Source organism: Agrobacterium sp. MCAB5, assembly GCF_052114365.1.
Classification (GTDB): domain Bacteria; phylum Pseudomonadota; class Alphaproteobacteria; order Rhizobiales; family Rhizobiaceae; genus Agrobacterium; species Agrobacterium tumefaciens.
Window position 1 is genome coordinate 172846 of the sequence record NZ_JBFREP010000010.1, and the last position, 56578, is coordinate 229423.

The 56578-nt window shown below is 56.9% G+C and carries 58 protein-coding genes (1 of these 58 cut by a window edge); 17 read left to right on the top strand and 41 right to left on the bottom strand.

The features are described 5' to 3' along the window. Positions 1-109 precede the first annotated feature (109 nt). The 6 genes from AB4Z23_RS20900 to AB4Z23_RS20925 form a co-directional block, all read right to left on the bottom strand. A complete protein-coding gene (locus AB4Z23_RS20900; RefSeq protein WP_441360747.1) occupies positions 110-976 on the bottom strand; it encodes an aldose 1-epimerase in 867 nt (288 codons plus the stop codon). Further along, complete coding sequence (locus AB4Z23_RS20905; protein WP_013637437.1) at positions 963-2150, bottom strand: galactarate dehydratase; 1188 nt, start codon at positions 2148-2150, stop codon at positions 963-965. The genes AB4Z23_RS20900 and AB4Z23_RS20905 overlap by 14 nt, the downstream gene beginning before the upstream one ends. A 44-nt stretch (positions 2151-2194) precedes the next feature. Further along, positions 2195-3919, bottom strand: a complete 1725-nt coding sequence (locus AB4Z23_RS20910; protein WP_441360723.1) for an ABC transporter ATP-binding protein — start codon at positions 3917-3919, stop codon at positions 2195-2197. Positions 3920-3927: 8 nt separating this feature from the next. Next, a complete protein-coding gene (locus AB4Z23_RS20915; protein ID WP_025591532.1) occupies positions 3928-5052 on the bottom strand; it encodes an ABC transporter permease in 1125 nt (374 codons plus the stop codon). A 9-nt stretch (positions 5053-5061) separates the two neighbouring features. Continuing rightward, positions 5062-6048 carry an ABC transporter permease gene (locus tag AB4Z23_RS20920; protein ID WP_003517191.1) on the bottom strand — a complete coding sequence of 329 codons (987 nt, stop codon included), beginning with the start codon at positions 6046-6048 and terminating at the stop codon, positions 5062-5064. Positions 6049-6168: 120 nt separating this feature from the next. Continuing rightward, positions 6169-8118, bottom strand: a complete 1950-nt coding sequence (locus tag AB4Z23_RS20925) for an ABC transporter substrate-binding protein (RefSeq protein WP_013637433.1) — start codon at positions 8116-8118, stop codon at positions 6169-6171. A 299-nt stretch (positions 8119-8417) separates the two neighbouring features. Between AB4Z23_RS20925 and AB4Z23_RS20930 the strand changes: the two genes are divergently transcribed. The 3 genes from AB4Z23_RS20930 to AB4Z23_RS20940 are packed head-to-tail and all read left to right on the top strand — an operon-like array spanning position 8418 to position 11003. After that, complete coding sequence (locus AB4Z23_RS20930; protein WP_003517195.1) at positions 8418-9137, top strand: FadR/GntR family transcriptional regulator; 720 nt, start codon at positions 8418-8420, stop codon at positions 9135-9137. 55 nt (positions 9138-9192) lie between these two features. Further along, positions 9193-10074 (top strand): SMP-30/gluconolactonase/LRE family protein, encoded by an 882-nt coding sequence (locus AB4Z23_RS20935; protein WP_065687593.1) that lies wholly within the window; start codon positions 9193-9195, stop codon positions 10072-10074. Positions 10075-10106: 32 nt separating this feature from the next. Further along, positions 10107-11003 carry a dihydrodipicolinate synthase family protein gene (locus AB4Z23_RS20940; protein ID WP_065687592.1) on the top strand — a complete coding sequence of 299 codons (897 nt, stop codon included), beginning with the start codon at positions 10107-10109 and terminating at the stop codon, positions 11001-11003. A 139-nt stretch (positions 11004-11142) separates the two neighbouring features. Here the strand turns inward: AB4Z23_RS20940 and AB4Z23_RS20945 are convergent, their stop codons facing one another. Then, complete coding sequence (locus tag AB4Z23_RS20945) at positions 11143-11562, bottom strand: type II toxin-antitoxin system VapC family toxin (protein WP_065687591.1); 420 nt, start codon at positions 11560-11562, stop codon at positions 11143-11145. Further along, entirely contained in the window at positions 11559-11813 is a 255-nt protein-coding gene (locus tag AB4Z23_RS20950) for a FitA-like ribbon-helix-helix domain-containing protein (protein ID WP_065687590.1), read from the bottom strand. The genes AB4Z23_RS20945 and AB4Z23_RS20950 overlap by 4 nt, the downstream gene beginning before the upstream one ends. Positions 11814-12196: 383 nt before the next feature. Here AB4Z23_RS20950 and AB4Z23_RS20955 point away from each other — a divergent pair, with 383 nt between their 5' ends. Next, entirely contained in the window at positions 12197-12802 is a 606-nt protein-coding gene (locus tag AB4Z23_RS20955) for a J domain-containing protein (RefSeq protein WP_065662894.1), read from the top strand. A 708-nt stretch (positions 12803-13510) separates the two neighbouring features. On the opposite strand, the gene AB4Z23_RS20960 is transcribed toward AB4Z23_RS20955, so the two are convergent. Further along, positions 13511-14518 carry a sensor histidine kinase gene (locus AB4Z23_RS20960; protein WP_019565741.1) on the bottom strand — a complete coding sequence of 336 codons (1008 nt, stop codon included), beginning with the start codon at positions 14516-14518 and terminating at the stop codon, positions 13511-13513. 156 nt (positions 14519-14674) lie between these two features. On the opposite strand from AB4Z23_RS20960, the gene AB4Z23_RS20965 reads away from it, so the two are divergent. After that, positions 14675-17809, top strand: coding sequence for a response regulator (locus tag AB4Z23_RS20965; protein WP_441360748.1), 3135 nt, complete (start codon positions 14675-14677; stop codon positions 17807-17809). A 340-nt stretch (positions 17810-18149) separates the two neighbouring features. On the opposite strand, the gene AB4Z23_RS20970 is transcribed toward AB4Z23_RS20965, so the two are convergent. The 6 genes from AB4Z23_RS20970 to AB4Z23_RS20995 all read right to left on the bottom strand — a co-directional run bounded on the left by AB4Z23_RS20970 (position 18150) and on the right by AB4Z23_RS20995 (position 23483). After that, positions 18150-18356 (bottom strand): hypothetical protein, encoded by a 207-nt coding sequence (locus AB4Z23_RS20970; protein WP_019565739.1) that lies wholly within the window; start codon positions 18354-18356, stop codon positions 18150-18152. A 207-nt stretch (positions 18357-18563) separates the two neighbouring features. Beyond that, entirely contained in the window at positions 18564-19100 is a 537-nt protein-coding gene (locus AB4Z23_RS20975; RefSeq protein WP_065687588.1) for an NUDIX hydrolase, read from the bottom strand. Positions 19101-19597: 497 nt separating this feature from the next. Beyond that, a complete protein-coding gene (locus AB4Z23_RS20980) occupies positions 19598-20122 on the bottom strand; it encodes a hypothetical protein (protein WP_421386729.1) in 525 nt (174 codons plus the stop codon). Between the two features lie 412 nt (positions 20123-20534). Beyond that, a complete protein-coding gene (gene gdhA, locus AB4Z23_RS20985; protein WP_060643039.1) occupies positions 20535-21884 on the bottom strand; it encodes an NADP-specific glutamate dehydrogenase in 1350 nt (449 codons plus the stop codon). An 89-nt stretch (positions 21885-21973) separates the two neighbouring features. Further along, complete coding sequence (locus tag AB4Z23_RS20990; RefSeq protein WP_236736197.1) at positions 21974-22876, bottom strand: DMT family transporter; 903 nt, start codon at positions 22874-22876, stop codon at positions 21974-21976. 181 nt (positions 22877-23057) lie between these two features. After that, positions 23058-23483, bottom strand: coding sequence for a GreA/GreB family elongation factor (locus AB4Z23_RS20995; RefSeq protein WP_065687585.1), 426 nt, complete (start codon positions 23481-23483; stop codon positions 23058-23060). Between the two features lie 519 nt (positions 23484-24002). Here AB4Z23_RS20995 and rnk point away from each other — a divergent pair. Then, positions 24003-24416 carry a nucleoside diphosphate kinase regulator gene (gene rnk / locus AB4Z23_RS21000; RefSeq protein WP_003517236.1) on the top strand — a complete coding sequence of 138 codons (414 nt, stop codon included), beginning with the start codon at positions 24003-24005 and terminating at the stop codon, positions 24414-24416. Positions 24417-24830: 414 nt separating this feature from the next. Here rnk and AB4Z23_RS21005 read toward each other — a convergent pair whose 3' ends face one another. Next, a complete protein-coding gene (locus AB4Z23_RS21005; RefSeq protein WP_013637417.1) occupies positions 24831-25790 on the bottom strand; it encodes an AraC family transcriptional regulator in 960 nt (319 codons plus the stop codon). A 485-nt stretch (positions 25791-26275) separates the two neighbouring features. Between AB4Z23_RS21005 and AB4Z23_RS21010 the strand changes: the two genes are divergently transcribed. Continuing rightward, positions 26276-26596, top strand: coding sequence for an ArsR/SmtB family transcription factor (locus AB4Z23_RS21010; RefSeq protein ID WP_025591476.1), 321 nt, complete (start codon positions 26276-26278; stop codon positions 26594-26596). Between the two features lie 342 nt (positions 26597-26938). Here the strand turns inward: AB4Z23_RS21010 and virB11 are convergent, their stop codons facing one another. The 13 genes from virB11 to AB4Z23_RS21075 are packed head-to-tail and all read right to left on the bottom strand — an operon-like array spanning position 26939 to position 37085. After that, positions 26939-27949, bottom strand: coding sequence for a P-type DNA transfer ATPase VirB11 (gene virB11 / locus AB4Z23_RS21015; RefSeq protein WP_441360724.1), 1011 nt, complete (start codon positions 27947-27949; stop codon positions 26939-26941). A gap of 8 nt (positions 27950-27957) precedes the next feature. After that, positions 27958-29130 (bottom strand): type IV secretion system protein VirB10, encoded by a 1173-nt coding sequence (gene virB10, locus AB4Z23_RS21020; protein WP_035200921.1) that lies wholly within the window; start codon positions 29128-29130, stop codon positions 27958-27960. A gap of 14 nt (positions 29131-29144) precedes the next feature. Beyond that, positions 29145-29999, bottom strand: coding sequence for a P-type conjugative transfer protein VirB9 (virB9, locus tag AB4Z23_RS21025; RefSeq protein WP_162632387.1), 855 nt, complete (start codon positions 29997-29999; stop codon positions 29145-29147). Further along, on the bottom strand, positions 29996-30667 hold the full coding sequence (locus tag AB4Z23_RS21030; RefSeq protein ID WP_003517248.1) for a virB8 family protein: 672 nt from the start codon (positions 30665-30667) through the stop codon (positions 29996-29998). Before AB4Z23_RS21030 ends, virB9 begins: the two co-directional genes overlap by 4 nt. 3 nt (positions 30668-30670) lie before the next feature. Continuing rightward, positions 30671-30937, bottom strand: a complete 267-nt coding sequence (locus AB4Z23_RS21035; RefSeq protein WP_065687583.1) for a hypothetical protein — start codon at positions 30935-30937, stop codon at positions 30671-30673. A 35-nt stretch (positions 30938-30972) separates the two neighbouring features. Beyond that, positions 30973-31908 (bottom strand): type IV secretion system protein, encoded by a 936-nt coding sequence (locus AB4Z23_RS21040; RefSeq protein WP_013637412.1) that lies wholly within the window; start codon positions 31906-31908, stop codon positions 30973-30975. 4 nt (positions 31909-31912) lie between these two features. Next, on the bottom strand, positions 31913-32146 hold the full coding sequence (locus AB4Z23_RS21045; RefSeq protein ID WP_065687582.1) for an EexN family lipoprotein: 234 nt from the start codon (positions 32144-32146) through the stop codon (positions 31913-31915). Further along, positions 32143-32841 carry a P-type DNA transfer protein VirB5 gene (virB5, locus tag AB4Z23_RS21050; protein ID WP_065687581.1) on the bottom strand — a complete coding sequence of 233 codons (699 nt, stop codon included), beginning with the start codon at positions 32839-32841 and terminating at the stop codon, positions 32143-32145. Before virB5 ends, AB4Z23_RS21045 begins: the two co-directional genes overlap by 4 nt. Further along, on the bottom strand, positions 32841-35222 hold the full coding sequence (locus AB4Z23_RS21055) for a VirB4 family type IV secretion/conjugal transfer ATPase (RefSeq protein ID WP_421386732.1): 2382 nt from the start codon (positions 35220-35222) through the stop codon (positions 32841-32843). Before AB4Z23_RS21055 ends, virB5 begins: the two co-directional genes overlap by 1 nt. Next, positions 35215-35556: a type IV secretion system protein VirB3 gene (locus tag AB4Z23_RS21060; protein WP_013637408.1), complete on the bottom strand. Its 342-nt coding sequence runs from the start codon at positions 35554-35556 to the stop codon at positions 35215-35217. Before AB4Z23_RS21060 ends, AB4Z23_RS21055 begins: the two co-directional genes overlap by 8 nt. A gap of 2 nt (positions 35557-35558) precedes the next feature. Further along, positions 35559-35858 (bottom strand): TrbC/VirB2 family protein, encoded by a 300-nt coding sequence (locus tag AB4Z23_RS21065; RefSeq protein ID WP_013637407.1) that lies wholly within the window; start codon positions 35856-35858, stop codon positions 35559-35561. After that, a complete protein-coding gene (locus AB4Z23_RS21070) occupies positions 35855-36544 on the bottom strand; it encodes a type IV secretion system protein VirB1 (RefSeq protein ID WP_065687580.1) in 690 nt (229 codons plus the stop codon). Before AB4Z23_RS21070 ends, AB4Z23_RS21065 begins: the two co-directional genes overlap by 4 nt. Position 36545: 1 nt before the next feature. Next, positions 36546-37085 carry a hypothetical protein gene (locus AB4Z23_RS21075; protein ID WP_065687579.1) on the bottom strand — a complete coding sequence of 180 codons (540 nt, stop codon included), beginning with the start codon at positions 37083-37085 and terminating at the stop codon, positions 36546-36548. A 93-nt stretch (positions 37086-37178) separates the two neighbouring features. Between AB4Z23_RS21075 and AB4Z23_RS21080 the strand changes: the two genes are divergently transcribed. From AB4Z23_RS21080 to AB4Z23_RS21095, 4 genes are all read left to right on the top strand, one after another. Beyond that, positions 37179-37541 carry a transcriptional regulator gene (locus AB4Z23_RS21080; RefSeq protein WP_013637404.1) on the top strand — a complete coding sequence of 121 codons (363 nt, stop codon included), beginning with the start codon at positions 37179-37181 and terminating at the stop codon, positions 37539-37541. Between the two features lie 357 nt (positions 37542-37898). Next, on the top strand, positions 37899-38303 hold the full coding sequence (locus AB4Z23_RS21085; protein WP_065687578.1) for a host attachment family protein: 405 nt from the start codon (positions 37899-37901) through the stop codon (positions 38301-38303). A 368-nt stretch (positions 38304-38671) separates the two neighbouring features. Continuing rightward, positions 38672-38983, top strand: a complete 312-nt coding sequence (locus AB4Z23_RS21090) for a hypothetical protein (protein WP_025591458.1) — start codon at positions 38672-38674, stop codon at positions 38981-38983. 179 nt (positions 38984-39162) lie between these two features. Next, positions 39163-39552 carry a hypothetical protein gene (locus tag AB4Z23_RS21095; protein WP_236736196.1) on the top strand — a complete coding sequence of 130 codons (390 nt, stop codon included), beginning with the start codon at positions 39163-39165 and terminating at the stop codon, positions 39550-39552. A gap of 104 nt (positions 39553-39656) precedes the next feature. Here the strand turns inward: AB4Z23_RS21095 and AB4Z23_RS21100 are convergent, their stop codons facing one another. The 3 genes from AB4Z23_RS21100 to AB4Z23_RS21110 all read right to left on the bottom strand — a co-directional run bounded on the left by AB4Z23_RS21100 (position 39657) and on the right by AB4Z23_RS21110 (position 41411). Beyond that, positions 39657-39947, bottom strand: coding sequence for a hypothetical protein (locus tag AB4Z23_RS21100; RefSeq protein WP_013637399.1), 291 nt, complete (start codon positions 39945-39947; stop codon positions 39657-39659). 228 nt (positions 39948-40175) lie between these two features. Next, positions 40176-40922, bottom strand: a complete 747-nt coding sequence (locus tag AB4Z23_RS21105; protein ID WP_025591453.1) for an SDR family oxidoreductase — start codon at positions 40920-40922, stop codon at positions 40176-40178. 54 nt (positions 40923-40976) lie between these two features. Continuing rightward, positions 40977-41411 carry a MarR family winged helix-turn-helix transcriptional regulator gene (locus tag AB4Z23_RS21110; protein WP_013637396.1) on the bottom strand — a complete coding sequence of 145 codons (435 nt, stop codon included), beginning with the start codon at positions 41409-41411 and terminating at the stop codon, positions 40977-40979. 218 nt (positions 41412-41629) lie between these two features. Between AB4Z23_RS21110 and AB4Z23_RS21115 the strand changes: the two genes are divergently transcribed. Continuing rightward, positions 41630-42034 (top strand): OsmC family protein, encoded by a 405-nt coding sequence (locus AB4Z23_RS21115; protein ID WP_025591451.1) that lies wholly within the window; start codon positions 41630-41632, stop codon positions 42032-42034. A 143-nt stretch (positions 42035-42177) separates the two neighbouring features. On the opposite strand, the gene AB4Z23_RS21120 is transcribed toward AB4Z23_RS21115, so the two are convergent. From AB4Z23_RS21120 to AB4Z23_RS21145, 6 genes are read right to left on the bottom strand one after another with little or no spacing between them, the layout of a single operon-like run. Then, complete coding sequence (locus AB4Z23_RS21120; protein WP_025591449.1) at positions 42178-42840, bottom strand: flavin reductase family protein; 663 nt, start codon at positions 42838-42840, stop codon at positions 42178-42180. A 1-nt stretch (position 42841) separates the two neighbouring features. Next, positions 42842-44266: a M24 family metallopeptidase gene (locus AB4Z23_RS21125; protein WP_013637393.1), complete on the bottom strand. Its 1425-nt coding sequence runs from the start codon at positions 44264-44266 to the stop codon at positions 42842-42844. Between the two features lie 23 nt (positions 44267-44289). Next, positions 44290-45117: an ABC transporter permease gene (locus AB4Z23_RS21130; RefSeq protein ID WP_013637392.1), complete on the bottom strand. Its 828-nt coding sequence runs from the start codon at positions 45115-45117 to the stop codon at positions 44290-44292. Continuing rightward, positions 45110-45937, bottom strand: a complete 828-nt coding sequence (locus AB4Z23_RS21135; RefSeq protein WP_065687574.1) for an ABC transporter permease — start codon at positions 45935-45937, stop codon at positions 45110-45112. Before AB4Z23_RS21135 ends, AB4Z23_RS21130 begins: the two co-directional genes overlap by 8 nt. A 10-nt stretch (positions 45938-45947) precedes the next feature. Then, positions 45948-46988, bottom strand: coding sequence for an extracellular solute-binding protein (locus AB4Z23_RS21140; RefSeq protein WP_013637390.1), 1041 nt, complete (start codon positions 46986-46988; stop codon positions 45948-45950). Between the two features lie 23 nt (positions 46989-47011). Beyond that, the gene (locus AB4Z23_RS21145; protein ID WP_081308461.1) at positions 47012-48127 is read right to left on the bottom strand and encodes an ABC transporter ATP-binding protein; all 1116 of its coding nucleotides are present in this window, start codon (positions 48125-48127) and stop codon (positions 47012-47014) included. A gap of 625 nt (positions 48128-48752) precedes the next feature. On the opposite strand from AB4Z23_RS21145, the gene AB4Z23_RS21150 reads away from it, so the two are divergent. The 5 genes from AB4Z23_RS21150 to AB4Z23_RS21170 all read left to right on the top strand — a co-directional run bounded on the left by AB4Z23_RS21150 (position 48753) and on the right by AB4Z23_RS21170 (position 53636). Beyond that, positions 48753-49685 (top strand): ABC transporter substrate-binding protein, encoded by a 933-nt coding sequence (locus AB4Z23_RS21150; protein WP_025591445.1) that lies wholly within the window; start codon positions 48753-48755, stop codon positions 49683-49685. Positions 49686-49688: 3 nt separating this feature from the next. Further along, complete coding sequence (locus AB4Z23_RS21155) at positions 49689-50561, top strand: amino acid ABC transporter permease (RefSeq protein ID WP_441360725.1); 873 nt, start codon at positions 49689-49691, stop codon at positions 50559-50561. A gap of 78 nt (positions 50562-50639) precedes the next feature. Next, the gene (locus AB4Z23_RS21160) at positions 50640-51770 is read left to right on the top strand and encodes a sugar phosphate isomerase/epimerase family protein (protein WP_065687624.1); all 1131 of its coding nucleotides are present in this window, start codon (positions 50640-50642) and stop codon (positions 51768-51770) included. Between the two features lie 145 nt (positions 51771-51915). Beyond that, positions 51916-52668 carry a GntR family transcriptional regulator gene (locus AB4Z23_RS21165; RefSeq protein ID WP_013637385.1) on the top strand — a complete coding sequence of 251 codons (753 nt, stop codon included), beginning with the start codon at positions 51916-51918 and terminating at the stop codon, positions 52666-52668. 215 nt (positions 52669-52883) lie between these two features. Next, the gene (locus tag AB4Z23_RS21170; protein WP_013637384.1) at positions 52884-53636 is read left to right on the top strand and encodes an SDR family oxidoreductase; all 753 of its coding nucleotides are present in this window, start codon (positions 52884-52886) and stop codon (positions 53634-53636) included. 870 nt (positions 53637-54506) lie between these two features. Here AB4Z23_RS21170 and attM read toward each other — a convergent pair. The 3 genes in view from attM to AB4Z23_RS21185 are tightly spaced (at most 45 nt apart) and all read right to left on the bottom strand, a layout consistent with a single transcriptional unit that may run on beyond the window. Further along, positions 54507-55298: an AttM family quorum-quenching N-acyl homoserine lactonase gene (gene attM, locus AB4Z23_RS21175; protein ID WP_019565706.1), complete on the bottom strand. Its 792-nt coding sequence runs from the start codon at positions 55296-55298 to the stop codon at positions 54507-54509. A 45-nt stretch (positions 55299-55343) separates the two neighbouring features. Continuing rightward, positions 55344-56504, bottom strand: coding sequence for an iron-containing alcohol dehydrogenase (locus AB4Z23_RS21180; protein ID WP_173998596.1), 1161 nt, complete (start codon positions 56502-56504; stop codon positions 55344-55346). A gap of 20 nt (positions 56505-56524) precedes the next feature. Then, positions 56525-56578 carry the 3' portion of an NAD-dependent succinate-semialdehyde dehydrogenase gene (locus tag AB4Z23_RS21185; RefSeq protein ID WP_111795140.1) on the bottom strand. It continues 1401 nt past the right edge of the window, so only the last 54 of its 1455 coding nucleotides appear in the window; its start codon lies off the right edge, out of view — the gene reads right to left on this strand; the stop codon is at positions 56525-56527.

The following is a 56578-nucleotide window of genomic DNA, read 5'->3' on the forward strand; positions in this document are numbered from 1 at the left end:
CAGGGGATATCCTTGAGATAGGAACGCATAACCTTACTGATTGCGCAGGATTCAAGACAGGCGGAGCGCCCGGAATAGCCGTTATGTGCGTGAGGCACCTACGCCCCTGTCAACTTTCAATAGAAAGCCTAATACACCCAGACAGTCGTTGACCGGGCGAGATCGTTTCGACGCCGCGGCCATTTCGCTCTGGTTCCGGTAAGCCAAGCGCTCCGGCGACCATGGAAACGGGTTCAAGACAAAGATAGCGGTCCATACGGTGGGCAGCGAGATTGCTAAAAACAGGATCGGCCTCGAGCAACAGTGAAAAACTGTCAAAACTGATGCGCGCATATGACCAGTCGGTGAAGTGCAAGGTGTATCCCGTCGTAGCAGGAATGGCAGGTTTCGAGCGGGGCACCGCTTGCTGGCCGGTTGGCACGTTCTGCACATCGAGGGGATATTGCAGTTTGGCATCGGTGCTGGCGTCGCAGCCTAATTCTGCCGAAAAATAGGGATGCCAGCCAAGCGAAACCGGCACAGGCCGGTTTTCCAGATTGGTTATCGACAATTCCACCGTCAAACGGTTGCTTTCAAGCATAAAAGATTGTTCAGCGCGGAAGGAAAATGGCCACTCAGCATCCGCCTTATAGTCAAGCACCAGCGTGCACTGATCGGCCGCCAAGCTGGAAATATCCCACGATCGTCGGTGAGCAGGTCCATGCATGGCATCAGGCGAAAGGGCGGGATGTGGAAGAAGGTCGTGCCGGATATCCGCGTGAACGAATGAGCTGCCATATAACCTGTTGTGGTAAGGAATGAGCGGATAGGCACCTGCCCTCGGCCAGTTCAACGGGTCAAAAGACTCCCCCGCTGTCGGCACCAGAATATCGCCGTGATCCTCGTGGTGCAGATGCGTCATCCTTCCACCCCAGGAAGGGCGGAGGCGGGCCGAAAGCTGCCTGAAGGCAATCGTAACCGTTTCAGGCAAAAGCATATGAGCCATCAGGCCGTTTCGGCACGCGTCGCTGCCAGTGAACATAGCCATCTTCCTGCATGGCCTTTTCATCCATCTCGACTCCCCAACCCGGTCGGTCCGGCCTCAGTTCCAGGTATCCATCCTTTGGCAGATAAGGGTCGACAACATAGCGCGTTTCATCCTCGCGTTTTTCGAGGTCAGTGCCACCATAAACATAGCACTGCCCCTTCGGCAGCCTGTATTCAAGAATACGGAAATTCTGCTGGGCGGCGGAGAAATGCACGTTGACGGCGGTGGCGAGCGGCCCCATCGGGTTGTGCGGCGCGATGCTGACGAAATGCGCCTCTGCCAGCGTGGCGATGCGGCGCATTTCGGAAATACCACCGACAACGCAGATGTCGGGTTGAATGATATCGGCGCCCCGGACTTGCAGAAGACGCAGGAAGTCATTGCGGTTGTAAAGACTTTCACCCGTTGCCAGCGTGCAGTTCAGCCCCTGCTTCAGGTCTCCCCACATCTCGATATTTTCCGGACGCAACGGCTCTTCGAAAAATAGCGGATCATAAGGGGCAAGCGCATTGCCCAGTTGACGAGCGGCGGCAGGCTCGAAAATCTTGGCATGCGCGTCGAAGGCAATATCGTAGTCGGGCCGCACGGTTTCGCGAAGCGAGCGGAAATATTCGGCCGAACTGCGCACCACCTCACCCCAGCGATGGGCGTGAATATCGACGCGCCATGGGCTTAGCTTGAAGGCTGTGAACCCCCAGTCTTCGTTGAGACGATCGAATTCCTCCCTTGCCGCCGGTGCATCCGGTGCCGTGTAGACGCCGGCGTAAACCTTGATACGGTCACGCACTTCGCCGCCCAGAAGCTTGTACACAGGCACGCCTGCCGCCTTGGCGGCAAGGTCCCAGAGGCAATGGTCAAGCGCTGAGATTGCCGAAAGACCAAGTGCTCCGGGCGGAAAGCGGTTTTGTTGGAGGAGGAGATTGTAGAGATACTCGACCCGAGTCGGATCCTGCCCGGCAAGGAAGCCGTAGAGGTAATCCAGAACCGGGGGCAATGCGAGATCGGGGCCGTGATTGTAGCATTCGCCCCAGCCGGTCAAACCGTCATCGGTATCGAGAGCGACGATAACGCGGGGGCGGTCCTTGTCGCGGGTAACGAATACCCGCATGCGATCGATTTTCATGCTTTGGTCTTCCTCTTGAATTGCGAGAAGCAACAGCCGCGCTGTTATCTGGCAGCAGCTCCGTTCTTGATCTCGGGCGGCTCGACGTAGCGGAACCTTCTCGTGCGGTCGCGGTCGCGCGGATCCGGGCGCGGAATGGCCGACAGAAGTGCCTGCGTATAAGGGTGATCCGGTGCGTTGCAGACTTTTTCGGCGTCTCCCACCTCAACAAGCTTGCCGCGATACATCACTCCGACGCGGTCGCACATGTATCTGATGACGCCGATGTCATGGCTGATGAAGATGTAAGCCAGGCCAAGTTCGTCCTGCAGCCGCATGAGCAGGTCCAGCACCTGGAAACGCACCGAAACATCGAGCGCCGACGTCGCCTCATCCGCAACGATGATGCGCGGCCGGAGCGTGATGGCGCGGGCGATACCGATGCGCTGGCGCTGGCCGCCGGAAAAGGCGTGTGGGTAACGCTCACGTCCGGCCGGGTCCAGACCCACCTGCTCCATCAGGGCGCAGACGCGCTCATCCAGTTCCTTGCCTTTCGCAATGCCGTTGACCAGCAGCGGCTCGCCGATGACCTGTGCCACCGTCATGCGCGGATTGAGCGAACCGAACGGATCCTGAAAAACCATGCGCAACTCACGCCGGGCCGCTTTCAGCTCCGCACCTTCGATTTTGGCAAGATCGACCACCGTGCCATCCGCCCGGCGATAGCGCATCTCGCCCCCGGTCGGATCGTAGAGGCGCATGATCGAGCGGCCCATGGTGGTCTTGCCGGAGCCGCTTTCGCCGACGATGCCGAGCGTTTCGCCCGGAAGCAGCTTGATCGACACGCCATCCAGCGCCTTCATCTCACCGAAGTGCATCGAGAGGTCGTCCACTTCCAGGATAGGCGCCGCGGCAAGATCGAGCGGCGGGCGGGCCAGCCGGATTTCCGCCTTCTGCTCCAGCTTCAGAACCGAGCCGATCAGCATACGCGTATAGGGGTCTTGCGGATTGTGGAATATTTCATCGACAGTGCCATATTCCTTGGCGACGCCGTGATGCATGACCAGCACGTCATCGGCAATCTGCGCCACCACGCCCATGTCGTGGGTGATGAACAGCACCGCCATGCCATGCGCCTTTTGCAGCCGCGATATCAGGTCGAGGATTTCGGCCTGCGTCGTGACGTCCAGCGCGGTTGTCGGTTCGTCGGCGATCAACAGTTGCGGTTTGCAGGCCAGCGCCATGGCGATCATGGCGCGCTGGCGCATGCCGCCGGAATATTGGAAGGCATAACGATCCAGCGCCTTTTCGGGGCTGGGAATTTCCACCTGTCGCAGCAGCTCGATGGCTTCCGCCCGTGCCTGCGCCTTGCTCATCTTCAAGTGCAGCCGCAGAACTTCGGTGATCTGATCACCGACGGTATGCACCGGCGACAGCGACGACATCGGCTCTTGAAAAATCATTGCGATGTCTGCGCCGCGCACCGAGCGGATGGCCCGGCTGCGCGGATCGAGCTTTGCGAGATCCAGCGACGTGCCGTCGGCACGGTTGAGGATGATCGACCCGGAAGCGATGTAACCGGGGCTGTCGATGATCTGCAGGATCGAGCGGGCGGTGACGGATTTGCCGGAACCGCTTTCGCCCACAACGCAGAGCGTCTTGCCGGGATCGATGGAAAAAGACAGATCGTTTACGGCGCGGAAAATGCCGTTTCGCACGGGAAATTCGGTGACCAGATTGCGGACGTCAAGCAGCGGTCGGTCTGGCTTCATGGAGAGAATATCGCTCATCCGGGGCCTCACTTGTTATAGGGGTCGGCTGCGTCACGCAGACCGTCACCGAGCAGATTGAGCGCCATGACGGCAACGACAACAGCCACGCCGGGCAGGAACAGCCACGGCGCGGTTGCGATCGAGCGAATATTCTGCGCCTCGCGAAGCAGAACGCCCCAGGAAATGGTCGGCGGCTGGAGGCCAAGACCGAGGAAGGACAGCGAGGTTTCCGCAAGGATCATGGCCGGAACCGCAAGCGTGACCGAGGCGATGATGTGGCTCGAAAAACTCGGCAGCATATGGCGGAAAATGATGCGCCCTTCCGGCACGCCATCCAGCCGGGCTGCCGCCACGAACTCTTCCGTCCTCAGTGACAGGAACCTGCCGCGCACCACGCGGGCAAGCTGCGCCCAGCCGGTCAAGGACAGGATGATGGTGATCATCATATATTGCAGCGTTGCCGGCCAACCCTGCGGCAGGGCAGCGGCAAGCGCCAGCCAGATGGGAATGGTCGGCAGCGACAAAACGAAGTCGATGACGCGCTGCATGACAAAATCGATGCGGCCGCCGTAATAACCGGAGATACCGCCCAGAACGACACCGAGAAGCAGCGAGAAAAACACGCCGACGAGACCGATGGACAGCGAAATTTGCGAGCCCTGTATTACCCGGCTGAAAACATCACGGCCAAGGCGATCCGCGCCGAAAAGGAAGAGCGGTCGGGTCTTGTCGGTCGAGGCCAGCAGATGGATATCCGTGGTGAACAGGCCGAGCACCGAATATTCGTAGCCGCGACCGAATAGCTGGATCGGGATTTTCTTGGCCGTATCTTCGACGAACACCGCCGCCAGCGTTTCAGGATCACGCGTCAGCTTCAGCGGATAATAGTGCAGACCAAGCGAGAGGCCGTCCGTCGTATCGATGAAATGCACACGTTGCGGCGGATGGAAGGTGGCGCGCGCATTCTGCAGAACCGGATCGTTGATGGCGAAGAAACCTGGCAAAAGCGCGACGATATACATGGCGATGGTGACGAACAGGGCGGCCATGGCCAGCCTGTGGCGCTTGAACGCCCACCAGATCAGTTGCCATTGCGAGGCGACGGCAGCGCGGTCCGGCCGGGTATTGGTGGTGATGGCGATATCGCTCATGGCGCCCTCCTATTCGAGACGGATGCGCGGATCGACCAGCGCAAGAAGGATGTCGCTGATGAGTGATCCGATCAACGTCAATCCGCAGATCAAAAGCACAAAGGCGCCGGCGAGATACATGTCCTGCGCCATCAGCGACTGCAAAAGCAGCGGCGCGGCCGTCGGCAGATTGAGCACGATAGCAACCACAACCGAGCCTGAAATGAGATTGGGCAACAGCCATGCAATCGTGGAAATGAATGGGTTGAGCGCAATTCTCAAAGGATATTTCGTCAGCAGCCGGAACTCGGACAATCCCTTTGCGCGCGCGGTGGTCACGTAGGGTTTGGGTAATTCGTCCAGCATGTTTGCGCGCATGACGCGGATGAGGCTTGCCGTGGAGGACACCGCGAGGATCGCAACTGGTAGCCAGATGTGGGCCATCAGATCCATCATCTTGGCGATGCTCCACGAAGCAGTCTCGTACTCCGCCGAAAACAGCCCTCCGACATCGGCCCCAAATTCCACCGCCGCGACATACATCAGCACCAGCGCCAGAAGGAATGACGGTATGGAAAGGCCGAAAAAGGAGAAGGCGGTAAAAAGATAATCGCCGATTGAATATTTGCGCACGGCGGAGAAGACGCCGATCGGAAGTGCGATGGCCCAGGTTGCGAGAAGGCTTGCTATGGCCAGAACCAGCGTCAGCGCCATGCGCTCCCAGATGAGGCCGGAAACGGGCTGCTGCCATTCGAACGAGATGCCAAAATCGCCGCGACTGATGATGCCCCATATCCATTTGAGATATTGCACGATCATCGGGTCATCGAGGCCGAAGCGCTCTCGCAGTTGCGCCGCCGTATTGTGGTCTATGACTTCGTTGGACGCAGCAAGCGTGGCGATGTAAGTCGTCACGTAGTCACCGGGTGGCAGCTGGATCAGTACAAAGGCAAGAAAACTGACGGCGAACAGGGACGGTATCATCCACAGCAGGCGTTTTACGATAAATAGCAGCATGACGTTCTCGCAATCACGTTTTACCACACGCGCCGCCATCCACTACGAGATGGCTTGCGGGTGGTCGAAGCAACCTGAGAGGCGCCGCCGCATTGATGAAGCGGCGCCCATGTGGCGGTGTCAGCTTGTGAAGGTGAACTGTTGCGGCAACGCCGGGCCGGGGTTGGGCCATGACCAGCTGTCGGGTTCTTTCTCCGGCACGTTGCGAAGGTTGTTGCGGATGATACCGAAACCACCAACGGCAAGGCAAAGACCGATCGTCTCGAACTCTTCCGCCGCAATATCGAAGATTTCCTTCATCTTCTCGCCGCGCTTGACAAGGTCGGCCGTCGAACGCGCTTCATCGAACAGTTTGAAGCGCTTCTTCTGGCTTTCCGGCGGCTCTTCCCCTTTCTGCCCGTTGGATGTGTACCAAAGCGCCCACGGAATGGCGTAGCGCGACCCCTGCGGGTGGAACGCGAAGAAGTCACGCGGGTCGAGCATCGGATCGAGACCGCCCGGACCCGGCCAGACCGCCGCATCATGGGCGTTATCATCGCCGCGTGTGTAGTACAGCGCGCGTTCGATGGTGTTGACCTTGATATCGACGCCGATTTGCGCCCACTGCGCCTTCACCAGTTCGAGCGCATCGACCAGATCGGGATAGAGTGTCGGGATCACATCGATCGAGAAGAAAATCGGCTGGCCGTCGGGCCGGAGCCGCATGCCGTTGCCGTTCTTCTTGTCGTAGCCGGCCTTGTCGAGAAGATCGTTCGCCTTGGCGACATCGTATTCGGTGTTCTGACGCGCCAGCTTTTCGTGATACCAGGGATGTGTCGGGCGCGGCCCGGCCTGATAGCCCTCGCTCTGGCCGAAATAGACGATGTCGATGATTTCCTGGCGGTTGAGCGCGATGGACAGCGCCTGACGGAACGACTTGTCGCCGAACATCTTGCGCATCTCAGGGTCTTTGTGGGTGATGTTGAGGTAGATCTGGCACTGCTGCGCAGCCGATGGCACCAGCGTCAACAGACGGTAATCGCCCTTTTTCATGTTCTGCGACAGCGTCGGCTTGTTGGCGAGAACGCTGATATGGCGTTCCTGAATGTCGATCTTGCCGGAGATGACGTTCAGCATCAGCGATTCGACATCCTGCGAAATGCCGAAATTGACTTCGTTGATATAGGGAAGCTGGTTGCCTTCCGTATCGACCTGCCAGAAGTAAGGATTGCGTGTCATGACCACACGGGTCGCGCCGCCGGAATAGGGTTCCTTGACCACCCACGGGTCGAGCGTCGGCTTGTCGACATTCGACCAGCGCGACGGAATTTCGATGTCGCCGCACTTGGCGCGGAACAGTTCCGTCCAGCTGGACACGCCAGCCGCCTTGACGTCGGCATCGAGCGCCGTGTTGTATTTCGGCAGAAACTTGCTGCAATAATGCTTGGCAAACAGCGTCGGATGCTGGCCGAGCGGCGTGGCGAGGTTTTCCAGATAGAGCGCGTTTGGCGCTGCGAATTTGAACCTGACCGTGAAATCATCGACTTTCTCGACATCGACCGCCTTACCGGCGACGGAGAGCTGCGCCGGGGTAGCGCTGTAAAGCTCCTTGTTCTTGATGCAGTCCTCGATGGCGAACACCACGTCATCTGCGGTAAAGGGATGTCCATCAGACCATTTCGCGCCCTGCAACAGATGGAAGGTGAACTGCGAGGCGTCGTCATTGACCTCCCATTTCTCGGCAAGGTTGGGCAGAACTTCGGTGAAATCCATGTTCCAGCGCACTAGCCCCTGGTTGCCGACCATGCGCAGGATGCCGTTATGGTCCGACGAACCGCGCAGGCCGCGGCGCAATGTGCCGCCATAGGTGCCGATCTTTTCATGCGGCGTTACCACCATCGGATTTTTTGGCAGACGTTCCGCCAACGGCGGCAGTTTGCCGTCTTTTACCAGGGCTGCCAGTTCCGGCGCTTCCTTGCCGGCAGCAGCCAGGGCCGAGCTCCCGATGACGGACACGGCGGCGACGCCGCCAAGCCCAGCCATAAAGGTTCGGCGCGTCACGCCCAGTGAAAATTTATCGCCATCGCGCATCGACTATCCTCCCAAAAAATCACCGGCAGCGAGACAGCTTTCACCGAACCGCAACAGCCTCCCGGCCAGCCAGCACACCGATCCTCCACCGGCAGGGCAGACCATATGGGCGTTTTCAGATGATTACAAGTATTGACAGATTTTTACATATTTTTTATTCGTAGACCTGTCTTCAGGATCAGGTTTGAGGAAAGAACCGGCACGACAGTAACCACGTTCATGAAAACCCCGGTATTTCTGTTGCGATTGAAATGCAGGAAACCCATTAACTTCAGCGATTTGCAACGGAAGGGCTGCTGATGGACAATCAAACCGCATCCGCCGCCGCTCGAGGCGAGACTCGCTTGAGCGACATCATCTACGAAAAGATCATCGGAATGATTTCTGATGGGCGGTTTCCCGTGAACGAGCGGTTGCCGTCGGAGCAAAATCTGGCTTCGCTGTTCGGGGCCTCCCGGCCTGTGGTGCGCGAAGCGCTGGAGCGGCTGCGCAACGACGGGCTTATCGTTTCGCAGAAAGGTTCCGGCTCCTATGTGCGCCAGCAGCCGGATTCATCCGTGTTGCAGCAGGTTCCCGTCGGCTCGCTTGCCGATGTGCAGCGTTTCTTCGAGTTCCGGTCCGGCCTTGAGTCTGCAGCCGCCGAACTTGCAGCACGCAGTTGGCAGGCTGCCGACAAAGCCCGCATCGAACAGGCCATTACCGCGCTGGAACAGTGTCTTGCGCGCAACGATCTTGGTGCGGAGGAGGACTTTGCCCTGCACGAAGCCATTGCTAAAGCGAGCCATAACCAGTTCCACATCACCGTGCGGATATGGTTCAAGCCGCATTTCGCGATCGGCCAGTCGGTGACACGCAGCCTCAGCCTCAAGCGTACGCCGCAACATGTGCGCGAGGTACAGAACGAACATACGGCAATCGTGGAAGCGATTTTTGCGCGCCAGGAACAGGCCGCGCATGACGCAATGAAAGATCACATCCTAAAGGCCCGTGCCCGCATGTTTCAGGGCGTCGGCAGCTAGAACCGTTTTTCCACATTTCAAAAGGCGAGCCATACAGGGCAAGGGAAAATAATCAGTGATCCAGCCACGCATCATAGAGCCGAAACTCCGCTCTCTCATCGACACGCCGTTGAAGGTCGGCGAATCACCGGCATGGGATGAGCGTACCGGGAATCTGTGGTTCGTCGACATTCTCGCCCCCGCCATTTTCTGCCTGCATCCGGGCGGCAAACTCGACAGATACGAAATGCCCGCCCAGGTGGGATGCCTCGGTCTTTGCGACAATGGCCTTGTTGTGGCGGGCCTCAAGACGGGCGTGCACCTTCTAGACCCCGCAAACGGCGCGCTCGAACTGCTGTGCGATCCGGACGAAGGACGAGAAGACAGCCGTCTCAACGACGGCAAGGTCGGCCCCGATGGCCATTTCTGGGTGGGAACCCGCGACGAGGCTGCCGTGCCGACAGGAAATGCCCGCCTCTATCGTATCGCGCCGGATGGCGGCGTCGAGCTTGTCATCAATGGCGATATGTTCACATCGAACGGGCTTGCCTGGAGTCTGGACGGAACGCGCATGTATCATTCCGATAGCAGCGGTCTGATGTATCAGGCGTTCGATTTCGATGTCGCGACGGGCACGCTCGGTCCAGCCGAACGCCTGCACGATTTCGCACCCGACGAAGGCAGGCCTGATGGCGCGGCGACCGATTGCGAAGGCTGTTACTGGAGCGCCGGCGTTCAGGCCGGGCGTCTCAACCGCTTTTCGCCGGAGGGCGAACTGTTCGAGATATACAAGTTGCCGTTCAAAGGGCCGACCATGCCATGTTTCGGCGGCCCGGACCTCAAAACGATCTATCTCACGAGTCTTGTGACCGAGACGAACGGAACAACCACCCCAGGTACGCTTGTTGCGTTTGATGTGCCTGTCGCGGGCGTAGCCGTTCACAAATTTTCTATCTGAAGATGCCCTTTGATTTTTAAGGAAACCAGTTGATGACGACATTCGATTTCCGCCAGGCTCTGCACGGTATTTCCGGCGTCCCCGTAACGGCTTACGAGACAGACGGGGAAGTCGATATAGCTGTCACCATCGAAGCCTATGCCCGTGTAGCAAAGGCGGGCATCCACAATATCGTTGCTGCGGGCAATACCGGCGAGTTTTACGCGTTGACGCCCGCTGAAATTTTCAAGGTCTACGAAGCTGCGATTGAAGGGGTGAACGGGCAAGCCCCGGTTACTGCAGCGATTGGACGCTCACAGCGGGAGGCCCTGTCCATGGCGCGTCGGGCCAAGGAGATGGGCGCGTCTGCGGTCATGTCCCACCAGCCGGTTGACCCGTTCGCAGCGCCGCAATCACAGATCGACTATTTTATCGGCCTGGCTGAAGGCAGCGAATTGCCTCTCGTAGCCTATGTCCGCGCCGACGGGTTCTCGGTCAATGACATGGTCAGACTATCGAGCCATCCGAATGTCGCAGGCATAAAGTTCGCGACGACCGATATTATGCTTCTGTCGCGCGCGATCGCCGCTTCCGATCCTGACGGCTCACTTTACGTGTGTGGACTGGCAGAAAGCTGGGCTCCCGCCTTCTGCGCCGTCGGAGCCCGCGGTTTCACATCCGGTCTCGTCAATGTCGCACCGCAATTTTCCCTACAAGTTCATGATGCACTGACGGCCGGCGATTTCTCGGCCGCACGTAAGATCGTTGAAAAGATCGAGTTGTTCGAACGGCTGCGGACACGATACCGGAACGGCGCCAATGTGACTGTGGTAAAGGAAGCGATGCAGATACAGGGGCTTGCGGTTGGCCCAGTTCGAGCACCAGGACTCGCCCGTCTGGACGACGAGGATCGTGCTACACTTGAAGTCCTGCTTGCCAGCTGGCAATGACAGAAGCCTCATTCCCAACTGTGGAGACACACTACGATGCCGATGATGGCACCCAACCCATCTGTTGAATTATGCGCCTAACCGGCTCGGTTGCGTTGAACAAACAATGCCTTGCGTCACGCCCAGATGACCATTGTGGTTATCTGGACCAGGGGTTGATCACTTTCACCCCGGCAGCCTCGAAAGGGCTTGTATCGCGAGTTGAGATCGTGAGGCCATTTGCTGCCGCTGTGGCTGCAATGTAGCCATCGGCCGTGCCGATCACTTTCCCAGACGCTCGAGTGCGTGCCATCAGTTCAGAGTAGAACTGAGAAGTAGTCAGATCGAAGGACAGGATGCGGCCGGAAAAGTGTGGCAGCACCTCGCCCTCGAGACGGTCGCGGAGGATAGTTTGCCGTCTGCCTGAAGGCATAGCAGCAATTCCGAAGCGAAGTTCCGCAATCGTTATTGCGGAGATGAACAGCGTTTCGACAGCTTGGGCGTCCAACCAGGCAATCACCGCCTCGTCCGGAACCGGTTTCCAAGGTTCGGATATGACGTTGGTGTCAAGCAAGATCATTCGAAGGTCATCGGCTTAGAAGGTGTCTTGTCGCGACTTTTCTGAAGAGCTTCAACGTCGCTGTTGGAAAGCTCGGCGTCGCGACCAATGGCCGCTAGCAAGGAACCGAGCTGAATACGTTCCGGAGGACGAACAGCCGCTTCAATAATGGCACGAATCTCGGCCTCCGTGCTCCGGCCATGATGAGCCGCTCGCACCCTCAGAGCGCGATGTGATTCTTCAGAAAGGTTACGAATGGTGACTGCCGGCATTGATATCATCCTTAAAAAAATGATCTCTTTGATATCAAAATACCAAGAACGATGCTAAATTTCAAGAGTGTTGAGTTTCAGCAGGATTTGACCCGTTTTTCCATTTCGCGGCCGACAATCCGTCGAGGATACCGCAACCACGAGCTATCGTCTTCTCGGGAAGATCTATGCACACCTTGCGAGAATGACTGTCGAGCGGGCAAGGTTTTCAGCGAGACATGAGCATGACTAGAAATTGCCCATGCTGGCCATTTCCAAACGACCAATTTGCCAAGGAAACAGCGCTTCCCCCAGTGAGGTTGGCTGTCGCGCCCTGTACGTATTGATCGAGATTGGAGATGTCTGATGTTGCCCTAGGGGTCCTCCGCGTCCATATAGTTCCAATGACGCATGATTCGAAAATATTTGTAGGTCTTCGATCCGCTCGCAAACGCTCGCCATCGGCCAGCCAAGCCACAGGCCCAAAATGCCAATGGGACGGGTGTGAAAAGAGCGGTACTCACCGCGCGCCGGTGGGATCTGGTGCAGAAGGTCTTTACCTCTTATTCTGCCTTGAGCATGTGACTGACTACAACAAGGGTTATAGTTTTACGACGCCACCCTCCAATGCCGACGTCGCCCGTTACCAGAAAGAAGCGACGACGGGTGCGCGCCCGACCTGGGGTAAGAGGGTGAGCGCGGCGACTGAAACTCCGTTACCGTCTTCAGTTCGTTCAGGCTCGGCAAAAACGCTAAATGCTCGCAAAGCCGATCGGCAGGGGCAATCGCGGATCGGCGCCCAACAGAGAAAGCTCAAGGTACTGGAAGCCAAAGCTTTCGAAACACTCGGCCTTTCTTCCCAGGCGACATCCCAAGAAATCAAGAGCCGCTATAAGGAGAGGCTCAAAATGCACCATCCCGACGCCAATGACGGAGACCGCAATTCTGAGGATGCACTTCGAAGCTCGATCGAAGCGTATCGAATCCTTAAATTGAACGGTTTTTGCTAAAGCCTGTTTAAAGGGGGCTTACGATCCCTGCCTTGAAGGGATCAGAACCACTGAGCCGTTCCAACGCATAGATGAGATGATCACTCGGACCTCAATTTAAGCCAACATTTCTCAAATGCATTCAAGGAGCATCTCTGTCATTCGCCCAGGAGCTACGAGCAGACAAGTGCTCCGTTGCACGACATCGCTCTGGGTAGTGGGTCGTCGGCATGGTTTGTGTTTGTCGCTATTCGACCGCAAAAGCGAAGACACCGGATGGCCTATTGGACAAACTCTGCCTTGAGGAGAATCGCCGTCATCGCCACTTAAATGGCCGAAAGACACAGGGATACCGATTTCTATGTTGTCACCACGCAACCGTGCGACACTCTGATTGCCCATATTCAGTCCCGCAGAACGGTGAGGCTCCATCAGTTTTGGTGGAGCGCGCGTCGATGCTTTCCCGCAAGGGCGCCCAGCCTGTCGGTGGTTGGGACTTCGGCTTTTGTCTCGGCACGCCGGGTGCTTGAGGGCCAACTCTCGGTCCCCGATCACGAGCATTAAACCAAACCATCACGTCACGGAATCAGCTAAGTCTATTATAGCTCTTGAGGAGACTTGGATCGTCAACACCTTAGCGCAAACTTCTGCTCGACCTCATCCGCTGGCGCTCGCGCCTAGGCTGCAGCGCGCGAGCTGGTGACGGCAGCGAGCAAGGTCGCTGATCATTCATCCAGAAAGATGGCTTTCTTTCATCCTTAGCGTTACAACGACGCCGCCCTCTACCCAGTTATAGTCGATTGATCCACCGAGTTGTCCAGAGACTGTCCTGTGCAACATCTTACTGCCGTAACCGTCTGACGATCTGGGCGACTGGGCAGGGTCGCCTCCGTGTTCGCTCCAGACGATCTCGACCTCGTCTTCGATTACAGAACCGGATATGTCGAGCAATCCCGCATTATTCGACAAGGCACCATATTTGAGCGAATTCGTTGCCAACTCGTGTATCACGAGTGCCAGGCTGGTTGCGGCCTTCTCTCCTAATCCCATCCGCGGCACAGCAACGCGAATGCGACCTGCAAAAGCTCCGACGTCGTCGTAAGGGGCAAGCAGCACAGCAAAGAGGTCACCGAGCAATGCCGATCTCCCCTGGCCATCGGGGAGCGGGCGCACCAGTTCGTGGGCCCTGCCAAGGGCCGTCAGTCGCTCAGTCAACTGCTTTGCCATTTCCTCTTTTGTCTCGGTCGTCCGCGAGGTGATATTTGTTAATCCAGAGGCCAGAGCCAGAATATTCTTGACGCGATGGCTCATCTCGCCGGCAAGGAGTTCATGCCCTTCCTCCGCCTGCTTGCGGCCCGTGACGTCAAGAAAGATGCCTGTCATTTTTTCGGTTGCAGCGTCTCCCTCGTTGCCCTGGCCCCGAGCGGAAATCCAACGAACGTCGGAGGCGTTCGTGAGAATGCGGAAATCAATTTCAAACGGGCCGTCGATGGCGCGAGTTGCGACGAACGCCGCCCTGACGCGGTCTCGGTCGGCGGGATGCACCTTGGCGGAAAGATGCTCGAAAGTGAGGTCTACCTCGCCGCAAATGTCCCAGAGTTCGTAAGCCTTGGCATCCATCACAAACGTGTCGTCATCAACGATCCAGGCCCAGAGCGCGACCCCGGCCGACTGGATAGCACGCCTGAGCTCGGCTGTACTCCATTCAGGTTGTGATGTGCCTTTGCTCAATTTCAAATTTCTCCCACCCCATACAAAAGCTGGTATCGATCTAGAACTAGCTGGCCAGCGAAGCGTTATCAATGTTCTACGTAGGATGTGCTTTATTGGGATGGAAGTGGAATGGCATTAATTTCGGACCGGTATCGGGACATATTTGTTGGCGATGGAGAGATGGCGCAGATGATGCGGCGCCATGATTGGGCGGATAGTACACTTGGTTGTCCGGACGAGTGGCCCGAAGCGCTGAAGGTCGCAATTCGGCTGTTGCTCACCTCAAAATTTGAAATGTGGCTTGGCTGGGGTCCAGACATCGCCTTTTTCTATAACGACGCCTATAGGCCGACCTTGGGAAATAAGCACCCCAACGCGCTTGCTGTGCCGACAAAGATATTATGGTCTGAAATCTGGAATGATATCAAAGGGCGCTTGGAAATCGTTTATTCAAGCGGAGAGGCAACCTGGGACCGTGCGCTGCTCTTGCTTCTCGAACGCGACGGGTATCCGGAAGAAACGTATCATACCTTCTCCTACAGTCCGCTGATCGGAGACAGTGGCAAGGTCGAGGGCGTCTTCTGCGCGGTCACGGAAGAAACCGAGCGGGTCATCAGTGAACGCCGCCTGGCAACTATGCGGACCCTGGCGTCTGGCCTTGCCGTGGCCGACACCGAGGTCGAAGTCTTCAACGCTTCACGCAAAGCGCTTAACGACAACCCTCAGGATCTTCCCTTCTGCGCACTTTACGTTTTTGACGAGAACGGCAATGCGATGCGCCGGTGGGTTTGCGGCACAGCTGAAGACGACACTTTATTGCCGGTAACAATAAACCGTGGTGTGGGTATCTGGAACCTTGAACGCGCCTGGCAAGAACAGGCCATGGATCTGATAAAGTTGTCGGCCACAGACGTCATCCCGTCGGGGCCTTGGCAAAGAGCGCCATCTCAGGCTGCGGTCATTCCTTTGGTCGGACAAGCCAGCGACCAACCCAAGGGGGTAATGATCACCGGGCTCAATCCGCATCGGGCGGTCAGCGACGATTATCTGGATTTCCTTAAATTGATTGCCGGCCAGATCACCTCGCGCTTGGCGAGCGCCGAAGCGTTCGAAACAGAACGTCGACGGGCAGCGGCACTTGCAGAGGCTGCTGAGATCCGGGAAAAAGCAGCGTTGGCACTCGAGCAGCTCAATCGTCAACTCTCCTCAGAAGTGGAACTTCGGACCGCGGAGCGAGATCGGATGCGCGCCCTGTTCCAGCAAGCCCCAAGTTTCATGTGCATCCTCAGCGGGCCTGAACACACGTTCGAGCTGGTCAACGATGCCTATAATCAACTTGTCGGGCATCGCGAGCTCCTTGGCCTCAGCGTCAGAGAGGCGCTGCCTGAGATTGCCGGGCAAGGCTTCTTCGAATTGCTCGACGGTGTTTTTCGATCGGGCACGCCGTACATAGGTCGTTATGTGCCTGTTTTCCTGGAACGGGATGGCAAGGAGCAGCCGGATCATCGCTTCGTACATTTGATCTACCAGCCAATTTTTGATCTTAACGGATCAGTGACGGGGATCTTCGTTGACGGCTTCGATGTCACGGACCAGAAGCGTGCTGAGGATCAGCTTCAGAGCCTTAACCACACCCTTGAGGAAAAAGTAGAGCAGCGCACTATTGAACTGAGAACTGCGCTTCTGAAGCTAGAGAAAGAAACTGTCGAGCGCGAAACCGCACAGATCGCGTTGAGGCAGGCGCAAAAGATGGAAGCGCTGGGTAACCTTACAGGCGGCGTGGCGCATGACTTCAACAATCTTCTCCAGGTCGTGAGCGGCAACCTGCAGCTTCTCTCCAAAGATATCGACGGCAACAGGCGGGCAGAACAACGCCTGCATAATGCCTTGGCCGGCGTTGCCCGCGGCGCAAAGCTGGCATCGCAACTTTTGGCCTTCGGTCGCCGTCAGCCGCTCGAGCCCAAAGTCGTCAATGTTCGAAAACTCATCCAGAATATGGACGATATGCTGCGCCGGGCACTGGGCGAAGAGATAGAACTCGAAACCGTTGTCTCCGGCGGGTTATGGAATACGCTGATCGATCCGAGTCAGCTGGAGAACGCCATCCTTAACCTGGCAATCAATTCGAGGGACGCGATGGAAGGCCGCGGACGATTGACAATCGAGACCGGAAATGCGGTTCTCGACGACAATTACGCCCGTTCACACGACGATGTCCGTCCCGGACAATATGTACTCGTTGCAGTGACCGATACGGGGTCAGGAATATCGCCGGATATCATCGAGCATGTCCTGGAACCGTTCTTCAGCACGAAAACGGACGGGAAGGGAAGCGGCCTCGGTTTGTCGATGGTTTACGGCTTTCTTAAGCAGTCCGGCGGCCACCTCAAAATCTACAGCGAGGTCGGGCATGGGACGACCATGAAACTCTATATGCCGCGCACGGTGCAGGTCGAAGACAGCCTGAGTGATCCAGAGGCCATTGCGGTGACGGGTGGCACTGAAACTGTTCTCGTGGTGGAAGACGATGACGGCGTTAGGGAAACATCGGTGGCGCTGCTAACGGACCTTGGTTACCGCGTCCTCCAAGCGAGAGACGCACAGTCCGCATTCGCCGTCGTCAGCAGTGGCGTTCAGATCGACCTGCTGTTCACGGACGTCGTGATGCCGGGCCCGATGCGCAGCACAGATCTTGCGAGGAAGGCCAAGGCTCAGTTCCCTGGCATGGCCGTGTTATTTACCTCAGGCTACACCGAAAATTCGATCGTCCACGGCGGCCGGTTGGACGCTGGTGTCGAGTTGCTATCCAAACCCTACACGCGTGAGGCACTGGCCCGCAAAGTCCGCCACGTCCTGAACAACGCGCAGCAACACAGGATTGCCTTGCAACGGATGGAGCGCCAGGAGCCCGCGCCTGCACCCGAGCAGGAGCCGCTTGATAGCCGCCCAACGGTGTCTGCAAAACCGCATGTCCTTATCGTTGAGGATGAGCCGCTTATCCTGATGTCGACGGTCGACATGGTAGAGGAGCTTGGTCACACGGTGCACGAGGCTAACTCAGCGGAAGATGCCCTCAGCGTCCTTGAGACCAACAGGATCGACATGTTGCTGACAGATGTCGGTCTGCCCGGCATGTCCGGGATCGAACTTGCAAGGCACGTAAGGGAACGCTGGCCAAACGTGCGGATCGTTTTCGCAAGCGGTGACGACAACGCCAAGACAGCCTCGGGCATTTCCGATGCGCAGCAATTATCCAAGCCTTTCAGTATCGATGGGCTGCGACAGGTGTTGGGTAAGGCCGATCGGACCTTGTGACCGCAATTTGGCTGGCATGGCTCGCGCACGGGTATAACCACGTTTGCCATCGCGGAGTTTGGCGATGGCGGCCGGCCACTTGCGCAAGTTTGAGTATCCAGTCCCACCTGCGCTGTTGACCGCCGGGTCATCACGATTGTGGGACTGGATCTGTGGAGATACCTCGATGCCCCTGGGCGATCGAGGCCACGGCACTCTTCGCCGGATAATGCGCCTTTCGGTTTTAATCCGAAGTCGACGCCCCCGCGGCGTAAGGCATAGCTCGACCGACAAGAACCGCGCGGCATAGAACACCACCAGCTCGATCCGGATCAGCCGTACGCCGCGGGGCACGAGATCACTAGAGGCTGACGCCCTCCAGTTTCGCGATCAGCGTGTTGCGATCCTCAACCGATTTCAATCGCACCGTTAGAGCTTCGCTCTTAACCGGCACCTGGGGCGGCAGAGAGACGGCAATGCCGGGAATATTTTCGGCAGCCCACCGCCTGAAACGAGGCAACTTGTTGGGGCCGCTGATAGGAAGGGTGTGAATATATCTGAAAGTCATGACTGCTTCTTTCCGAATGCGGGCAATGCCATGGCACAGGCGGCCAGATTTGCTCCGCAGTTTTCGTGTCGGGTTGCGAGAGACCTGACGCCAATGTCGCGGTCGCAACTATTGGCGCCAGGCAATCAGCGTCCGGCACTAACCCTTCGGATAGGAAAGACGTAACGAATGGTGAGCGCGAAACCCGTTAGCTCCATCGTCGGCATGTCAGACACCAGAACCTTGCCGCTCGCTCAACCCCAGGATCAGGTGGCCAGAGTGACGGCGGGCATGCCAGCACCCCGGCTCGGCATCGAGTTTCCGTACAAAATCGGCAAGCGCGATATCACCCATCCTGTCCGCCGCCGCTTGTGGAGAAAACCATCGTCTTTTTCGGTGCGCTTTTTCGCGCCAGTGGGTCAAAGTGCCACGCACGTTCATACCGAATATCGTGACACAGCAGACAAGCTGAGGCTTATCGTTGAGGGTCTTGATATATCTGTATGTCATTACCGGAGCCGGGGACATGTCGCCAATAATTCCTGCCACCTTGAACGCATGTCGTGAGGCCATGACGAGGGGCGGACATGCTTTCACGAGCGGGCCAGTGGGCACGATCCAGCGCTCGCGCTCACGGTCCGTGACAAGCAGCACCTTGCGCTCGCCGTCGCGCCCGATCCGCCAGGGAAGTACTCCGACCTGCTGCAACTGACCTCTGTCATCAGGTGACGAGACGATCCGGCTTGCTGTCGTAGCGCGCTTCATTGTCCTGCGGTCTCCGCAAGCCAGCGAAAGGCCAGCCGGAACTCGTTGCGCTTGCAACTATGAGGCTTGCGTGCGGCTCTCAGTGGAACAGAGGTTTCACACCAAGGGCACCGGGCGGCGGCACCCGGCAGTTGACGATTGCAGGCAGGGCAGACTGGAAGGGGGCGAGGGTGGGACATTAAAACGCTCCATGGCTACGTCGCGCGAGCGACGCATACGAACCGCACTTTCAATTGCGTGGTTCCCGGAGCGGCTGGGTCTATGGCGGCGTTAAAGGTTCAGTGCTGCCAGCTCCGGGTTAGGGAACGTGCCTGATCAATAAGCCTGAAAAATAGGGATTTCATGGTCGTTTTCATGATGCTTATCTGGGCAAGGATCGCGTTGACTGCAAGGTGACCTTTTGCCGCACGATAGGAATGATGTCGGACCATTCGCGCCAAATCGTACATGAACGAACCTCGTGACATCCACTCAGCGGCAACAAGCTCTGCGTCACTTTATAGCCTCACTGTCAGACCCAGAGCTTTTCGCTTGAACGCGCGGACGACGATCGAGACATTGATGGAGGTTTTGCAGACGTAGCTGTTATCGAACAACAGACCTGACCGGTCGTTGCACAGCACTGACGATTCGAGCGCCTGCTCAGCTAGGTTGCGCCCCCACTCATTGTGGAAGAACGTGCTTCCATCGGTAAAGCCAAGCCCGGTGCTCTGGTATGTCGGTCGAGCTTGCAGCGATCTTAAGGCGGCAAGATAAGCGGCATCATTGTCCGACCTGCGTCCAGCGATCAATGCTTTTCCCAGAGATTTCCGATCGATGCTGGGACGCCTCCAAATAATGAAGCGGTTCTCAACCAGATCAATGTACTCATCGAGACCAGCAACGGGGATCGAGTGGGCGGCGACAGGTTGATAGAACATGAATGGATCGCTCTCTTCGGCGGCCGCATTCGCCCGGAAACACATAACCGCTTCGAGCGATGCCACTATCTCCGGCCAGGCTTTAAGGACGGAGGACATCACCTGAGGGGCGACTCCAGCCTTCCGCCAGAGTGCATGTATTAAAGCCAGAGCAATCCACCGTGGCTCGCCTGTCGTCTCGTTAGCCGCGTTAGCAATCGGTGCAAGGCAGGCCTCGTCCTCACATAGGATAGCGGCGACATCAGCCAGAGTAGCATGATCAAGTCCAAAATTGGGCTTGGCAACCAGGGCAGGAAACAAGGTGGTAACCTCTGAAAAACGCCTTGTTCTCAACAAAGAGAACAAAGACCAGTGGAGCGACTGAATTGGCGAACGACCCGATCGCACGCGTGCGATCGGGTGACGCTCCTGCTTTGAGGGGCAGCGGCTCCGGTCTGGCTTGAGGTCCAATAATCATCACCGATGCGTTCCTCTGGGACAGCATGAGTCGAGCTGGGCCGCCGCTCGTGATCGCCTAGATGACCCCTAACGCGTCCATAGCTTCCGCGACCCGAACAAATCCGGCGATGTTTGCACCAAGGACGTAATCGCCCGGCGCGCCATATTCCTCGGCTGTTTCCGCGCAGACATCATGGATCGCACTCATGATGTCTGCGAGGCGCGCCTCCGTTTGCTCAAACGTCCAGCTGTCACGGGAAGCGTTCTGTTGCATTTCCAAAGCAGACGTGGCGACCCCTCCTGCATTAGCGGCCTTGCCAGGCGCGAACATGACGCCTGCCGCCTGAAACAACCTTACAGCCTCGGGAGTCGACGGCATATTTGCGCCTTCTCCCACCGCGATGACGTTGTTTCTGACGAGCGTCTTTGCGTCTTTACCAGTCAGTTCGTTCTGCGTTGCACAGGGCATAGCCACGTCACAGGGAACATCCCAGATTGATCCTCCCTCGACAAAGCAAGCATCCGACCCCTTGAGCTTTACGTATTCCGAGATGCGTCCTCGGCGGACCTCCTTGATCTCCTTGACCAGGGCGAAATCAATCCCGCTTTCATCAACGACATAACCGTTTGAATCGGAGCAAGCGACAATCTTCCCGCCGAACTCGCTTACTTTTTCCATTGTATAAATTGCAACGTTGCCCGAACCAGAAACCGACACACGCTTTTCAGAAAAGTCCATTCCCTTGGAGGCCAGCATCCTGCGCACAAAGTAGCTCGCCCCATAACCTGTCGCTTCTTTGCGAGCGCGCGAACCGCCATAGAACAGGGCTTTCCCGGTCAGGACTCCCGCCTCAAATCGATTGGTCAGCCTCTTGTACTGGCCAAACATATAGCCAATCTCACGACCGCCGACACCGATGTCGCCAGCGGGAACATCGGTGTATTCGCCAATATGTCTATGAAGCTCAGTCATGAACGACTGACAAAAGCGCATAATTTCGCCATCAGATCGTCCGCGCGGATTGAAGTCGGATCCGCCCTTCCCTCCCCCGATGGGCATACCGGTCAAGGCGTTCTTGAACGTCTGTTCGAATCCGAGGAACTTGATAATACCGACGTTGACCGAGGGATGAAACCGAATGCCGCCCTTATAGGGACCCAAAGCAGAGTTGAATTGCACGCGGAATCCGCGATTGATTTGGACCTGACCGTTGTCATCCACCCAAGGCACACGAAAGATGATCTGCCTCTCCGGTTCACAAATCCGCTCGATGAGGGCGTTTTCCGCATAACGCGGATGTTTAGCAATGACTCTTCCAAGGCTCTCCAGGACTTCGCGCACGGCCTGGTGGAACTCGAACTCTCCTGCGTTTCGGCGCAAGACTTCGTTGAGAATGGGTTCGAGTTTTTCGTCGACGTGAACCATCAAATACTCCGTTTTTTTAATAGCTTAAGGAAGATCGGCATGGGCAAGGCAGCCTGATCACTGCCGGCGAGGGTGACTGCCTTGGCTCGTCAGACATCGGGGTTCTTTGACCTCACTCGCTCGGACATCATCGCCTGGAAGTTCGACAGCAGGATTATGCATCCGCCGATGACGACCCAGGCGTCTACGCCTTCTCCGTAAGCGTAGAACCCGACGACCGCAGCCATGGGTACACGCAAAAAGTCGATAGGCATGATGACAGATGCATCGAGGCGCTTAAGCGCCTGTGCCTGGCAGTAATGCGCACTCAAGGCACCAACGCCGGCAACCATCATCCACGGAATATCGGACAGGCTGACGTCCCTCCAGTCCGTCAACGCGGCCAGCAGTCCCAGCGGCAGTTGAATGAGAATCATCCAGACCACGATGATTGCTGGTGAGCATTCTTTCGTGAGCTGCTTGACGAGAATTAAGGAAAGCCCATAGCCCGCGGCCGCCAGCAGCACTAAACCAGCAGCCGGATCAATGACGCCGAATCCTGGACGCACTATCACCAGAACACCGATGAAACCGCCAAGGGTTGCGAGAAGCCGCGGCCCGGTTAGCTGCTCCTTGAGAAAAAGCCAGGCGAAAAATGCGACCCAGATCGGCATCGTAAATTCGAGTGCAAAGACCGAGGCCAGTGGGAGAGCGACCACGCCAATGGTCCAGAAATACTGGGCGGTGAAGTGAACGACGTTTCGGGCGAGATGCCTTGGAAACAGTTTCTTCTGACGGATCTGCGGCAGGAGTGACCGTCCCACCAGCAAAATTACGCCGAGACCGACGAGAGCCCGGAAAAACAGCACCTGTCTGATCGACAAGGTCGATGCAAGCTCGCGAGAGCCGACAGCCATGCTTATGAAGGACGCCATGCTCAGCGCCATCCAGCCAAGTCCCTGCGCCAAACCCGCCCGCCGCCGCATTCCAGTAAAATGTGTGTCTTTTTCCATGATTGCTCCGGAAAGCTTGTGCTGCCGCGATAAGGGAACCCTTGGTCCACTTTTATTGGCCAAACATCTGAAGCACCATACGAAACAGATGTTGTTGGTGCGTTCAAAGGGCGGAGGAACGTGCGCAAGCAAGCGCAGACATCCGGTCCTGCAGACCTTTCTTGCGTCGATATCATCGCGTTCAGAGGTGGCTGAAGGCTTCCGCGGCTGCTCGTCTTTCACCGGCACGGCCGACCCGGACGACAGTCAATTGATGTCTGTGTCCATCGCGAGAATTCCACTCCCCGCGCTGCCCGGGCTTAAGGCCCAAGAGCGCCACGCCAACAGGCGTCAATACAGACAAGCGGCCCGCGTCTGCCAGCACTTCATTCGGGAGAACAAGGGTAACCTGGCGTTGCTGCCCCTCTACATCATACGAGACAGTTGATCCTAGGCAGACCGTGTCGAGCGAGACCTGTTCGTCTGCCAAGACCCAGGAGTTTTCCAGCTTCTCACTCAAGTCGGGGCCGACGTCGAAATCATTGGTCAGGGCCACGAGCGTCAGGCGGCTAAGTGTGTGAAAGTCTGTTGCCCCGATTATGGGCATGGTTTGGCTGAGTGAAGACATGTTTATTGTGACCTGCGCAACAACCCCATCGCTAGAAGAAGGGCGTTGACTTGTTTGAAGAGAGACTTGCCGCAGATGGTAAGGCGTACGTGTTGACGTAGCCACTCTGGATCCGGCAGGCGACAGTGGCCGGACCCGGTTACGATCCTGCGATGGGGCAGACCCTGAAAGCGCTCACTGCGCGTCTTTTGCTCTCGTTCAACATCAACCTAGCATTTATGGAAGGTGCCATGAAGTCAAGGGCACTTGCCGAGATCAAAAGCGCCGGGCAGCGTCTCACGGAGCGCTTCTTGACTTCCCCCTCAGGCATGCCATGATTAGGGCACCATGTTGAAAATTGGCAATTCACATAAATTTCGCCTCTGCCGAGAGTATCCCGTCGAAGGATACTAGCCCGGGACGTAGACTGCTGTCGCGCGTCTGAACCCGGGCTTTGATCCTGCGGGATTGCGCGACCTCACCCTCCACAAGCAGTCTTTTTAAAACGCAGCTATTCGGCCGCGGTACGAGGCATATGAAATGAACACCACTGATTACACAAAGCCGTCCATCATCGTCCGGCAGACTGACCACGCTCGTCTGACCGCTCTTGCACTGGCGGCACCGGGGCGCGACCTCGACGATGCCGAGAAGTTGCTTATCGAACTTGAGCGTGCTGATGTCGTAGAAGATGACCAGTTCCCCGCAGACGCAGTGGCGGTCGGATCGACGGTATCCTACCTGACGGAAGGCGGAGCCAGAAGGACGGTAACTCTTTGTTACCCCGGCCTCGCCGACATCGAACGCTCAATGGTCAGCGTGCTGACCCCGATTGGAGCTGCTCTTCTTGGTCTTTCTCCCGGACAGCAGATCGAGTGGAAGGGCCGTGACGGGCATTCACACAAGTTGACCGTCCTTGAGGTGATGGCCGACTTAACGGTCAACGCCTCTTAAGACCCTCATTCCGGATGATACGAGAACCCGTCTACAAATTGACGGCGACCGTCCGCATCCACCGATTGACGAGGTCACAATTCAAACGTCGCGAGTAATCGCGACTATTGCGATCCCAATCGATGCCAGAGAGCTTCATCTTCCACTCCCTTGGTTGGCCATCTGTCCCTGGATGACCCGGCAAGCTTCGATCCATGCATACCGCCTTGCGTTTCAACGTCAAATGAACATCACCTGAATATCTGAATGAGCTACTAGAAGCGCAATCGTTTCGGCACCCATCACCTCTTTCTCGAAGTTGTTCGAGGAGCAGGTGGCGGCTCAGATGGTTATGCTTGACTGATGTCACACATCCTGCAACGCCATTGCCACGCCGAAAAACGAGGCGGATAAATGCCATGGACGATCCAGCGCCTAAAGTTCGCCCTTCCGGTGTTGAGATGGGCTGACCCCAAATGCTTTTTTGAAGCTCTGGGTGAAGGCACTTTGGGTTGCAAATCCCCACGCCTGAGAAATCTCCTTTACGGACCGATCCTTATTCCGATCGATCTCGTCGCGAGCTTTTTGAAGGCGCAGAGCAAGCTGATACTCACTTATTGTTTGTCCCACGCAGTTCAAAAAGGAATATTGCAAAGAACGAACACTGACTCCGCTCAGGCCCGCCAAGAGTTCAGGAGAGCTTCTAGCCGCTGGGTGCGCATGGATATAATCAATCGCTCGACGGACTTGTCGTGGAGCAATGACGGGCACAGGCGCCTCAAGTTTTTGCGTGTAGTTGTTCGGATAGTTTAGAAGAAAACTGTCAACGATCAGATTACCCATACTCGGAGACTGCTTATTCAATGACCTGGCAATTCCTTGTAACGGTGAACCGTTCAGCATTTGAACAAGAGCCGGAAGCCCTTCGAGTTTGCCATGATCCAGAGCGCGTTTGCTAAATTCGATCGGCTGAACCACAGGCCGATCGAGCAATATCGACATGCGTCTTGATAATAGAGCGTCTGAGATAACGACTGTTGAATGTTCGCTACCATCAAGGACATCCACGCTATCGGCGTGCCGGTAGCCAATGACCTGATTAGCCGCAATCGATAGCCTTTCACCCCGGAAGTCATATTCGGTCGCTCCCTTGCTCGCGAAATTAAACAGAACAGCGTCGAACATCGCAATGGGCGTAACGCGATACGAACCTATGGTCGCCGACCATTCGAAGAATACTTCATCGATTACGGCCAGTTGACCGGTGACCCCGTAGTTGTCGTGTGAGCCCAGTGGCATGACAGCGACGGGAGCATACGCCTCACTCAGATACTCTTCGACTTCCCCAATATCTCTCGACGAGATCTTGAGCTTTTTGTACAGCCCGTCCGACATTTCCCGCACATCCCAACACAGTTTGACGTGATAAAAAGCGCATTAGTTACCAACTCAAATCACCTGAAATGGCATCATATGTCCCTATAATAACCAACGGTGCGGCATCATTTAGATCTGGGAATCAACCGAGGGTATTGCTCCATTTCGGTCGTAATCAGTCATGCTTGCAATCAGCCTCTGCGTTGCGGAAGACCTTCTCAATGTCTAGTGAACGGTTCAGAGGACATTTGTCCGGCACGCTGGCAATAGTCGCAAAAAAATTGCACCTCAGAAACACACCTGCACTTTACAGGTGGCTCATCGGCTTCACGCGCCTTTTGAGAGTGAGAGTTTTCGACTATTCTTAATTATAAACATTGGCGCCTTACCGGTCGCGAATCTAAACCTCTAAAAAAGGTTCACGTCGAATGGCTTAGCCAAGGATTATGGCCTAAACGTCCGCGACATAAAGTGGTTTGGATACGGATTTGATACAGAGATGTCTGGATGAGCAATCAATTATTTCGGCCTCCAAGCTTTTAGCGGCGATGGAAAACCCGAAAAGGCTCGCAATACTGCGGATTCTCGTTGACGCCGAAATTCCGGTTGGTGAGCTGGCACACCGGGTTGGCCTCAGCCAATCAGCCTTGTCGCAACACCTCGCCAAGCTGCGCAATGCAAACGTCGTACAAACCCGCCGTGAAGCGCAGGTGATCTACTATTTCAGCCATTCCGATGCCGTGCGGCGTATTTTAGCCACTTTGGAAGCGATTTTCCGCGAGCAGCCGCCTGTGTCTCCGGCTGCGGCGCCAAGCGGGCGATAAATTCGCCCCGGCGCATGAAGCTGGTAACGTTATGGATGGCTTCACTGGATTGGACTGGCTGGCCAGTCAAGATTCCTCGCCGCTTTAGACTGTTTTCTTGATGTATTGTAAGCGGTTGTCCGACCGCATATTGTCCGCTGTCGCCTGATCTGTGATCGACACTCCATGGATGAGTGACAACGAGGATCTTGCAGGCATACGTCAGAGTTGTCTTAAGGTGTACTACGCTTATCGACTTACACGGTTACCGTGCTGCTTTCGGCGCTCTTTACGGAGACACACCCAACAAGAAACATCAGGACCACCATCCGCACCTCGGAACTCCGTGAGTCGCTCAGTTTGCTATTCCGTGGCTCTACACTCACTCCTGAAATACACCTCAGACAGCCGAAAGTTTCCTTTGTGTCGCCTGCACTGAGCAACGATATCTATACTCGCCTTCAAAAAACCCACGATGTCGGCCCGGTCCAGGCCTGCGCCGCCCTCCGACTCCTTAACGAGCAGGACCAGTTGCTCAAAAGCCAATTCGGCCGAGTTCGCATGGACCGTGGTTATTGAGCCAGGATGGCCCGAATTCACGTTCCGGATATAATAAAAGGCCGTCCCATCGCGAAGCTCCTGAAGCAGAATCCTATCCGGCCGCATACGAAGACAGGATTCGAGAAGCTCTTTCGGTCCGGCGCGCGAGAGCCCCTGCCCTCCTTTCGAGTAGAACAAGCGCACGTGGTTCGGTTGTGAGATAACGAGCTCGGGAGTGTCCTCGATTGAAATGACCCTCTCGTTTTCGGGAATATGCTTGATCAATGCTTTGGAAAGCGTCGTTTTCGCCGAACCTGTGGCGCCAGAAATAATGATGTTTTTTCGAGCGACGACGGCCTGCCGCAGGAAATCCTTAAAACGGCCGGCACGATATGTTTCGCACAGTTCCTCATCCTGCGCGGAGGAGGGGGTACTGGTCGCTGCGCACGCTGTCTGGAAAAATCCCTTTTCCTCCAGATCATCAAGACTGAAGTCGACCGAGGAAGGCTTGCGGATTGTCATGCTGACAGTGTCATTGATCGTCGCCGGGGGGATGACGATCTGGATTCGTTCGTTCCCGGGTAGCATCGCCGACAATATTGGACGCGTCTCATCAATCGACTGATGGGAAAAACTTGCGACTGCCCGGGCAAGACGCATGAGCTTTTCGAAGGTCAGCTCCGGCATTTCATAGGTCCGCCACCCACCGGGACCTTCCGTCAACACCTGCCCGGGCCGATTGACAATCACCTCTAGGAGAGACTTGTCCTGAAGGAATGTCGAAAACGGCTTCAACAGCTCGGTGACGACAGCCGATTCCTGCCTCTCTGACATTTCGCGCCCTATTTCGTTAGGAGCGTCGATCGTGGCGCGAAATCCCCCAGGACTGCACGATCGAAAACGCGGTTTCTGGGTTCGGTCACCCTAAGACCGTAGATGCCGGAAAAGTCGAGATCGCGAGCGACAAAGATCGAAACCGGTTCACCTTGGTGCTTATTGAGTGTCGGCGGGATATTGATGGACTGCTCGACCGCGATGGCGGCCGCCTGTTGACTGGCACTCGTTGTTTTTTGCGCGTCGACATCGCTGTCCTGCAGCCGACTGCTTGCATAGTTCGTCGCGTCCCCGACAATGGAAAGCAGAAGAGCGCTGCCGAACCGCTCCCACCAATGGGTGTCGACATGGCCGTCGACACCGGCACGACCAAGTGCGTCGGTTGCTGGTGATGCGAGAGTGACGATAACGCCCTTCGGCGTTTTCGCGCGATTCCAGAGAATGAACAGGCGCTTTTGCCCGCGTTGAAGCCCTCCACGATATTCGCCGACAACCTGCGTGCCCTTTTCCATCAAGACCACCCTGCCATTGTCAGAGAGAACATCGCGGTTGATCACACAAGTGGTAAATCCCGGCTGGTCGGATGCTAACGCGGTTTCAAGAACGCAGGGAATGGTCGTTCCCATCGCGACGATGAAATTGCGGTTTCCGAGTGTACCGGCCCTTGAGCCTTCAAGCCGCGTTGGCCGCAGCAGGCCATCGAAACGCTGCTGCTCATTGTTTTGCTGGTTCTGAACAGACATATTGTTGTCGAGTGGCACGAAATTGCTGTTGTCGGAAGGATAAGAGCTGTCGCCTTCCCTCAGCTCTTTCCGATTCCTCTGCCCTCCACTGAAGGCCATCACGGGCGCGCGGCGGGCGGAATCGAGCAGCTTGTCCTGCTCTTCAATGACCGGTTCGACGACAGGCGTTGGCAATTTTACTTCAGGGAGCGCCTGGCCCGGTTCAACTTTCTCTTTTGCGGCCTCGAAGGGGGTCGTCTGACGAATAACGATCCGTTCGGGCTGAAGATTTTCATCCCTTCCCTTCTTTCCCGTCGTCGACCAAAGCGCAAAGCTGACAAACGCGATGATCGCAATGGCAACAGCGCCGCGTTTCAAGAGAGGGCTGTTGTCGATGTGACGACTGGTGACGGTTTCGGCACGCTCTCCGGGGATGCGATCCTCGTCTTCCTGAGCCATGACTGTTCCCTTCCCTATCGCCCGGTAACGTCGCGCTTCACGACGCGCTCCACCGAAGGAGACGTTGTGTTGGTGTCAGGATTGATACCGACGCGGTCGTAGGCTTCGTTGAAGACGCAGAGCACATCCTTGCCCCGACGCAAGATGAACTTGCGGCTGATCGCGTGCACCATCACCAGATCTCCATCGACCGACTTCGGAACAAGGCTTTCGGAGCCGTCGGAGTTCTCCATATAGATCGCGGGCATTTCCTGGTTACCTACAAAGGCGAACGTTGTAATCTTGCCGTTGTCGTAGACGCTTTGCGGCTCCAGTGCCTGCGATCCCTGAGAAGAATAGCGCCAGTTTCGAGGGCCATAGGCTTCGTGAAGCGCGAGCACATTGTCGGCGTCCTTCGCCTGGGCCGCGAGAGCCCTTGACGCTGCCTGCTGGCGGCGAAGCTCGGCGTCATCGCCTGGATACCTGTACTTCACGTAGAAGTAGGTGTTTTGGCCAGCCTCTACGGAGCCATCGCGCGCCGTCAGTTCCATCTGGTAGCTGCGGGTCGAGCCATCCCTGCGCGTCGTAACCACGGAAATATTCGTCACCGGCTGGCTCTCGCGTGGCTTCAGGAACAGGATGTTGCCGGCCGGCGCAACTTCCCAGGCGACGCTATTGCCGAGCGCGACATGGGCGATTTCCTCGTCCGCCGCGAACTCGACCTGTACGGATGACCGCAGAGTGCCGACCACCCGCGTGATGTTGTAGGGTTGGTAGTTCACGAACCGGATACGACTGTCTTGCGAGGCACCTCGTGGTATCTCAAGCGCAAACGCCGGCGACATCGAAAGGGTCACGATGAGTGCAGGAATTCGAGGGATGCGCATCATCTCACCTCCTCCGGATCAGCGCGATACTCGCTGACGACGAAACCGAGCGGGTTTACGAGCCGGTCCGTCGAGGACATCGGAGCGTTCGCGTAGGAATAGGTGATCGACGCAACCCAATGGGTCGTTCGTACTTCCTCGCCACGCGTGATGGTTCTCATGTAGCGTACGGAAACGACATTCTGATTGATGAGGGAGATTGAAGCGATATCGATCCTTGCTGTAGCCCCGCGACCATAAGTATTCTGGGGCGATTGCGGGTTGCTGCCACGGTAGAGGGCCGCGAAACGCGTTTGCTCCGCTTGCGTCGACAAGAGGGCGATGGTGCGGAAATTTTCCTGTGCTTCACTCCAGACGTAACCCTCGCGGGCCCGGACATATTTTGCAGCGAAATATTTCGTCACCGCCTCATCGTAGGTGCCAGCCGTCGATGTCAGCGCTGACACGACGTCGACAATGCCGGTCGAATTGTCGACGCGCACCACAAAGGGTTCAACCGTCTTGAGGGGTGTGAGACACGCGACCGCGAAGACGGCTACAGCGGCGACAATGCCTGAAACTATGGCGATCGACCAGGCAATCCTGTTCGATCGCTCGACCTGGATCATCCGGTCCTGGTCGAAACGACGTGCTTTGTCGAAGTAGCTCTTGAGATTATCTGTCGTCACCATTTTTCATCCCTCACAACGGCGATAGGAACCGTCGATGTCCAGATGCGCAAAAGCGGAAGTCTCGCTGGCCTCTTTAACGAAAGGTGTGAGGGACGTGGACGAACTCGTGTTGGATTGCTGCTGTTTCAGCTTGCTGCTGCCCTCCCAGTCCCACATCGAGCGGTTCAATGGGCGGCGCGAATAGCCGTCGCAGTTCGGCAATGGGTAGGTCATCGAAGCGCAGCCGACAAGCGTGGCTGAAAAGACGATCAACAGGGCAGGCTTAATCATTCAGCAGGCCTTTATCTAATGTTCTGGACTGGGTGTCATACGCCGGCATTTCTTGATCCGAAGGCGCGGCGGGCAAACCGAGCACCGCGACCGATCATCCGGCCGGTGTGGGAGGCTGCTCTGGCCAGCATGCCTTCATGCGCATCGCGTGCGGTCGTGTAACCATAGACCAGCGAGGCGCCGCCAGACGCCAGCGCCGATGCAATGCCAGGTAGCTGGTAGAATATGTACAGGGCAGCTATCCCGATGGCACAAAAAGCAATAGGGCGCATAAGGACGTCGCTGTAGCTGTCGATTGCGGTGAAGCTCGAGTCCAGGCAGGAGATCAAAAGCGAACCGACGGCAACGACAAGGACCTGAAGGATCACGAAGTTTGCGAGCTGCCCGATCCAGGACTCGGTAAAACGGCGCGTCGATTGAAACATGGCAAGCGCAATGAAAATCGGCCCGATCGCCAGGACGATCGCCAGCGCCAACCGTGCATAAAGGGAAACAACATAACCGATCCCCGCCACCAGAAAGCTGACGCCGATCACCATGATGCCGCCCACACCTGTGACGATGTCAATCGGCCAGGAAGCCCTGGTCCAGATATCGGTCGCAGAGGCCTGGCCCTTGTCGAGCAGACTGTCAAAGGTGCTGGCACTCGGCGCCGTACCTGCATTCAGCGCCTGAGCGATCTCGCGTGGCAAAACATCGAAGAAGATGTTTGTGACATAGGTCTGATATTCGCCGGCGTTCTTCACCAGCATCACTATGATCGCGAGCTTCATCGCGCGGAAGGCGAAGTCAAGGATAGGTTCCTGGACCGAGCCCCGAAGGATGAGATAGCCGTAGAGGACGACGTAGAGGGTCACTGCCACCGTCAACGGACCAGCGACCCATTCTGCTATGTTCGACGTCCCATCCGAGACGAAAGTCTCCAACGGCCGCTTGAACTGACCGTCGATAAACTCAAACACCTGGTACATTTGGTCAGCCTCCCAATGCCTTGCGCATGTTCTGGAGCCGGAGCTTAACCTCGGCCGCTTCCGCGTTCTGGCAATTGGGCGTCTGGCGCAATGCACCCGGGTTGTTGCGGCACTCGGTAATCGTACGGGACAGCAATTCGGTGTCGGCGACGAACTCGTCCACCGTATGAGTTCGCTCCGCCTCTTGCGAACAAGCCGACAAGAGCACCAGGGAAAGGAAGATGAGGGTGCACTTCACTGCAGCGCCGCCTTCATATTGTCCATCCGTTGGCGCCAGTCCTCCGCCTTGCGCTGTTCGTCGACCTGGTTCTGCGCCTGCTGCACCATCCTCAGCCCCTCCATCCGCAGGACGTCGGTCTGAAGAAATGCCTGTTCGGCCTGCAGCCGAGCCTGCAGGTCGGCAATCTCTTTGGCGTCGCCAGCCGTGGAAATCTTTCCCCGCAGCTGATCAATCCCGTCGATGCGCTTGGTCGCGGCATCGTAGATTTGCTCACCAACGCTCATTTGCCCGGCATTCTTGTTCTGAAGCCGGGACAATTCCTGAGCGTAGAAATCATCGGCGTCAGTGCGGTAGGCCGAGTTACCTTCCAGAAACCTTGAGGCGGAATCACCGAACACGCCGGTGCCGTTGCCTTTGAGCAATCCCTCGATGGCAGCGAAGTCAAAGGGAAGCGCCTTGCGGATCGCCGGATCGTTGAGAACCTCGGCGACATCCGCCATATCGGTCAGCTTGTTGAGCGAGCCATAAAGCTGCCGAGTCTGGCCGATCTGCTGATTGAGCGCGTCGAGTTGCGACTTGAGCTGCGCGATGCTCTCGATCTGCTTGGCAATCGCAGCCTGATCGTTGACAGGGATCCCCTGCCCTGACGCGCCTTCAGCAGCAAGCATGAGCACCGCGCTGAGCAGTACGCCATGAAGTCGATAGGAAGTCATCAGCTAGCACTCCTTCGCTGTTGGAAAATGGGAAGCCAGTTCTCGACGTCGTCTCCAACCTCCGCGCGGATCGCGTCGAGAAGTTCGACATTGGCGGTCCGGCCGGAGAGGATGGCGAGCTCGTCATCGAAGCCGTTGAGATCGAGCTCGGCAACGACGCTGTTGTGTCCTTGCTTCAACACGAACCTCCGGCTTTCAACGGAAAGCTCGCGCGCTATCAATTCGTATTCGCGCTCGGTGAGCTTGAATCCATCGACATAGTCGGCATGGTTGCCGCGCGAGTTGGGCAGGAAGATCTGTGTCGGGCATTGCTCGATGATCGTGTGCGCGATTGGCGAGTTCAGCGCGTCGCGCGGGCTTTGCGTGGCAAACAGCATCAACCCATTTTGTTTGCGGATGGTCTTCAGCTTGTTTTGCGCAAGATCGCGGAACCCCTCGTCCTGTAGCGCCTTCCAGAATTCGTCGATGACGATGATGATCCGGCGGCCATCGATCATCTGCTCGACGCGATGGAAGAGATAGGCCATCAGCGGTGTGCGAATTTCCTCGTTGTCGAGGAAGTCGGTCATGTCGTAGCCGATGAACTTCCCTGATCCGCCGAAATCGCCAAATCCGATATCTTCGTTGACATTGTCGAAGACCCAGCCGAGCGGCCCTCCCTCCTCCCACCGGCGGAGCCTCGCCGCGATACCTTCCGGATCCGTATTGTTGAGGAAAGCCCGCAGCGCCCCTATTGTCCGTCGCTCAGCGGGCAGGTCGGCAAGGCCGTCGATCGCGCCGGAGATGTCGCGAAGTTCGGTGACAGTCAGTTCCCGCGCCCCTGAACCCACAAGCTTGCCGATCCAGCGCGCCAGGAACACCTTGTTCTCCGGCGTCAGGTTGAGGGCCTTTAAGGGAGCGCAGCCGGTGGGGACCCCGTTCTTCAGCGGCAGGTAGGTGCCTCCGGCGGCGCGAACATAAAGGTCCGCGCCGCGATCCTTGTCGAAGAACACCACGTGCGGGTCGTGTTTCTCGAGCTGTGACAGCATGAAATTGACAATCACGGTTTTGCCCGCTCCCGACGGACCGCACATGAAGGTGTTGCCCAGATCGCCATAATGGAGATTGAAGTAGTAGGGCGAGCCTGAAGCGGTCTTGAGCAGGGCGACGGCGGGTCCCCACTCATTGCCGTCCTTCTGTCCGATCGGATAGGAATGGAACGGTGACAATGCTGCGAAATTCTTCGAGCTGATCGCGCCCGAGCGCGCGCGGTAACGAAAATTGCCCGGAAGTTGCGCCCACCATGCGGCTTCGAGACCAAGATCCTCACGCGCAACGACAGCCCCGCCATTGGTCAGGCTGGCGCGAACCTTTGCCAGATTGTCGGTTAATTCCTTTAACGTGGTCGCAAAGACGGAGAGTGTCAGGTGATGCTCGCCGATCACGAAGCGGTTGGACTCCAGGTCGTCCATCGCATCGTCGAGTTCATCGATTTGCGAAGCCGCCTTGTCGCCGCTGCTCACCAATTGGTTTTGCTTACGCCCCATGATGACGCGAGCGTCCGCCTTCGACACAAAGCAGAACGACTGTGAGAGAATGAGCTCAAACGGACTGTTTAGAACTCCGTCCAGCATGCCTGTCTTGGTGCGGGCTGGATATTCCTTGAAGCTCAGCATGCCGGCAAAGCGGCTTTCTGCCTCATGCCGGATCTCGATCGTTTCCCGACCTATGATTACGCGATCAGAGTAAATTGCCGAGGCGACGCGACCTTCGGTAAGCGGCACACGCTCGCGCCTCCCGCCGACGAGCTGGTGCAGCACCTCGCTCGGTTCAGAGAAGAGCATGCCTTCCTGTTCGTAAAGAGAAAGGACCCGTGGCTCAAAGCGCCTCAAGCCCGCCACTACGTTGACGACCTTGTCCTTAAGCTGTTTCAGAGCCTCTTCATCCAGCTCCATATCGAGTCGTTTTGACCGTCGAAGGTACGACAGCAGCTTCCCCGCCTTGTCTGCAGGGCCACGCGCTGGCGACCAAAGGACGGTCAGATAGAGATCGTTGCGGAAAAGGTGCTCGCGCGCCATGCGTTCCCGGTATTTCTCGTTGAGCGAGGCGGAGAATGGCGTTGCGAACGTTCCGCCAGGATAGTCGCTATCCCTGCGCCGAATGAGATGGGTCCAGATCGCGAGCCGCTCATCGGCAATATTTCGATAGAGCGTGTTGAGGTCGCGATGGAGCGCGTTGATGTCGAGCAGATCAGCAGTTTCGAACGATACGCCTGCGAGCGCGACCATGACCATGAGTGTCCGGGACTCGAGCGCGATTGTCGTCTCGTCGATGTGCCGCACGTAGGGGATAAAAGCCTCTGGCGTGAGTTCGCGTGATCTAAGGGTGGCGATGTCAGGCAATTCCAATATCCCTTTCGTCGAAGCGGCGTGTCAGTCTCAGAGGGGAAAGTGTTGCCCCGCCCCAATAGGCACCGTTGCGTGAACGGCCGCGTGTCTCGACCCAGGCGAGCAGGATGCGGAACATGTTGTGATCGTGCTTGACGAGCGCTTTGAAGATGAGATGGAAAACGATGCCGACGAACGCGTAGGCGATAGATCCGGCGACGATGTAGAGGATCGTCGTGACCATGATGTTGAAGCCCATCGCCTCCATCGTGACACCGGCAATCATCGCGGGACGCGTACACGCGATGAAGAGTGTGTCTTCTTCGAGAACCGTTTGTCCGCCCACCATCTTCAGGCTCCGACGATGGTGTTGACGAGTTCGGTGGCGCCAAAGATGCCGCCAATTCCGATGATCCAGAAGCCCGCTCGCCTCAGGTCCATATAACCAAACATCCAGGCGATGCAGATGACGATGACCGCAATCACAGCGAGAAGCTTGGCAATGTTTCCCGTCAACATGTCGACGATGTTCTGCAGGACGGTTTCGATGCCGGCGGCTTGCGCGAAGGCGGGCTCAACCATCGTCACTACAATGGCGGCAGCCATGACGGACGAAGCGACGACGGGTCTGATCCGGGAACTGATTATCATTCACTCTGCTCCAATTCCAATTGATTGTCTTGAAACACCAGGACGGATGAACGGCTTCGGGTCTTGAAGACGTCCCACGCGGACGCCGCCGCGATCGCGTGTGCTTCCCCCGGAGTGTTTTCCGCCACCACTTCGGCAACGACGTCTGCTTGGGAAGAATTCGCCGACACGTTTGTCTGCAACCCTTTTCCCGTGTCGCCGATTGTAAATCGAGCCACTGTCGGCCCGAACCGTTCGATTTCGCGGCGAACCTGATCGCCATAGTTGACCACGCCCCCGACCGACGGATCGTCACGTCCATAGCAGGATTGCAGCACCTGCTCGGCCCTGGGACTGTCAGCATCCACCTTCACCGAGAGGCAGCAATAGCCGTCGAATGGCGTCGCTGGAGCGTTCAGGTTAAGGCAACGAGCGAAAGCGGCTGTTATCGAGAGGTTCAATCTGCGCAGTTCTTCCGGCCCGACCCCGTCGGGACCAATGTGTATGTCATGGCATGTTGCCTCCGAGGATGCGGCGACTTCGATTACATCGGCCTTGGTCGCAGGTTGCCGCCCGAGCGGTGCACGGCTGTTGATCCTGATGGTGAACGGAGCGAACCGGCTTTCGGGGCTGACCACACCCGCAAGAGCCTCCGATGCAACGAAGGGTGCGCAGGTCTGCGCAAGATCTGAGAAGACAACGGGCATGTCAGAACCACACCCTCTGCGTGCCGACGCCCTCAATCGTCACATCGACGTATCGAGGTTTCTCGCGGACCAGGGGTCGCGCCACGGTATTGGCCAGGCATTGGTATCGCCCGTCTACCCTTTGCCACCTCGGTGACGTGACAGAGCCTTTGTTCGGATCGCCACCGTCTCGATCTCGCCGGCAAAAGCTGTCGCTCACGGCTTGCAGCGACGTGGAAATGCACGTCGCGTCACGTCCGCTGGGACCGTAGCCAGCAGATAAGCGGTAGCCGGCGTTGCAGTAATATGGTTCGTACAAAGGGCGAGAGGTCTGAAAACCCACGCCCGCGCAAGTTGGAAACGAACGCCCTTTTGCCAACCACCTCCAAAGCTTCTCGACGGGCGGCCTGCATTCGCCATACTGGGTCGGACCGCCGGGATTGGATAAGCACAGGATAACCTGGCACCCCCATTCGTCGGCACGAGCGCTTCGCTCCGAAATGGTATAGAGTGAAACGAACCCTGACGCTGCGATGATCATTCGAAAGAAAAGGCCCTTCATGCCCCCTACCCTCCGTCTTTCTAAATGTCCGCCTCAACTGAACGGCGACTCGTCTCAATTATTTGACTATGCAAATAATAGATAGTTAAAACGATGGCAAGCAATTTAAGTGAAAGATGGCAGAGTCAGGCCTTGTCCGTATTTGCGGTGCGTGAAATCCTGGAGAAGCCGATCGACGGTGAATCGGCGCAGTCGCGCATCAAACAGATCGGCATGATGAATATTCTCTATCTGATGCACCAGGCGCATCAGAAGTTAACGCTTTCAAATGTGATTGATATTACCGGAATGACGCGTGGTGGGGTGATCGAAACCATTGAACTCTTGGTCCGGCGGGGCATCCTTACGGAAACGCTGGGAAGAAACTCAATGGGACGAGGAACAGCTCGACAGTTTGAGTTTTCCCCGCAGGTTTTTGCCGCGCTTGGTGGTGCCGCGGCGACCGGAAATGCGTGATTTTACAAGGCATGTTTTATACAGTATTTAATGTGGACGCCGTTTTAGATTAAAGGGTCGGCATGTGCCGTACCGCTCACCAGCATTGTCGCGGAAGATTTTCGCTGCCGATGCATACTGCCGAGTTCGTTCCAGGGGTCTGTGCTTGGCACAGCAGCCTCGACTGACCCTCTGCCACAGCGATGGCGCGAGGCAGGCCATCAAGCATTTGGCTGGGGTGACTGATCACGGCGATACGCCAATCCTGTAGTTTTGTCGGGCAGACTGCGGAACGGATGGTCTGTAGCGAGGTTATTCTCTGATAGAAACAAGCAGGGTCGGTCATCTGGGCTCGAGCTGCTCACCAAGGAGATCAACATGAACCCTCCGCAGAACACGGTCGTTGCCGTTGCCGATGGCGAAAAGCTTAGCCTTTTTCGGAACGACGGAGATGCGGCGACTGTCAATCTGACAGCGTTGCCAGATCCGGCGATCGACAGCTCGAAGATCTCTTCCGGCGCCCGACATTCCAGTAGCTCGGCTAATCCCGACGATAGCCAGCAAGACGAAGACGGGTTTGGTGCAGGTGTTACGGATATGCTGAACAAGCAGGTGCTTGAGGGCAAGATTAAAAGTCTGGTGATTATCGCGGCACCGCGCACACTGGGTGAGATGCGCAAGGGCTACCATAAGTCGTTGTCGGACGTTCTTATTGGAGAACTGGATAAAGATCTGACTGGCCATTCTGTGCGGGATATCGAGAAAGCACTTGCTAGCGCTTAAATCCTGCATCTAAACGGCGTGATCGGCCCCGCCATCCCCGGCGGGGTTTTTGCTTGGCGCTCGTTAGGAATGTAGAGAATTGGCAACAATTTAGTGTTGCCAAATTTTGCTAGACTGTTCCTGACAGGAACGTCGCCACAACTTTTTGCTTACGTCTTATTTCAGGAGATGGCGGAACTGATCTGAATAGCCGGTACGGAGGCGCAAAGCTGAAGTCACTCCCGAGTTGGTCCAAAGAGGAAAAGAATGTGGCATGCACTCCGACCGTGGGGGCGAAGAGACCACAATTGCGCAACTGCGTCTGAGCGAGGGAACAAACCGGACGAAATCTCCGTTGCTCGTCATAATTGTTTATTTGGAGGCGTGTCATGAAACTCAAGCTGGCTCTAAGCGTGATTCTCGGCGTTACCTTCACGGCAGCAGTCGCGGAAGCACGTACTCAATGGCATCTTTACGGTACGGTTCCGGTGACGGGTGACTACGTACGTGAGATCGCCTATCGTTCAGCACTCGACAGATGCAGTTTTGAATCTTACCCATCATACCACCCCGTCGGCATTTATGGAGGTGCATATGGCTCTCCCGAAATGCGCAGATGCATGTACCGTATGGGTTTCATCTTGGAAAATGGTGAGCCTCTCGCATACCCCGCGAGGAAGGCAAAGTACCTGCTAAGGTAACAAGACGCCAAAATATGTAAGATTGAAGCGTCTGACAATCACCGTTTCAACCACGATGAACTTGATACGTTTACGGCCCCGGTTCCTCATCAAAGAGGAGCCATTTTGGTTTGCCGAGTGAATCGCGTATTGAAATCCGGCTTCCGAATATCGACTTTCAGGATAACCTGGAGGTCGAAATGATCTACATTGTCATCGCGCTATGCGCGCTCGTCACAACAATCTTTGCTTGCCGGTACTATGCCGCCAAGATTCTGCTTGTCGAACACGATATTGACAAAGCTATCGCACGGAAATTTGAGTCGAGTGGGAAGGCTATTGAGCTCGCGAAACTTCGAGAAGAAAACGCAGTGATGCGAAACCTTTTGCTCGACCTTCTGGAAAACGAAGTGGCTTTTCCGGTGCAGCAGGCAACGGTATCAGTCGACGACTTATTCAGGATGAAAGCAACCAAGATCCAAAGGTATCGCGAGATACTGGCCGAATCCCGGCACGTCTTGCAGCAGCGTGAGGCCAGTCGCGTTTCCGGGCTCTCCAGCTCACTTAAGAGTACCGAGCGCAGGATGTAAGGTTCAACACACACTCAGCGAAAAACCGAGCAACGGGGATGACGGAAAAGCCGACGGCAAGCCTTCTTGCAGCAGAGCGTCTCCTGTCGGCCCTATGCGGTCATCTACCTTGCAGGTGCGCCGTACCAATAAATGAACCTCTGCCAAGTATCTGGAGTAAGCACTCCCTCGTCCAACAACCCCGCATATTTTGCCAGTTTTTTAGCAAGGCCGATGTCGATACCTTCATTTTTCGGCGACTCTTCCATCAGCTTCAACAGCACCGCCTCAAAGGGTAATTCCCATTGCCCATAGTCAAATGTTTCTGCCTCACGCAGGAAATCCGAATCCAGCAATGCTGCTACTTGGCCCAGGAAAATGAGATAGTCTGCTGGGCCTGCATCGTCTTTTTTCATGCGGTTGCCCTGTTGTAGAAGATTGTACTTACGCTCAATGGCAGGATCAGCCTGCAAACGCCACTTTTTAACGCATCGTCGCCACGGCAGCTTCCGGTCCCAAGTTGGACAATGCATCGCCTCAAGCGAATGACCGCAAATGGCGCGATGTGGACGACAGCGTGCGCTCCGTAGAAGACAATGAGATGCGAACCGGTCGGCCCGCATCCAACAATCGCTGAATACGTATCACCAACTCTTTAGCACAAGTTCGCCTGATGGAGCGCAAGCGTAGAACCCTGCTGTAGGTCCATATGCATGCGTCGTTGCAAGAGTGAATGCAGGACGAGCGCCATCTTCAGGCGAATGCCCCGGTCCGTTGCCTGTCATATCGGTCGATGTCAGGCCGGGGTCTACAGCGTTTACTTTGATCCCTTCCCGATCAAGCTCCTTCGCCAGTTTGACAGTCAACATGTTGAGGGCCGTCTTGGAGGCGGAATATCCGCCGAAACCTACCGTCCATGTTTCGCTCCGCATGTCCAGGGCGTCTGTCAGCGAACCCAGTCCGCTGCTCATCATGACGACCCGAGCAGCTTTGGATTTGCGCAACAAATGCAAGAAGGCCTGAGTGACGCGCATCACCCCGAATACGTTTGTATCAAACATCCGCTGCATCTCTTCAATCGACTCCTCGGCAAGCGAAGGCGGCGGGCCGAACATGAGTCCGGCATTATTGACCAAAACGTCCAGATGATCCACTTCGCTCCCTATAGTCTTGGCGGCGTTGGAAACGCTAGCGCCGTCCGTAACATCGAGTTGCACAGCACGAGCATCAATCCCTATGCCGCGTAACTCGCGAGCTGCCATCTCACCCCGTGCAATATTTCGGCACCCCAGCCAGACCATGTGTCCGCCAGCGCCAAGCTGCCGCGCAATGGCGTGGCCGATACCCTTATTTGCCCCGGTAATGAGGGCGGTGAGTGAGGTGTGAGCCATGATGACATCCCTGATCGTTGCGACGGCAGAGACATACTACGAATTTCGTAATATTCAACTCTCGAATTTTGCAATTTTCTGGGTCAGGCGCAGGAATTCCCTCCGGTCAACGGGATCGAGAGCCTGAAGCATTGCTTTGCAAGAGGCGCGATAACCATCAACGTAGCCTTCAACCGCTTGCCGCCCATTGGCTGCTATCGTCAAAGCCACCGACCTGCGGTTAGCCTCCGGCCGCTGTCGCTCAACCATGCCACGACGCACCAGCCGGTCGGCGGAAGATGACATCGTCGTTAGAGCGACCTGAAGGTGCCGGGCAACATCTCCCAAGTTACACTCAGGATGCTCGTCAATGAAAAGGAGTGCTTGGATGTCGAGAGCGTTGAGCGAATGTTGCATGACTGCCGCTGCCTCGGAGACCTTGAAACGACGCGTAAAGCGCTCAAAGGCGAAAGCGAGTTGTTCGATTTGTTCTGGCGTAGGTTCTGTCATCGCCGGTATTAAGCATTTCCGTTATGTGAACGTAAGCAGCAAACGCTAGAATAGTATTGCAAAATTTGCGCGATGTCCGCTGTTGGCGCGCTCTCGCCAAATTGGCCTCCGCCCCGAGCGTCTTCAGACCTTATTTAAAGAACAGGCTCGAAAACACAGTTGACGAGCCCAACGTTTGCCACGACCTTGCAACGCTCAGACATGGACGGAGTTATATGATGGTGCGGTCGGTCATCGAGTTGCGGAACGTCGCCGGCACTGAGGCAGCGATGGGTTGGGCTGGCGGCCATACGGTGGTGATCGATCGGCCGGAAGGCAAGGCCGGGGGATTAGGGCTCGGTTTCAATGGCGGCCAAATGCTCGCTCTAGCAATCGGAGGCTGCTATTGTAATGACCTACGCTATGTCGCCCATGAACGTGGCGTGGAGATCGAACAAATCGCCGTAACAGTGACACTTGACCTAGAAGGTGAACCGCTGGTCGCCACCAAAGCCGTGCTATCTGTAAAGTGCGAGACATCGGACGGCTCCGATCCGAAAGCCTTGATGGATCATGCGTGGTCAGTGTGCACAGTCGCCAACTCCCTCAATCGGGGGATCCCGACGTTAATACAGATCGCATGACTGCTTTTGGTGCATTGCAGCCGTGACACGTAAAAATTGACGCTTTTGATCGCTCCTAGCTCGCGAACGGATCTGTACCGTAACCAAACAAAGTTTAGCTCTTCCAAATCAGATACGCCTCTGATTTTAAAGATTAAGTGACTTCATTCCGCCGCCACCTTCTCATCCGCCTTCCGGCTTTCCCATTCCTGCGGCGTCAGCGTCTCAATATCGAACTGGTCGCGTGTGCGGGTATAAGTGTGCCCACCCATGCGTCCGACCGCATCCATGAGCTGCTGGTCGATATGCAGGTTAGCAGCATTAACCGCATCACTGCGGACGAAGACGCCGACGACTTCGCCGAGGATGATTTCGCGGGCCGGGCCGACCTGAAGCGTGGTGTGGCGGCGGCATTCCAAGGCGGCGGGGGCGGCGAGGATGCGGGGGCTTTTCACCGTCTGGCCGGGTGCCGTGGCAAGACCCGCCTCCTCCATCTCGTCAACTTCGGGCCCGAACTTGATGGCGCAGATTTCCATCTTCTCGACCAGCGCATTGTCGCAGATGTGGACGGTGAATTCTCCTGTCTCACGAATATTGCGGGCGGTGTCCTTAAAGCGCATGTCGGAATAGTTCTCGACGCCGATGGCGACGATGGCCGGATCATGGGTCAGGACATTGAAGAAGCTGAAAGGGCCAGCGTTTGGTATCCCGTCCTTGCTCACCGTGGTTACCAGAGCGATTGGACGTGGAATGACGGTTCCGATCAGAATCTTGTAACGTTCCCGCTCATTGAGCTTAGCGAAATCAAAATGGGTGTGGTCGGTCATATCAGGCCTCGGCAGCGATGCGGTGGGTTTCAAGGGGAGTGTGGCGGGCGAGGTTCTCGAACCCGTCTTTGGTGACGACATACATATCGCCGACATTGCAGCCTGCCGACAACGGCTCAAGCCATTGCGTGTGCAGAACGAACACCATGCCCTCCTCCATCCGGTCATAATTGTGGGATGAGATGTTGAAACTGTTCTGGCCGCCGGCCAAGCCAACCGAGTGACCCAGATTGGGGTTATGCGGACCATGGGTTGCCGGGTAAATGTGCATCAGCGTACGGCCCTGCGCTTCCCAGTCGATATTCTTCACATATTGGCGCGGGATTAGACGGGCGCTGCCATCGTCCATCGGCGCCCAGTTGTAGGGCATGGTGCGGGCTTCGGGCGAGGACAGCATGCCGCGCTCGATCATCGGCTCGAAGGCGGCGTTGTTGACGTCACGCATCAGGGCACCGGGCCGGATCAGCTTTTCGGCTCGTTTAACGCCCTCGGTGCAGGCCGCCAGCACCTCTTCCTGCCGCTTGGTGATGTCGCCAACTGCGATCATACGGGCGGTCTGGGCGGTATAGCCGCGGTAGGTGATGTTGGAAACGTAGAGATTGATGAGATCTCCCGGACGAACGACATGGCCATAAGGCTTTCCGCAATGGGTACCGAACTCGTTGATGCCAATCTGATAGCCATCACCCGTTTCACCACCAAAGGAAAGCTGGGCCTGCGTGAACGCGGCATAGATTTCGTGATCGGTCACACCTGGCTTGGCGACATGATAGGCCGCCTGCGTAGCGATGCTGACGAGCTGGGCTGCCGCTCGGAACATCTCGATCTCGCGCAGGGAGCGCACTTTCTGCATCCGGTCGAGAATAGCATTGTCGGCGACGAACTTTGTCTTTGGCATCAACTCGTCGAGGGCTGCCCAGAAGGTCAGCGAGGTGCGGTCACCGATCCGGCCAATCTGCGCCTTCGACAGTCCCATGCCGGCCAGCAGTTCAACGCATTTCTCAGCCGTCTTGATGACGCTATCACCCGGTCGGTCGGCATATTCGCGACCGATCGGGCCGATCTGCCAGATATCCTCGACGAGAACCGGTTCGCCGCCCGGCGGCAGAAGCACGGATTGAGTGAAGAAGGACAGAAGCGTCAGCGGCTTGTCGGCGTCCGTCGGGATAATCAGCACGCCCTCGCGCATCCAGTCGCAGATGTAACGCAGATATGCGTTCGAGGTATGGAACCAGCCGACCCCACCGGTGTGGACGATCAGCGCATCATGGCCAGCTTCGACAGCCTGGCGGCGAATGCGCCGGAGACGGTCCTCGAACTCTTCGACGGGCAAAGGCAGCGGTGCGACAAAGTCGAAATCCGGCTGGAAATCGGCCAGCAGCGATCCGATGCGGTAGTCGCCTGCCTTGGTGGCGTGTCTATTCATTGGGTATTCCTTCCAGAGTATTTTTATTGGTCAGCTTGCCGTGCCGGCGCCAATACGCGCCTCGCTACCAGCATCACGATGAGTGTGAGTCCGATCAGAATTCCCGACATTGCCGCGACGCGGACATCGAGCGATTCTTCGATCAGTGCGAACATGCGAAGCGGCAGCACGGTCGTCTGCGCATCAGCCAGGAAGAGCGACACAGAGACGTTGTCGAGCGACTGGATGAAAACGAGAAAGGCACCGGCCAGAATGCCGGGCGCCAGCAGCGGCAGGATCACGCGCCTCAGCGTCGTGTACCAGGTCGCGCCCATGACGGTGGAGGCTTCTGCCAGCGACGGATTGATGCCCTGCGCGACGACGGATGCGGCCCGGTACATCAGAGGACCGAACACGACGACATGGCCGATAACGGTGAGCCAGAGCGACGGCTGGAAGCCGACGAAGTTCGCTACGATCAACGCCGCCAGACCATAAACGAGGCTTGGCAGAACGAGTGGGGCCAATAGAAACGGCTCTAGCGCATTGACCGTGCTACGCCTCATACGCGCCATGCCGATGGTGGCAGGGACGGCAAACAGCAGCGATCCGAGCACCGCAAGGCCCGCGATCTTCAGCGAATTGCCGGCTGCGATATGCTCTGTCCCGGAGCGGACGGGATCGAGGAGCGCCTCGTACCAGCGGAGCGAAAAACCCTCGGGCGGATATTTGAGCGTCTGGCCAGCAGTGAAGGACATGGTGATTGCGATGACGATCGGCGCCACCAAGTAGATCAGGCTGAGGCTGCCGAAGCCAAAGACAAATGCCTTGTAGAGGAGGGTCGGAATCGGGTTTTCGCGAGGACTATGCATGGCCGACAAGCCTCCTGTGGCGGGAAATCATGGTCATGGCAACGAGAAGGATGCCGGTCGACAACAGCAGGACAACGGCAATGGCCGAGGCCATCGGCCAGTCGAACAGCGTGCCGACCTCGCGGTAGATGAGCTGCGGCACATACACATTGCGCGCACCACCGATGACAGCCTGGGTGACGAAGGAAGCGCTGGTGCTGGCAAAGACGAGAATCCAGCCCGCCAGCAGCCCCGGCAACATCATCGGCAAGAGAACGGTCACGAGGATCCGCCACGGACCGGCACCCGAGACCTGTGCCGCTTCGGTGAATTGGACTGGCGTGCGGGACAGGATGGCGATCAGCGGCAGAATGATCAGCGGCAAGTCGATCTGGCACATGGCCAAGACGAGGCCGAGTTCGGTGGACATCAGGGTGAACGGGCGCTCCGCAAGTCCGAGCGCCACGAAGGTCTCGCTGATCGGGCCCTGTCGCCCGAGGATGACGATCCAGGCGAAGGTGCGCACCACGTTGCTGGTCAGCATCGGGATTAGGGTCAGAAATATGATGACCTGTCGCGCGGTCTTGCCGCTATGCCAATAGAGAAGTGCAATCGGAATACCGAGCAAGGTGGTGCTGGCAATGGTCTGCAGACCGAGCGTGGCGGTGTTGACCAGAACGCGGTAATTGAACGCATCGCCGAGAAAGCGCGCGTAGTTGTGAAAGGACGGGCCGTCGGGGCTGATGAAGCTGAACCCGACGAGAACGGCGAGCGGCGTCGCAAAGAACGCCACCGATAGCGCAAGCATCGGGAGAACGTATGGGAAGCCGCTCGCTTTCATTTTATGACCCTCAACCGGCGACAAGAGCGTCGAACTGGCGGATCCATTCCGCACGGTTTTTGTTGATCGCCGCCCAGTCCGGATAGACCAGAGACGCAAGCTGTTCGCGCTTCACATAGGCCTCGATGCCTGGCGTCAGTTCGACCTCCCTGTTGGTCGGGAACATCTCGGTCGGCGGCATCTTCAGCTTGTCCTGCGCTGCCTTGGAGATCGCGGCATCCATATAGGCGTAAGCCGCGTCCGGGTTCTTGGCGCCCTTGGTCAGGTGGATGTTGACCGGAGCTGCCGGAGAGCCTGTTTCGGGCTGGACGAACTCAGCCCTCAGGCCCAATGCCTTCAGCTTCGCGACATTGCCGGTTGAGCACATGAAGACAGCGATCTCGCCCTGCTGGAATAGTGTCATCTGGTGGTTGGTGCTGGCGACAACACCTTTCAGATGCTCCGGATGTTCCTTGAACAGCTTGAAAACGGCATCCATGTCGGTCGGGCCTGAGCCGAAGATCTTGGCGATCTGGGAATAGGCCATTACGCCGGTATTGGAGGCAAAGCCCGTCCACGAGACGAGGCCCTCGTAGGCCGGGTTTTCGAACAGGTCGCGATAGCCCTTCGGTGCGGGCACCAGATCCGGGTTATAGGCGATCCCGTTGACTTCAACGGTCACGGTCGGGCCGTACTCGCCCTGAAACGCCGGATCGAGCAGGCTCCAGTTCTTCAGCTTCGACGGATCGATCTTTTCGATCAGGTCATTCTCGATAGCGACCGCCATCTGGCCGGGCGACATCAGCAGTGTGTCGTAAGGCGGGTTACCGGGGCTTGCCATGACCTTGGCAAGCTGATCCTGCGCCATAGCTGGCGCAACCGTCAGGTCGAAACCTGCTTCCTTAACAAGTGGCGTCAGTACGGTGCGATAGCCGTCTTCCCAGCTGCCGGGAAAGGTCGCGGCAACGGCTGTGCCACCAGCGGCACGAGCAGCGAAGGGGGCGGAGACCGCTACAGCCGCACCGGCAGCAAGCAATCCGAAATGACGTCGTGTGATGTTAAAGTCCTTCATCTGTTCACCTCTATTGTTGTTGTTCATTCACTGGATGGTTCCGGTTCGCTCGGAAAGGCGTGACACCTGGTGGTGTCAATCTCGACAAAGAGCTGAGCTCCCGACTCGGGAATGAAGGTGGAAGGTCCGCGGACCTGCGAAGCGCGCAGGCCCATGCCCTCCTCGAGAAGAAGATCATGGACGAGCGTCGGCCCAAGGGGGACGGACACGGTCAGCCGTGCCGGCAACGAAAAGCCACGGGGGGCCGTCGACAGACGGACGTCTTCGGGACGGAAAGTGATGGTGACCTTGGAGCCGATCGTAAAATTCAGGCGACGCGGCAGAACGAGTGGTTTGCCATTTGCAAGCGCAATCGTCGTTGCCTCGGCATCCAAGCCCTGCACCGTGCCATGCAGCAGATTGGCCTGACCGATGAAGGTGTTGACGAACAGCGTCTTCGGCCGGTCATAAACGGCCATCGGCGTGTCGATCTGCTCGATATTACCCTTGTTCATCAGCACCAGACGCCCGGCAAGGCTCTGCGCCTCTTCCTGATCATGGGTGACGATCAGCGTCGTGATACCGAGCGTCTTCTGCAAATGCAGGAGTTCGACCTGCAAGTCGAAACGAAGCGCCCGGTCAAGAGCACCGAAGGGTTCGTCCAGCAGCAGAAGCGAGGGCCTCCCGGCAATGGCGCGGGCAACGGCCACACGCTGCTGCTGACCTCCGGAGAGTTCACGCGGCAGGCGGTTGCCGTAGTTCTTCAACTGTACGAGCGAGAGCATTTCCTCCACCCGTTCCCTGCGCTCAGCCCACGGCACGTGCTGGCAGGCCAGCGGATAGGCGATGTTCTCGGCCACGGTCAGATGCGGAAAAAGGGCGTAGTTCTGGAACACCATGCCAATGCCACGGGACCTTGCGGACACATTGGCGAGATCCTGGCCACCGAGTTGAATGGCACCGCTCTTTGGTTGGATCAGCCCGGCGATGGCCCGCAGGACGGTGGACTTGCCGCAGCCGCTTGGCCCCAGAAGCGCGACGATCTCGCCGGCCTCGACCTCGAACGTGATGTCGCTGATCGCGTTCTGCCCACCATAGCTGTGGGTCACACCCCGGACGCTGAGCTGCTTGCCCTCTCCTGACTTCGACGCCTCTGCCATGAACATCCCCTTCGGTTGCGCCGTAACGTCAAAGCGCTTAGCGCCTGGCGGCATCAAGCAGAGATGCGGTCGTTCGACGATGTTAAGTTTAGTGTGGGTCATAGCAAGGGAGTTGCAAGCGGTGTGCCAGTTTGCGATTTCGAACCGAAAAAATATCTAAACCACGGAAATTACAAACTTATATCAGGTTTCTATCGTTTCGAACATTCTGCATAATGTTCAACGTTAATTTCTTGCGAATATAAAAAATGTGCAATATTCGTGGGTGAAGATCATATATTGAGCAGCATTCCCGACTTGGATTGGGATCTATTGGCGATTGTTTCTGGTTAAATCGCCGCATATCACGATCCCCAAAAATTGAAATTCAGAGAAATATCAAGCCAAAGCAAAAACTTAGACGATCAATCGTCAATTCACAAACCGTGACTGATGCGAGAGCTGATTCTTTAATCAGTTAGCTTTCGCAAATTCATGCGAATGTTTTCGTTGAGAAGTGGAAATTTGCCGGGTCGGAAAAATACTCGTTTAAAAACAGTCCCCTAAGAAGTTCCGATCAGAATGGCACGCCGATTGCATCGCTGCCCCTGTGAATTCACTCCGATAAAAATCAAAAGGGGATCGCATGCGCAGCTTCACGAAAAGTCTCAAAAACGGCCTTACCGGTATCGCGTTCGCGCTGCTGGCCACATCGGTCCATGCCGCAGAAGGTCCCGCCATCAAGATGGTGCCGGATGCAGACATCGCCAAACTGCCGGGCATCGCGTTTAACCAGACACTGGCGGACCGCCTGCCCACTGCCATCAAGGACAAGAAGATCCTGAAGGTGGCGACGGACCTGACGCCGCCGATCAGCTTCCAGGCGGAGGATGGAAAGCTGATCGGGATCGATGCCGATATCGCCGCAGCACTGGGTGTCATTCTCGGCATTGATGTTCAGATGACCAATGTCGGCGCAGGTGCTGCAATCGTACCCGCCGTCCTCTCCAAGCGTTTCGACATGACCATTTCCGGCATCAACGATGATGTGGAGCTGGAAAAGCAGGTCGATGTCATCGACTACATGTTTGACGCCACGACAATCATGACCATCAAGGGCAACCCGCTCGGCATCAAGAGTATGGAAGACCTCTGCGGCAAGAATGTTGCCGTGCCGGTCGGCACGTTCCAGGCGCGTTTGGTGGAAACGGCATCGGCCAAATGCACGACACCGATGAACATCATGTCCATCCCGAAAATGCCCGACGTCCTTCAGGCCGTGCGCACCGGCCGCGCCGACGCGACTGTCAATGGCTATGCGACCAGCGTCTACACGACCGAAAACCAGACCGGCAAGGGCGTCGGCCTGCAGGCACTCCCAGACGTCCGCCTCGCCGTCGGCTACCTCGGCATGCTGGTATCGAGAGACAATCTGGATTTGCGAGATACGGTGATCGCCTCGCTTCAGCACATGGTCGATAGCGGTGCCTACAAAGCGATCATGGAGAAATGGGGCCTTGGTCCGCTTGCCGTGAAGACCGTGAAGTTCAACGACGCCGCCAGCATGCCGGTGAATTGAGCCATGTCCCTTTTTGCTCAACCCGTCAGCATGGCCATCGCACCTCCGCTCGGCAAGCCGGTGCGGTGGGGGCAGATCACCACAGGTACCAGCGCGATCGTCGCGCTGGCACTCGTCATCCTCACAGTCGCACGAAACCAGACTGTTCAATGGGGCGAAATTCCCCGTTATATGGTCGATCCAGTCGTCATCGACGGCGTAGTTCTGACCCTGCAACTGACGGCGGGCGCCATGGTGTTCGGCACCGCGTTCGGCTGCATCGTCGCTGTCATGGCCACAAGCCAGAACATCGTTTTGAAAGCGATTGCCGTTGCCTTCGTCTGGTGGTTTCGCGGCGTGCCGCTGATCGTCCAGATCTTCTTCTGGTTCAACATCGCGCTGTTTATTCCGATGGTGGGCATCGGCACCTATTCCATATCGATCAACAACCTCGTCACCCCTGCCCTCGCCGGGTTTCTGGCGCTTGGCTTGCACGAAGCGGCCAATATGAGCGAGATCATTCGCGGCGGATTGACCGCCGTCGATCGCGGTCAGCGTGAGGCAGCCTCTTCGCTTGGCTTGCAACCCCTTCAAACGCTTCGGACCGTGGTTCTGCCTCAAGCGATCCGCCTCATTGTCCCGCCGACCGGAAACCAGGCGATTGGTATGCTGAAAGCCAGCGCCATCGTTTCCGTCATCGGCATGGAAGACCTGCTGACCCAAGCGCAGGCCATCTACGCGCGCAACTTCCTTGTCATCGAACTGCTGTGCGTTGCCTCGCTCTGGTACCTGCTCATCACCACCGTCGCATCAGTCGGCCAGCATTTTCTGGAAAAGCACCTCGCGCCAAAAGGTCGAGATGCCCGTGCGCAGAAAGATACCCGACGCCGCGCCTGAAGCGCCGCCACCTCAACCACCAATCAAACGGAAATGCCATTGCAGCAAATCCAATCAGGAAACATCAAGGAGCAGATCATGAAGCTAGGCATTGACGGACAAAAACTGCCAGAAGCCAGAAAGCGCGGCCCTCTCAAAAGCCTCGAACACGTCAAGGAACTCGGTCTCGGCGGCATCTTCTTCAGCACGGTGCTCGACATGAGCGAGACACTGGACAACGGCGAACTGGCCGATATCAGGGTAAAGGCTGATGAGCTTGGCCTTTACCTCGAAGCGGGCGTCGGTAAGATCAACCCCTATTGCAGCGCAGAGGCTCCGGAGTTTCGCGCGATCGGCAGTGGCGACGTCATCCTCGGTTTTACCCGAATGATCGAAGCGAGTGCGGCCATCGGCTGCCGCGAACTCTGGGTGTCGCCGGGCAATTTCAAGTCGGAATATCGCGGACGGCTGGCCAATGACCGCTTTCGCACCGATGTGACCTGGGATGAGCAGTTGCTGGGCATCGAAAAGGTCCTACTGAAGCTCGCGCCGGTTGCGCGCGCAAACGGCGTTCATCTCAATATGGAAACCCATGACGAGATCACCTCTTTCGAAATCCTCCGGCTGATCGAAAGGGTTGGCGAAGATTGCATGGGTGTCGTGTTCGACACGGCAAACGGCCTGCAACGCGCCGAGCACCCCGTTTTTGCCGCAAAACGGGTAGCTCCCTATGTGCGCCAAACCCACATCAAGGATGCCTATGTCGGTCATGCCACGGGCGGCCTCGATTTCCAGACCCGCCCCGTCGGTCGCGGCATTGTCGATTTCGCCACGATCATCCCTATCCTTGCCAAAGCCAATCCCGACTTGAACCTCTCCCTGGAGGTCGCGGCCTCCGTCGAGGACAAGCCACGCAAGGCCAATCCCCGCCAATGCATCGAGATCGATGACCCAATTTGGCGTGCCGGCCATCCAGACCTGACGGCAGAGGAACTCGAAGCCTATCTCGGATTGGTGGACGCATTTGAAAAACGTGTGGCCAGCGGAGAAATACCGGACTGGGAGACCTATGAGGCGAGCCAGTATGGCTATCCGTCCTATGAGCACCAGTCCTATGGCTTCAACGAAGCGCTGACCTTCGTCAAGGCTTCTGCACGGCACATTGAAGATATCTGTACACAGAACGGAATTTCGCTCTCGATACTTTCCACGAAGCAGCGAGCCGCCTGACATGCCAAAGGTTCAGCACCGGCGACATATGTCTCCGGTGCTCCTTACAACATTCGGAGCCTCTCGACTTTTGGCACCAAGCGCATATACGCAGGAATATTATCATGAAAATAATTGGGTCGCTTGATCGGAGCTGGAGCGGGAAATGAAGAGGACGACACGACGTCAAGGCACCAAGACCGCGCCGAAGGCCAACGGCTCGGTCGATGCGGCAGAAAACGCTCATGACGACGTGACTGAACGCATCCGGATCACGCTTGCCACGGCGATTGGTGAAGGCGCGCTCAAGCCCGGCGTCAAGATCCTTGAGGATGCGATCGCCGACCACTTCGGCGTGAGTCGCACGGTCGTGCGCGGCGCACTCGGCGTTCTGGAAAGCGACCATCTTCTGGAACGCAAGAAAAACCGTGGCACCTTCGTCGCCGAACCGGGCATCGAAGAGGCCAAGGCCTTGTTCGAGGCCCGTCGCAAGCTCGAGCACGTCATCCTGGAGCTTGTCCTCGACCACGCGACTGCCGATCAGTTGGACGCGCTTGAAAAGCTGACCGACGAGGAAGAACACATCCATAACCATGGTGATGAGAAGTCGAAGACGGTGCTGTCAGGCAAGTTCCATGTCGTTCTGGCGGAGCTTGGTGGCAATGCCGTCTTGACGGAGGTGTTGTCAAAGATCGTCGCGCGCCTCTCGCTCGTCATGTCTCTGTACGAGGAGGAGCGTAAAGACGACTGCGGCGCCGATCACCATCGGTTGATAGTCACAGCCCTGAAAGGGAAGGATCTCGCAAAGGCGCAGCAACTGATGGACCATCACCTTGCAGACATCGAGGGCCGCGTACGATTGACTGAGGGACAGGGTGATAGACATACATTCCTGGCCGTGCTGGAGAATTTTTCCTAATCGCGTTGTCTTGATAGGAGTCGGACTTTCGCCATTATAGTCGACCCTCCGATAGGGCTTTGAATCTCCTTTGCACGCGCTTACTCACACTGTGATGGCTGCTTTTTGCCCGAAACGGTCATTCGGGTCTCGGTCTACGAGAGCCGCGTCCATATTGCACCTTGCACACGTTTTAAATTGAGGTAGGACGCGTCTCAAGTTGCAGGAGCAGAGACATGAATTCACTAAACGGAAAAGTTGTCGTCGTTACTGGCGCTGGTCGAGGTCTGGGAGCGGCCTTTGCGCTTTCATTGGCCGATGCAGGGTGTGAGCTCGTGTTGTGTGGCCGCCGACAGTCGGACCTTCAGGAGGTCGCTGATCTGATCATGCAGAGGGGCGGTAAAAGGGCCGATATCGTTACCTTAAACCTTGCCGATACCTCTTCTGTGAATGAAGCAGCGTCTAATATCGCTGCGCTGAAGAGCCAAGTTGATATCGTCATCAATAATGGCGCGATGTGGCTCGAAAGCAGTATCGAACCTTATGCAGAGAGCGATGTTCTGGCGGTTGTGAACGCCGCAATCACTGGAACCTACCTTTTTGTGCAGGGACTTCGCCCCCTTATGCTAACGTCACCGACGCCAGATATCGTGACGATCGGTTCGATCAGCGGCTTGCCAAATGCAGCGTTGCAGTCCGTATCTGTGCCCTTCTATGCGGCCAAACGTGGACAAGTGGCACTCGCAGAGGGGCTCAGGCAGACCTTCATTGGCAGTAAATTCCGATCGATCCTAATAAATCCGCCTTACCTGGACGATGCCCGACCCGACCAACAAGATTGGCTCCATGCAAGCGGGCGCCAGAAGGGGGAGCGCGCAACCAGCCGTGACATTGTTGAAGCTGCTTCTTTCGCACTGACTAGACCCCGTCATCTATCTATGACTATCGACGTTGATGCCGACGATGGCGGCTTGTTCCCATCGACTTGACCTGTCGCCACGCTCCCGTGGTAGTCGTTTGAATTCTGGCCGACGACGTAAGCCAGCTTCGATGTCCGCTGTTGGCGGATAGTGTTGAAAAACTCCCACAGGCGGCTTTCCCTTCGGGCCCACTGAAGTAATATTGCGCTGCCACGCTCCCCAGCGCTTTAGGCGCAATTTGGTTTCAGCTTTGCTGCACCGTCAGAAAACTATACCTAACGATCCGGGCGAGGCGCGCCCTTACCGATGCTGGGGGAGTTTTTCAACAGTATCGGCGCACAGGTGACGTGTTACGCCGCTGTGAAGCGTTGCCTGCTCTAAGGCGCGTCCCGCAGCCTGGGCAGCACGCTGGCGTATGAACGGCGCCGGGCCTGAAGAGGTCCAGGCCAAAATGGGCAAGATTCTGCAGGGTGCGGAGCCACCCCGATCGGAAGACGAGGTCATTTCGTTCCTGGAGGGCGTTGGTTTCAACGAAACGCTTCGGTTTTTTGCAAGCTTGTTTTGGGGAGCATGGCTGGCCCGACACGTGGGGAACGCTAAGTGAGCGCCATAATCTGCTCGATTTGCAGACAGTTTGGATCAAAGAGACAAGTTTACTCTCAGCCATCCGGTATTGGCAAATTGTCAGCCCGAACCCTGATGGCTCAACGTAACGCCGGGGCGAAAAACGTCGTATGAGCACACTCGCGCAGCTAGAGGATAGCTTTCAGGCACATGAAGCGACAACGCGAGCGACCTGAACGAAGGCGTATATCCGGAAAAGGCCGATGCGCCGAAATACACGGTCCCGCTCGGCTCGGTGCCCTTGGCTCATACGATAAAAATCGGCGAGGCTGCATGCAACCTCGCCGTATCTGGCCATTGACTTGCGCGTTCTATTTACGCGTAAAATTCGGGAGCCTTCTTGAAGTTCGCCCAGGCGTCAGGGTCATGGCCGGTGACGACTGTCGCATCATGCTTTTCGGCATAGGTGCGGAGCTTCTGAACAGAACGGACCGTGTCAACGGTCGAGGCAAGGAAGCCAGGCAAAGCCTTCTCTTCCCAGTGGTCCAGTGTGTAGGCAGCATCAATCGTCAGGAGAAGCGGTTTGCTGTTTGGCAGGCGCACCAGGAAGGACTGGTGGCCGGGTGCATGACCGGGCGTGAAGATCGTGGTGAGCGTGCCGTCGCCGTAAACGTCATAATAATCGTCCTGCGCACCGTTGAGGAACTGCCACTTCAGACCCGGCTTGTCGAAGTCCTTGCGGATATAGCCGCCGCCAGCAAACCAGTCGGGCGTAAAGGCATACTCATATTCAGAGCGCTGCACGATGTGGGTTGCGTTGGGGAAGCGACCGATGGCGCCGGTATGATCGAGATGCAGGTGCGACTGCACAACATATTTGACATCGGCCGGATCGAAACCAAGCGCCTTGATCTGGTCAACGCAGCCCTGGTCCTTGTCCAGTACTGGCCAATAGACATCGCAGATGCCGCCCCAATGGCCACGCGGATCTGTTGCAACTTCAATCGCGTTGCCGCCGTCGATCACGGTGTGCCCGGCCGGATGGGTAATCAGGAAAAACGGAACGGGGATCTCATAGTCTGCACCGTTCCCCTGGTTCATCTTGATGTTGTGTACCTTGCATTTCAGCGTACCCGACTGAAGCATGTAAAGTCTGATATCGGTCACTCGTTTTCCTACCTTGGGACTGAAGATATTGCTGTAAGAAATGGGTCAGAACGCCTCGCGGTAGAGCGCAAGCGCATCCTCTTCGCGGACTTCGACCGGATTATTGACCAACAGACGGCTCTGTTTCATTGCGTCGGACGCAAGCATGGCGAGCGTGTTGTCCGTCACGCCGACATCGCGCAGACGCCGCGGCGCGCCGCTCTGGTCCATCAGCGTTTCCATATGCTGAACGAACGCATCCGAACGGGTTGCCGCATCCCCTTCACCCGGAACACCCAGCACGTCGGCAAGCTCCGCATAAAGCGACGCTGCAGCCTTCGCGTTAAAGCGTAAAACCGGCCCCAGCATCAGGGCATTGGAAAGCCCGTGTGGCACGTGATAATGGCCGCCCAGCGGATAAGCGAGCGCGTGGACGGCGGCCACCGGTGAGTTGGCGAAAGCCTGACCTGCCAATGTCGCACCCAAAAGCATGCCTTCACGGGCTTTCCGGTCGGTGCCGTCCTTGCAGGCGGCGATCAGATTTGCACCGAGCAGACGTAGTGCCTCGCGCGCCAGAGCATCTGATAGTGGGTTCTTCTTGTGTTTGCTGGTGTAAGCCTCGATGGCATGCACCATGGCATCGATACCGGTGGCAGCCGTATGGACCTGCGGCAGTCCCACCGTCAGTTCAGCATCCAGAAGAACGAAATCAGCGTAAAGCTGCGGGGAAACGACCCCCATCTTGGTGGTTTCGCCCGTGGTGATGATCGAGATGTTTGTGACTTCCGAACCTGTACCGGCCGTGGTCGGCACCAGCACGAGCGGCAGGCGTGATCCCTTTACGTTGCCGATACCGTACATGTCGGCAAGCGTCTGGTCGGAAATCAGAAGGACAGCCACGAGCTTGGCGATGTCGAGCGATGAGCCCCCGCCAAGACCGATGACGATATCGACTCCGATCTGCCTTGCGGACTCGACGCAGTCGGCAACGATGTGCTCTGGCGGATCAGCAACGACCTTGTCGAAGATCGTGACGTTAAAGCCGCTCGCCGCAAGAGCGTCAGCAATCGGCTTGATGAGGCCGGCCTTGATGAGACCTGCATCGGTAATCAGCAGCGCCTTGCGCGCCTGAAACCTGCCGGAGAGAATCTCTCCAAGACGCTGGGCGCCACCCCAGGCAACCTGCATGGAGGGAACGGTGCGGAATTCGAAAGGGTTGATGGTCATCTGATCCTCCCAGCGTGATCTCAGCCGATGGCCGAGCACAGGTATTTGATTTCAAGATATTCATCGATGCCGTA

Coding starts and splice junctions, on each gene's coding strand:
- AB4Z23_RS20900 (WP_441360747.1), bottom strand. CDS start 976: ATGCTTTTGCCTGAAACGGTTACGATTGCCTTCAGGCAGCTTTCGGCC.
- AB4Z23_RS20905 (WP_013637437.1), bottom strand. CDS start 2,150: ATGAAAATCGATCGCATGCGGGTATTCGTTACCCGCGACAAGGACCGC.
- AB4Z23_RS20910 (WP_441360723.1), bottom strand. CDS start 3,919: ATGAGCGATATTCTCTCCATGAAGCCAGACCGACCGCTGCTTGACGTC.
- AB4Z23_RS20915 (WP_025591532.1), bottom strand. CDS start 5,052: ATGAGCGATATCGCCATCACCACCAATACCCGGCCGGACCGCGCTGCC.
- AB4Z23_RS20920 (WP_003517191.1), bottom strand. CDS start 6,048: ATGCTGCTATTTATCGTAAAACGCCTGCTGTGGATGATACCGTCCCTG.
- AB4Z23_RS20925 (WP_013637433.1), bottom strand. CDS start 8,118: ATGCGCGATGGCGATAAATTTTCACTGGGCGTGACGCGCCGAACCTTT.
- AB4Z23_RS20930 (WP_003517195.1), top strand. CDS start 8,418: ATGGACAATCAAACCGCATCCGCCGCCGCTCGAGGCGAGACTCGCTTG.
- AB4Z23_RS20940 (WP_065687592.1), top strand. CDS start 10,107: ATGACGACATTCGATTTCCGCCAGGCTCTGCACGGTATTTCCGGCGTC.
- AB4Z23_RS20945 (WP_065687591.1), bottom strand. CDS start 11,562: ATGATCTTGCTTGACACCAACGTCATATCCGAACCTTGGAAACCGGTT.
- AB4Z23_RS20950 (WP_065687590.1), bottom strand. CDS start 11,813: ATGCCGGCAGTCACCATTCGTAACCTTTCTGAAGAATCACATCGCGCT.
- AB4Z23_RS20955 (WP_065662894.1), top strand. CDS start 12,197: ATGACGCATGATTCGAAAATATTTGTAGGTCTTCGATCCGCTCGCAAA.
- AB4Z23_RS20965 (WP_441360748.1), top strand. CDS start 14,675: ATGGCGCAGATGATGCGGCGCCATGATTGGGCGGATAGTACACTTGGT.
- AB4Z23_RS20970 (WP_019565739.1), bottom strand. CDS start 18,356: ATGACTTTCAGATATATTCACACCCTTCCTATCAGCGGCCCCAACAAG.
- AB4Z23_RS20975 (WP_065687588.1), bottom strand. CDS start 19,100: ATGAAGCGCGCTACGACAGCAAGCCGGATCGTCTCGTCACCTGATGAC.
- gdhA (WP_060643039.1), bottom strand. CDS start 21,884: ATGGTTCACGTCGACGAAAAACTCGAACCCATTCTCAACGAAGTCTTG.
- AB4Z23_RS20990 (WP_236736197.1), bottom strand. CDS start 22,876: ATGGAAAAAGACACACATTTTACTGGAATGCGGCGGCGGGCGGGTTTG.
- AB4Z23_RS20995 (WP_065687585.1), bottom strand. CDS start 23,483: ATGTCTTCACTCAGCCAAACCATGCCCATAATCGGGGCAACAGACTTT.
- rnk (WP_003517236.1), top strand. CDS start 24,003: ATGAACACCACTGATTACACAAAGCCGTCCATCATCGTCCGGCAGACT.
- AB4Z23_RS21005 (WP_013637417.1), bottom strand. CDS start 25,790: ATGTCGGACGGGCTGTACAAAAAGCTCAAGATCTCGTCGAGAGATATT.
- virB11 (WP_441360724.1), bottom strand. CDS start 27,949: ATGTCAGAGAGGCAGGAATCGGCTGTCGTCACCGAGCTGTTGAAGCCG.
- virB10 (WP_035200921.1), bottom strand. CDS start 29,130: ATGGCTCAGGAAGACGAGGATCGCATCCCCGGAGAGCGTGCCGAAACC.
- virB9 (WP_162632387.1), bottom strand. CDS start 29,999: ATGATGCGCATCCCTCGAATTCCTGCACTCATCGTGACCCTTTCGATG.
- AB4Z23_RS21030 (WP_003517248.1), bottom strand. CDS start 30,667: ATGGTGACGACAGATAATCTCAAGAGCTACTTCGACAAAGCACGTCGT.
- AB4Z23_RS21035 (WP_065687583.1), bottom strand. CDS start 30,937: ATGATTAAGCCTGCCCTGTTGATCGTCTTTTCAGCCACGCTTGTCGGC.
- AB4Z23_RS21040 (WP_013637412.1), bottom strand. CDS start 31,908: ATGTACCAGGTGTTTGAGTTTATCGACGGTCAGTTCAAGCGGCCGTTG.
- virB5 (WP_065687581.1), bottom strand. CDS start 32,841: ATGACTTCCTATCGACTTCATGGCGTACTGCTCAGCGCGGTGCTCATG.
- AB4Z23_RS21060 (WP_013637408.1), bottom strand. CDS start 35,556: ATGGTGGGCGGACAAACGGTTCTCGAAGAAGACACACTCTTCATCGCG.
- AB4Z23_RS21065 (WP_013637407.1), bottom strand. CDS start 35,858: ATGATAATCAGTTCCCGGATCAGACCCGTCGTCGCTTCGTCCGTCATG.
- AB4Z23_RS21070 (WP_065687580.1), bottom strand. CDS start 36,544: ATGCCCGTTGTCTTCTCAGATCTTGCGCAGACCTGCGCACCCTTCGTT.
- AB4Z23_RS21075 (WP_065687579.1), bottom strand. CDS start 37,085: ATGAAGGGCCTTTTCTTTCGAATGATCATCGCAGCGTCAGGGTTCGTT.
- AB4Z23_RS21080 (WP_013637404.1), top strand. CDS start 37,179: ATGGCAAGCAATTTAAGTGAAAGATGGCAGAGTCAGGCCTTGTCCGTA.
- AB4Z23_RS21085 (WP_065687578.1), top strand. CDS start 37,899: ATGAACCCTCCGCAGAACACGGTCGTTGCCGTTGCCGATGGCGAAAAG.
- AB4Z23_RS21090 (WP_025591458.1), top strand. CDS start 38,672: ATGAAACTCAAGCTGGCTCTAAGCGTGATTCTCGGCGTTACCTTCACG.
- AB4Z23_RS21095 (WP_236736196.1), top strand. CDS start 39,163: ATGATCTACATTGTCATCGCGCTATGCGCGCTCGTCACAACAATCTTT.
- AB4Z23_RS21100 (WP_013637399.1), bottom strand. CDS start 39,947: ATGAAAAAAGACGATGCAGGCCCAGCAGACTATCTCATTTTCCTGGGC.
- AB4Z23_RS21105 (WP_025591453.1), bottom strand. CDS start 40,922: ATGGCTCACACCTCACTCACCGCCCTCATTACCGGGGCAAATAAGGGT.
- AB4Z23_RS21110 (WP_013637396.1), bottom strand. CDS start 41,411: ATGACAGAACCTACGCCAGAACAAATCGAACAACTCGCTTTCGCCTTT.
- AB4Z23_RS21115 (WP_025591451.1), top strand. CDS start 41,630: ATGGTGCGGTCGGTCATCGAGTTGCGGAACGTCGCCGGCACTGAGGCA.
- AB4Z23_RS21120 (WP_025591449.1), bottom strand. CDS start 42,840: ATGACCGACCACACCCATTTTGATTTCGCTAAGCTCAATGAGCGGGAA.
- AB4Z23_RS21125 (WP_013637393.1), bottom strand. CDS start 44,266: ATGAATAGACACGCCACCAAGGCAGGCGACTACCGCATCGGATCGCTG.
- AB4Z23_RS21130 (WP_013637392.1), bottom strand. CDS start 45,117: ATGCATAGTCCTCGCGAAAACCCGATTCCGACCCTCCTCTACAAGGCA.
- AB4Z23_RS21135 (WP_065687574.1), bottom strand. CDS start 45,937: ATGAAAGCGAGCGGCTTCCCATACGTTCTCCCGATGCTTGCGCTATCG.
- AB4Z23_RS21140 (WP_013637390.1), bottom strand. CDS start 46,988: ATGAAGGACTTTAACATCACACGACGTCATTTCGGATTGCTTGCTGCC.
- AB4Z23_RS21145 (WP_081308461.1), bottom strand. CDS start 48,127: ATGGCAGAGGCGTCGAAGTCAGGAGAGGGCAAGCAGCTCAGCGTCCGG.
- AB4Z23_RS21150 (WP_025591445.1), top strand. CDS start 48,753: ATGCGCAGCTTCACGAAAAGTCTCAAAAACGGCCTTACCGGTATCGCG.
- AB4Z23_RS21155 (WP_441360725.1), top strand. CDS start 49,689: ATGTCCCTTTTTGCTCAACCCGTCAGCATGGCCATCGCACCTCCGCTC.
- AB4Z23_RS21160 (WP_065687624.1), top strand. CDS start 50,640: ATGAAGCTAGGCATTGACGGACAAAAACTGCCAGAAGCCAGAAAGCGC.
- AB4Z23_RS21165 (WP_013637385.1), top strand. CDS start 51,916: ATGAAGAGGACGACACGACGTCAAGGCACCAAGACCGCGCCGAAGGCC.
- AB4Z23_RS21170 (WP_013637384.1), top strand. CDS start 52,884: ATGAATTCACTAAACGGAAAAGTTGTCGTCGTTACTGGCGCTGGTCGA.
- AB4Z23_RS21180 (WP_173998596.1), bottom strand. CDS start 56,504: ATGACCATCAACCCTTTCGAATTCCGCACCGTTCCCTCCATGCAGGTT.